The organism is Vreelandella sp. 21, assembly GCF_050995515.1.
GTDB classification, from domain to species: Bacteria; Pseudomonadota; Gammaproteobacteria; order Pseudomonadales; family Halomonadaceae; genus Vreelandella; species Vreelandella alkaliphila.
Genome location: NZ_CP194673.1, coordinates 286,687 through 344,357, shown reverse-complemented (window position 1 = coordinate 344,357; position 57,671 = coordinate 286,687). Strand labels below are relative to the sequence as shown.

Below are 57,671 nucleotides of genomic sequence, written 5' to 3'. Positions count from 1 at the left end.
CATCTCGATCGAGAAACCATCCACATCAAAGAGGGTTATCTAATAGCCGGCTTTGGCGAAAGTGAACGCCGCATCGCTTGGGGAGAGCTGGTTCAAGCCGCCTATCTATCGCGCATCTCGCTATCGGAAAAAGGCTTCTACGCTACCCCATTGATCCATTATGACCGTGCCACCGGCAATGGCCGCCCCTTCTACTACTATGCCTTTGGTGCGGCGGTGGCCGAAGTTTCAATCGATACCTTGAGCGGCGAATACTTGGTAGATCGTGTCGACATCCTCCACGACGTGGGTGACTCCCTGAATCCGGCTATCGATATCGGCCAAGTCGAAGGTGGTTTCATTCAGGGGATGGGCTGGTTAACCAGTGAAGAGCTGAAATGGAATGGCAAAGGCCAACTGATCTCGAATGGCCCCGCGACCTACAAGATCCCCACTTACGGCGATCTACCCGCCACTTTCAATACCTCCTTAATGGAAGGCCACCCCAACTCCATGGCCAGCATCTATCGTTCCAAGGCAGTGGGTGAACCCCCTTTTATGCTTGGTATGTCGGTATGGGCGGCCCTGCGCGACGGCTTGGCCAGTCTAAATGGATACACCCAGGCGATACCTCTGGACACGCCAGCCACACCGGAGCGAGTCATGGCTGCCGCCGAAGCCGCACGCGCCAAACTTGACCCTGCCGCTGACAAACGACACAGCAATGTCCGTTAAGCCTTCCCCCTCTAACTATCTTCAGGAGCAACATCATGAATGAAGAGCAAGGACAAAGCCTGAAACAAGAGCAGGGGCAAGCCTGGTTAATACGTGCACGGGTCTTGAGTTTCGATGCCGACCCCGGCGATGGTGACACGCCCCGAGAGGGTAGCGTTGTCTCCCACCAAGACGGTGCCCTGTGGTGGGCCGATGGCCGCATTCAGGGCGTTGGCGACTATCGCACCCTGGCCCCTCAGCTGCCCGCCGATATCAGCGTCATCGACCAGCGTGACAAGCTGGTCATGCCAGGCTTTATTGACAGCCATGTTCACTACGTTCAGCTCGATATCATGGCCTCTTATGGCCGCCAACTGCTGGACTGGTTGAATGACTACACCTTTCCTGAAGAGTGCCGTTTCGCCCAGCGCGCACATGCCGACAACATGGCCGACGCTTTTCTCAAAGAGTTGATGCGAGTCGGGACCACCACCGCCCAAGTGTTCTGCTCAAGCCATCCCAATTCGGTAGATGCCTTCTTCAGCGCCGCCCAACGCCGCGGCCTATGTATGCTCGCTGGCAAGGTACTGATGGATCGCCACGCCCCCGAAGCACTTACCGACAAGACCCTCGGCGGCATTCGTGATACCGAGCGCTTGATCAGCGACTGGCATGGCACCGACCGCCTTGGCTACAGTGTTACGCCGCGCTTTGCTCCCACATCCACACGCACCCAGCTTGATGCCGCTGGCGGCCTGCTGCGCAACGATGAAAGCCTATGGCTGCAAACTCACTTATCGGAAAACCTCGGCGAACTGGCCTGGGTAGCCGAGCTGTTTCCAGAAAGCCGTGACTACCTTGAGGTTTACGAGCAGTCCGGCCTGGTTGGGCCACGCAGCACCTTTGCCCATGGCATTCATCTGGACAATGGCATGCGCAAGCGGCTGGCTGAACGCAGTGCCAATATCGCTTTTTGCCCCAGCTCTAACCTCTTTCTTGGTAGCGGCTTATTCGACCGCCACGCCGCCCATGAAAGCGGGTTAAATCTAACCCTGGCCAGCGATATTGGTGCTGGCACCGATCTTTCCGGATTAGCGACTCTCAAGGCGGGCTATCAAGTAGGGCAACTGCTCGGCCAGCCACTGACGGCCTGGTCAGGCTTCCATGCCCTGACCAGAGGCAATGCAGTATCCCTATCGCTAGATGACCGTATCGGCCGTTTCGCACCAGGCATGGATGCCGATTTTGTAGTTATCGACCTGTCCGCCTCACCGCTGATGGCACGACGTATGGCACGATGCGAAAGTTTGGCAGAGGAGTTATTCACTCTAATGATGCTAGGCGACGACCGCGCTATCTTCGAAACCTGGGCTGGAGGACGGCTACAGCACCGACGTCAAAATTAAGCAGAAAATCAATCAGGAGGGGGCCAAAAACAGCGAAGCCCCCTCACCCTGCTAGCAGGTTCGGAGGCCATCCAAACAGTCATGTTCAGCAGCCAACAGAGTGCATATCGAAACGCCCCCTGTTGTACTAAAACACTACTCTAAACCTAATACATCCTGCATATCGTAACGGCCATGCGCTTTATCAGCGACCCAGCGAGCAGCGCGAACCGCGCCTTTAGCAAAGGTCATACGACTGGAGGCTTTATGGGTAATTTCGATACGCTCGCCTTCAGTGGCAAACATCACTGTGTGCTCGCCAACAATGTCGCCAGCGCGCACGGTGGCAAAACCGATCTCTTTGTCGGTGCGCGGACCACACTGGCCTACCCGTTCATAGACCCCGTGCTCTTTTAACGTGCGGCCGATGCTCTCCGCGACCACTTCTCCCATCTTAATCGCCGTGCCAGAAGGCGCATCCACTTTATGACGATGGTGCGCTTCAATGACTTCAATATCGTAGCCTTCATCACCGAGAGCTTTTGCAGCAGTCTCAAGCAACTTGAGAGTCAAGTTAACGCCGACACTCATATTAGGCGCGAACACCATGGCCACTTTATCGCGGTAGCTATCCAGCTCGGCCAGTTCGTCATCGCTCATGCCGGTGGTGCCAATCACAATGCGTTTGTCATGCTCGGCGCAGAATGCCAAATTTGCCAAGGTTACTTGCGGCGCAGTGAAATCGATTAGAACATCGAAGTCGTCCACAATCGCATCGAGAGAATCGACGGCCACCACACCGCGTTTGCCAACGCCTGCCAGCTCACCAATGTCCGCACCCGCTAAAGAACTACCTGGCTCAACGATACCGCCTGCAAGTGAGGCATCTGCCTGCTGTTCTACCGCATTTACTAACGTGCGGCCCATACGGCCAGCGACGCCTACAATGGCAATTCGGGTCATGAGAACTCCTGCGCGTGCGCCGTTCGGCACCCAGCTTGGTATAAGAAAAACAAGGATAAAAAAGTGGCCGAAATTATAACAGACCCCTGCCAATGATGCGGTGCTTGCTTAGGGCAGCGCGCACGCTGCCTCGAACGAATTAATTCTCCCAAACAATTTCCAGCGGCTCGTCTTTTGCCATGCGCATGAGATGACTTTCCACCACCCCTTCCAACTGATCCAGATGCTCCTCTTCCAAGGTTTCGAGGGACACAATCAAGCGATCTGCCTCGACATGCATCAGGCAGGTGCCATTGGCAAATGTGATTTTGGCTTCCTGCTCATTCTGCTCAATCTCAAGCTTATGTGCCCAGTGCTTGCATAAGCGGTTTATCAAGCGCTCACCAGAAGGCGTTACGATTTCGGCACGGGATAAAGGCATCGTATTTTCTCCACAAAGATAGTGAGTTAGATCTTACTAGCGTAATCCTCACAGTAGAAATCGCAAAGTAAGAAATGAGAATCCCTTGCAACAGCATGTTTCTGTTCAGGGAAACGCTTATTGTCGAAGAAGCCGTTTAATCCGGCGGCCTTCCAGTGTGGCCAGCCCGACCCCGCTAAGTAGCAACGGCAGTGCTAGCAAAAAGCCGCTAGAAACCGGCAGGCCAAACAGCAGCCAATCTGCTAACACGGGCCACACCAACGCAATGTATTCAAAAGGTGCTAGGCGTGACGCTTCGGCGTAACGCAGCGCCAGCGTCATCGCAATATGGGCCGTACCGCCAAACAAGCCAGAAAGCACTAACAACCACACCACATCACCCTTAAGCGGTGCCCAGCCCAAGGGCAGCGTTGCCAACCCCGCTAGCGCAGAGACCAGAATAAAGTAGAAGGCAATGGAACCGGCTGTTTCGGTACGTGAAATGCGCCGTACAGTTAGCAGCGCTCCAGCAGTTAACAGCGCGCTCAGCGCGCCTAGCGCATAGCCAGCCAGTTGCCCTTGCTCGCGACTGGCCTCAAGCCCTGGCAGCACCAGCACCGCCACCCCAGCTAGCGCCAACGCAATAGCGACCGCCCGATAAAGCGAAAAGCGCTCCCCCAGCAACAAGACACCACCCAACGCCATAAACACGGGCGTCAGTTGGGCTAACAACGTAGTTTCCGCGACAGGTAACAAGGCCACCGCCGCGAACGACGCGAACATTGCCGCCGCCCCAAGCCCCGAGCGCAACGCATGCCCCAGTGGACGGCGCGTAGCCAGTCCCCGAGGAAACTCACGACGAAGCATCAAAAAAACAACAATCGGCAACAGCGCAAATAACGAGCGGAAAAACACCGACTGCCCTACCGGCACCTCCTCACTCACCGCTTTAATACACACCAACATACCGGTAAACAGCACGCCGGAAAGCACCCGCAGCCCAATGCCCAACCCAGAGCGAGACTCTTCATCCGCTATCATTCCCTTGTCCTTAAATGCTCAATATGGCGACACTTTTTGCCAAGCTGCTTCACCTAAAAATGAAGCACTCATCGATTTTCCGGTGCACATTCTGTTATCCCGAGGATGCAAATAACAAAAAATGTACATTTTAAGCCATACGAAAAAACTGTATAAATAGACACCATGCAATAAATCATTTTCATTTCGCTGCATTACTGCATTTACATCTAAACGCATTCACACAAACGCGCTTGTACGTTAAAATAAACGTACATTTACGCTAAATTAAACGTAACCATGCAACAGTCCAGTTCAGAAGAAACCAATACCCATGACTTCCCAGCACTGCGCGGGATGCAGGGGGGGCGTGCATGCTACACAATTATGTGCCCACTGCGCCTGATTCCAAGGCTGTTCCATTACGATGACAGTGGACTACCTGCTGAAGCACGAGCTCAGCGTGCAATTAATCCAGGGCGTATTCCTGAAATCACCGATTACCTAACACAAAATTCCGATAACTATATTTTGCCAGCGATCACTGCCTCGCTCGACCAAGAAGCAGAGTTCGTGCCAATGGGTGACGACATTGTGCCTCTGGCCGGGAAGCTAAAAATCCCGCGCAAGGCTCGCTTACTCATCAATGATGGTCAGCATCGGCGAGCAGCTATTGAGCGAGCAATTACTAAAAAACGCGAACTAGGACACGATAGTATCCCTGTGCTGCTATTCATCGACGAAGGCTTGAAGCGAAGCCAGCAAATGTTTGCTGATCTTAATAGGCACGCTATTCGCCCTAGCACTTCACTGAATACATTCTTTGATAAGCGCGATTCAGCGTCCACACTAGCAAGGTGCGTAATGCAGGAAGTGCCTTGCTTCCGAGATCTTACTGAAGTAGAGAAAAGCTCACTACCATTGAAATCCCGGAAATTATTCACGCTTAGCGCAATCAAAAATGCCAGTTGGCGATTCTTGGAAAAGCGAAAGCGCGACATAGCTACCGGTCACGACCATTCCCAGTGCATTGCATTCTGGTCGGGTGTTTGCCAGATCATGCCAGACTGGGAGGAAGCCTTGAGAAACGAAAGCCTGCCTATTCATTTACGCACAAACCTGCCTATGCATTTACGCAAAGGGAGCATTCATGCTCATGGCGTTTTTCTCCAGGCGCTAGCAGTCTCCTGCTCATCGTTAAAGCATGAAGCGCCCGAATATGCCCCTGACTGGTATGCAGAAAGGCTAAGAATTCTAGTTAATGAAAATTGGCAACGCTCTAATCCCGAGTGGGAAAGGCGTTGTCTGCAAAGTGGTCGTATTTCTAAATCTCATACATCTGTAGAGCTGCTTGCTTGTTACCTCAAGCGACGCCTAGACATCCCGCTTAGCGATAAGCAGCTCGAGCTCGAGGGAGCCCTAACATCATGAGCGAAGCCACGCTTTATGCCTCTCAAGAAGAGATGCTTGCCGAGCAAAGCTTTGCAGGCAGACCTCTCCCCGATTTAATTGCCGAATTACAAGCTTTGTATTTAGAAGATGAACGCCCTTGGGTGATCGGCTTTAGCGGCGGAAAAGACTCAACAGCGGTGCTTTCTTTGATCTATACGGCCATTGAAAAGCTCCAGCCCCATGAGCGTCATAAGCATGTTTATGTCATCTGCTCAGACACTCTTGTGGAAACGCCCGTTGTCGTTGACCTTATTACTACTACGCTCGATTTAATCAACGCTCAAGCAGAAGAAAAGGGGCTACCCTTTTCTGCTCATAAAGTGATGCCAAAGGCTAATGAAACCTTTTGGGTAAATTTGCTAGGTAAAGGTTACCCCGCTCCCACTCAGAATTTCCGATGGTGTACTGAGCGGATGAAAATAGACCCGGTAAGCAGCTTCATTCTTGATAAAGTAACCCGGCATGGTGAGGTTATCGTCGTTCTCGGTGCCCGAAGCCAGGAAAGCGCTTCACGCGCACAAGTAATAGCAAAACATAAAGTAGATGGTTCATTACTATCAAAGCACTCATCACTGCCAGGTGCTTATACATACATGCCAATTGAAGATTGGACGTTCGACGAAGTCTGGATGTATCTCTTGGGTGCTCCAACGCCGTGGGGAGGCACCCATCACCAACTATTCTCACTGTATAAAGATTCCAGTGCTGGTGAATGCCCGATTGTTATCGATACCAAAACACCTTCTTGCGGCAATTCTCGCTTCGGTTGCTGGACATGCACGGTAGTCACGAAAGATCGCGCAATGGAAGGCTTAATCGAGTCAGGTGAGCTATGGATGAAACGGCTAAAGTCGTTCCGTGATCTGCTTTACCGTACAACTAAACCCCACAACAAGGCTATGTACCGCAACCACAAGCGCCGTACTGGCAAAGTACAATACGCGCGTGGCCAGATTGATGATGATAGCACTACTGAGAAGAAGGTTATTCCAGGCCCATACTGGATGTTCTACCGCCAAGCATGGCTTAAAAAGATTTTAGAAATCCAGAAAAACCTTAACGATGATGGCAATCCTATACGCCTCATTCATGAAGACGAGTTAAAGCATATTCGGCGCGAATGGCTCAATGATCCTAATGAGCCTGACGCGTTAGACACATTGCCAGCTCTTTACGCAAGCGTGTATGGCTACAAGCTTGAGTGGATGCAAGATTCTGCTGGTGTGCTTTCACAACAAGACTCAGCGGCCTTGAGGGATGCCTGTCAAGATCATAAAACTCCCGTAGAACTTGCCGTTAAATTGTTACAACTCGAACAATCCTTGGATGGGCTCAGTAAACGTCATGGTGTGTTTAAGCGCATGGATACTCTCCTTAATCAGGATTGGGGCGACCTCAACAGCCTAAGAAGCAAGAAGCAGGATGCAAGCATGACACTGCCCACTATGCATGCCGCTAAGAGCGAAATGCAGGATATGTTTCAAGAAAACACTACTTACCTAGGCAAAACTCGTAACGCCAAGAGCGTCTATGACGAGCTGCTAACGGGCCTTGAAATCCAATATGCGGAGCTTGACCAATGATCCTAAAAACCCTGCATATGGGAAATTTCAGGGTCTATCGTGGTGATCATGAAATAGATCTTTTACCGGAAGGGCCAAGCGGACAAAAACCAATCATTTTGTTTGGTGGGTTAAATGGCGCAGGTAAAACATCCATCTTAACCGCTGTCAGGCTTGCGCTTTACGGTAGAAGAATTCTTGGTAGCAAAGTGTCTAGCGATGCCTATCACCAATACTTAGATGCGTGTATTCATAAGCCAGGCGATGACCAGCCTGCACCCAAAACTGCCTATGTACGCCTCAAGTTCAGCGATAGTAAAGGTGGCAAGCAGAATGAGTATGACGTACTGCGCAATTGGTTTCGTGATACCAGCGGTGTCATCACTGAAAAGCTCCAAATTACCCGTGATGATGAAGTGCTCAATTCGCTTACCTATGAGCAGGCGCAAAGCTTTCTGAACGACCTCATTCCTATTGGGATCGCAGACTTGTTTTTCTTTGATGGTGAGAAAATTGCTGAGCTAGCGGAATCAGATGGTAACGCAGCGCTTGCCAATGCAATTGAACGTCTACTCGGTCTTGATTTGGTCAGTAAACTGCGGGCAGATTTGGGTGTTTATATTCGTAATCATGCCAAAGGCCGCCTGCCAGACGCAATTCGACAAGAAGCAGAATCGCTGGAAGCTGAATACCAGCGGTTATATACAAACTATCAAGCTGAGCTCGATGCTAAAGAGGCACTAGAAGATCAACTGCATAATTTGAAAGCGCAGATTGCGCAACATGAGCAAAAAATCGAAGCTCACGGCGGCGCTTGGTACGAAAAGCAGTCTGATGAAAAAGAACGATTGGAACGTTTGCTTGCAGAACAACAGTTAATTAAAGGCCGCATTCGTACCTTGAAAGGCTCTTTGTACCCTATTGCATTAGCCCCTACAGCACTTGGCAAACTGCTTTCGCAACTCGATGCTGAAAGTGGCTATCGGAAGCAACTGATTACTCACCACGCGGCAAAACGTCAGGCTAGTGCATTGCGGCGCGAGCTGAATGAAGTACTCAAAGATCAAGAAGAGCGGCTTGATACAGCTATAGCAAAAGCGTTTGGGGAAAGCTTACATGCACCTCAAAAAATTGAACTGATTCACGACCTTTCTGACAGTGAAATTGAGAGGTTGCGGCATCAAATTACTGTTGAGGCGCCGAAGCAGAAACAAGAAGTAGATGAGCTTGAAAATCAGATTGAGCGGCTTCGCCACGATATTAGTGATTGCGCTACGAACCTTGAGCGCGCACCCGACGAGCAGCGTATAAAACCTCTTTATGAACAACTTCATAAGTTTCATCTCGACCAAGGCCGGCTTTTTAGCCAGATTGAAGAGAAGCGAGAAAATGCCAAGAGAGAGCTACGGGCAGCAATGGACTGTATCCGTAAACTGAGAAAGCTCGAAGCAGAACACCAAATGCAGTCGGATAACGCCCATGCAGTTGAAATGGCTTCCTCTGCTAGAAATATGTTATCAAGCTACTCCAAACAAGCAAAAATCAGTAAAATCAGAGAGTTAGAATATAATTTTAGCGAGTCGTTCAAACGTCTTTCGCGAAAAAGCTATCAAGACATTACGCCGCATATTGACCCACATACATTTGCCGTTAATCTGCAGCACGCAAATGGTAAAACACTCGATCGTCATCAATTATCAGCAGGTGAGAAGCAAATTTATGCCACCGCTATGCTTGAAGCATTAGGTAAAAGCTCAGGGAAACGCCTACCTATTATCATAGACACACCACTTGGAAGGCTAGACTCTGAACATAGACGAAGAATAATTGAAAATTATTTTCCAACTGCCAGTCATCAGGTAGTGCTGTTGTCGACAGATACAGAAATATCGCTAGAAAATGGGCCAGAAACATTCCGTCGATCTATTTCTAAAACGTACGAAATGCGCTATGACCCTGAGATCAGTGCTACAACATTAACCAAAGGGTATTTCACCAATGCTTCCAGATAGAAAAATATCCTTAACCAAAAAAGCAGAAGAAAGGCTTAAACGAATCAAGCAGTCAACAGGTCAAAGTGTTAACCAGTTGGCGAATGAGAAGTTTTTCTTATCCTTAGAAACTAATGCAAAATTTGATGTAAGGAACTCTGAAAAGCCCACTATGGGGGATATTAAGCTAGAAAAATCTACCTGGCTAGGCGAATGCCAGACCTTAGTAGAAGTTTCACTTAAAAACCTCTACCCCTCAGCTAATGAGGATGACGCCGCATTGCTATGGGCTCTACACATCGAGAGTACGATAATATAATCTAGCTGAAACTCCCTCTTGAAAAAGTACAAGAGGGAGAAAAAACTCACCAGATTGAAACACTTTTCTCAGCCAAGTGTTTCGCACGTTCTTTTATCCACTCCAGCGACCAAACTCTACCCTTTTCCGCGTACTGCTTGTAGATGTCATGATTTGCTTGAATTTCAGTGCCGGTTTTTGTCTGGGGATCTTTAGGTGCTAAGTTAACAATCTTTTTATCAAAATCATTATTTTTAACACTTTTATTAAGTGGCTCTTCTAATATTATCATATTTCCTATAGACCAAATAACATCCTCTTCTACTTCACCCTGAAAATCAAAACTGCTCCACTTAGAATATTCTTGTGGCAAAACATGCTCAACATTTATACGACCGGGATTAATAGAAGTTGAAAAACCGTAATCCTCTTCATATACCCTGCATAAAATATATCTTACTATATCAGTTGTACTTTTCGAAAACGCATTACATTCAAGTACATTCATGAATTCTTCATCATCTGGTTTTATTGAGTCAAGTTTATCCAGAACATCCTTATCTGAGAAAATCTTATCAATAACCATTCGTCTCACTTCGTCAAGTCGAGTCTCAGCATCTGATGGAGACTTATCCATAATTGTTACATAACGAAAAAGAAAATCCCGCGTTTTTCCGGCAACATCTGTTAATATATTTTCACGATGCAGCTTAACAGCAATCAATAATGGATAAGGGCTTTTATAACCGAGTGTATTTAGCTCTGCTCCAATCTTAACTAGTGGTGATGACCTATAACTTTCCAGCGGGTATTTTAAGCTCTTATCACTTAGCTTAGCAAAAAACTCCGCTGCTTTTTCTATTTCAGAAATTTTTTGAGTAACATTTCCTGGTATTATTTCATCAGAGAACGCTTTATAAAGCTGTTGTTGACCTACCTTACCATTCTCACTCCAATAGTAAAATCTAAAAAAAGCAGTTGTTGAAAAACGTGTATTCGCTATTAAAGACACAATGTCATTCCACTTGTTCTTCACATAATCTTTATCAGAAGAACTAGACTGGCTTGAAACCATTAAGAATCGATTTTTCAAAAGATCTGCGGCTGTTAGTCCAAGTCCTCTAGAATTAAGGCTTTCAAAAAGCATATATGCGTCACTTTCCGACCCAGCCTCAATAACAATAAACTTCAGTTCTTCAACAATATATTTTGCAAAAGCAAGCAGCTTATCAAGTCCAGAAACACCACTTATAAAGTTCTCATAAACATGCTCTTCAAAAAACTTTCTCGTCTTAATAATCTTAGAGTCTGGTTTTTTAATTTTATTATATGGATTAACATCATAAAACTCCAAAACATCTTTATGTAAAACTGATTGATCGATTTCATTTGATTCGAATCTATAATTCTTACCAAATCCGCTAGCACGAATTATGTCAGCAGCACCATTTAGCAATTCGTCAGCGTAGTGCGAATCATGATTATCTACGAAAGAAGAAAAAATCCCGGTGTTTTTTACATCATTGTATTTTTTTGCAAAATTCCTTAAAACGCAAAACAATATAATAATAGTTGTAAGCCGCTGTTGGCCATCAATAACCAATTTATCTGAGCTGCTTGGAGCATCATCTGGTCGCGTTAAAACTACCGGCCCAATAAAATACTCTTTCTTACCATCAGAAAAATTATTATTAATATCTTGCCAAAACTCACTCACCTCATCTTTAACAGACCACTCGTAGCGGCGCTGGTTTTCAGGCACCTTATACTTATAGCCGCCTGAGAAGACTTCACCTACTTTTTTTGAGCTACCATCCAAGTTCATCATAACACCCTGAGCAAATTAGCCTAAATAATCTTTGTTAATTGATTTTATAATCTCATTTCTTATTTTTATGCGCCCAGACCCTGATGCCTGCTTGAACACTTCTTCTGAAAAATCAATTTCACGTGCTTGCGAAAGAACGTTAAGAAAAAAACTTTTACTAACTTTTCTCTCTCGAACACAAAAATAAGAAATTTTATGTAAGATCTCAAACAGCGCTTGTATACCTACTGTTTTAGTCATGTAAGTACTACCAGATTCATTCCAAAAAACATCTTCGCATGCTGAAAAAAAGTTACTTATCGCTGAATATATAAGAATATCACTTCCTTGAATATATAATTCCCTAAATGGACTATTGTCTTTTCTTTGTTGTAAAGTATCTCTTGAATTCCCTATGGGAGTTGACATTATGTTAGAATCTTCTTTAGGGTTTGAGCTTATAAGCTTTATAATGCCTTCAACTACAGTTGATGTTGAAACAAAAAAATCTTTATCTCTAGGCTCTAGCAATTCAACATCATACCGCGGAGAAAGTTTTATTTTCTTATAAAAAGGAGACTCGGTTTCAAAATTTAACTTTCGAGTTAAAAAAACAGCCAATTTATCGGGAGACCAGTTCTCAGCAGGCTCATCATATATATTATAACCAAAAAGTTCATAAGTGAGGCTTTTATCAACTTTTTTCTGGTTAGAATTAATAGTTGCAAAAAGCTGAGCTTGGTATGGTTTTGGAAGATCTAAGTATACTGAACAAAGTAGATCCATTTTCATTTTTCTTTGATTAGCATTAACAAAGCCAAACAACCTATGTTGGCCATCAATTATTGAAGCTACTTTCTTTGCTGAAGGTATAATCAACCACAATCCATCAGCATCTCTTTCAATTCTCCATGAATCATCTTCGCCATTTTCACCTGAACTAAAAAAACCATCACTTTCATTTATATTAGCTGCCAATATAATTGAATTAGGGAAAGCGGCATCTTCTCTATTTATATACTTACTTATTTCATTCAACCTTTTCTCTTGCAGTTGCCTTTGAGTGCCTTGAAGAAAATACCCACCTCCTTCAAAATCAACTTCGGCCTTCATAACATCACTGTAACTTACCCTCAATAAAGTCTCAGCATTTAATGTAACAGCGTAAAAAGTAGAAAGATCTTGCTTTACTTCAAGTGCTCGAACTTTCATTGGAAACGACAAAGAGTTCATTTACACATCCCACCCTTCTGTAGACCCTTGCGGCGGCTCACTAAGCGACCCTCCGACAGAATCTATTGGATTTATATCATCATATAACCCTTGATTATCACTATTCGCTATCCACCATACCCAAACTGACAATAAAGCAAAAATAACACTTAAAACCAGACCAAAAAAACCATTAATATTCGAAAGCAAAAGAAATATAAAAAACATTCCTACTAGACAAAGTACTGAAAATGCCAAAAGCTCCCTGCTTTTTTGATTTTCAAAAACCATTGACAGAGAGGATGCTCCAATAACGGCGGGTGAGAAAGTTAGAAGAGCCACTTTTAAAGCACTATAGTCTTGCCCTTCTTGATTAGCCAGCATGACCAACTCATACCATACCCCAGCTCCTCCTAAAAGCCCTACAGCAGTAATCATATATACCCAGAAAGTGAACTGCTGGAGAGGCTTTTGGGTTCTTCTAATTAACTCCTGTTTTATTGTACTAAAGCCATTTGAAGCCTTTATATTTTCTTTATCGTTCATTTACCGCTCCAAAGCAGACTGGATATTATTTACTTTTTTGTTAACATAAACTAAGAATCAAACTGGAGTTTAAGACCTATTTGCATAAAACGCAAAAGCCCTAGCATCAAAAATGCTAGGGCTTTCGTCGCTTTACGATCAAATTGGCGCCGTTACGGCTTCATCTCTTCAAAGAACTTCTTCACACTGTCGAAGAAGCCAGTTTTCTTCGGCGAGTGGCTGTGGCTATTGCTGCCGTCAAAGCTCTCTTGCAACTGACGAAGCAGGTCTTTCTGCTCGTCATTGAGATTGACCGGCGTCTCCAGCACCACTTTGCAAAGCAAGTCGCCAGGGGCGCCGCCACGTACCGGCTTCACACCTTTACCGCGCAGCCTGAAGAGTTTACCGGTTTGAGTTTCCGGTGGAATCTTCAGCTTCACACGACCGTCTAGCGTGGGTACTTCTAGCTCCCCACCTAATGCAGCGTCAACAAAGTTGATCGGCACATCACACTGCAGGTGTTTGCCATCGCGCTGGAAGATGTGGTGTGGCTTGATCGACACCTGAACATACAGGTCACCAGGCGGGCCACCGTTAATACCACTTTCACCTTCGCCATTCAGACGAATGCGATCACCAGTATCCACTCCCGGCGGAATCTTCACCGATAGCGTGCGCGTTTCCCGCACGCGGCCTTCACCGTTACATTTGTGGCACGGCACTTTGATGTGCTGGCCACTGCCGTGACAGGTCGGGCAAGTTTGCTGAACCGCGAAGAAACCTTGCTGCATACGCACTTGGCCGTGGCCATGGCACGTGGGGCAGGTTTCTTTGCTAGAACCAGGTTCAGCACCTTCACCATCGCAGCGGTCACATTCGATATGGCGAGGCACGCGGATATCAACGGTTGTGCCGGAAACTGCGTTTTCCAGATCCAGCTCTAAGTTGTAGCGCAGATCACTGCCACGCGCTGGGGCGTTAGGGCCACGACGACGGCCACCACCGCCACCAAAGATATCGCCAAACACATCGCCGAAGATGTCGCTGAAGTCGCCAGCGCCACCACCACCGAACCCGCCACCGCCAAAGCCGCCGCCCTGGCCATCAACACCGGCGTGACCAAATTGGTCATACGCCGCGCGCTTCTCGCCATCGCTTAAGACTTCGTACGCTTCTGACACCTCACGGAATTTTTCCGCTGCGGTGTTATCGTCCGGGTTTCGATCAGGGTGGAATTTTTGCGCCAAGCGGCGGTAGGCCTTTTTGATCTCTTTCTGATCAGCCCCTTTTTCGACACCCAGGACTTCGTAATAATCGCGTTTGGACATGGGTCCTACGCCTCCTGGTTAGCTACGCACTTAATTAGGCGTCTACTTCGGAAACAGCAACGCGGGAGTTGTCTCCCGCGCTACCGCATTCCTTAGCAGATAGAGGTGATTTACTGTTTCTTTTTGTCGTCGTTGACTTCTTCGTACTCAGCGTCAACCACGTCATCCTCTGGCTTGGTGCTGGCATTTTCAGCACTTTCACCGTCCGCCTGCTGAGCAGCTTCCGCCTGCTCGGCGTACATTTTCTGCGCCAATTGGCCAGACACTTCGGTCAGCGCGTCCAGCTTCTGCTGGATGTTGTCCTGATCGTCAGTCTTCACTGCTTCTTCCAGCTCGCTGATCGCGGTCTCGATGGCTTGTTTCTCGTCATCGGTCGCTTTATCGCCGGCTTCCTGCACAGTTTTACGAGTGGCGTGAATCATGCCATCTGCTTGGTTACGCAGCTGCACTAGCGCTTCAAACTTTTTGTCTTCGTCCGCGTGAGCTTCCGCATCGCGTACCATTTGCTCGATCTCTTCATCCGTGAGACCGCTGGACGCTTTAATGACGATAGACTGCTCTTTATTGGTCGCCTTATCTTTGGCCGATACGTTTAGAATGCCGTTGGCATCCAGATCGAAGGCCACTTCAATCTGCGGCACACCACGCGGTGCTGGCGGAATGTCGGCAAGATCAAAACGACCCAGCGACTTATTCTGCGAGACCTGCTTACGCTCACCCTGAACGACGTGAATCGTCACTGCCGTTTGGTTGTCATCCGCCGTGGAGAAGGTTTGTGTCTTCTTCGTGGGGATGGTGGTGTTTTTGTCGATCAGCGGCGTCATTACGCCACCCAGGGTTTCAATACCCAGGGTCAACGGCGTCACGTCTAGCAGCAGTACGTCTTTTACGTCGCCGCCAAGAACACCGCCCTGAATCGCCGCACCAACAGCAACCGCTTCATCTGGGTTGACGTCTTTACGCGCTTCTTTACCGAAGAAATCAGCGGCTTTCTTCTGCACCATCGGCATACGCGTCTGGCCACCGACCAGAATCACTTCGTCGATTTCAGATGCAGACAAACCAGCATCTTTCAGCGCCATTTTGCACGGGTCGAGCGAGCGCTGTACCAGATCTTCAACCAGCGACTCCAGCTTGGCACGCGTCACCTTCACGTTAAGGTGTTTCGGGCCCGTGTTGTCAGCGGTGATGTACGGCAGGTTAACGTCTGTCTGCTGGGCACTGGAAAGCTCAATTTTAGCCTTCTCAGCCGCTTCTTTCAGACGCTGCATAGCGAGGTTGTCGCCAGACAGATCCATACCGCTGTCCGCTTTGAACTGGTCAACTAAGTAGTTGATCAGCGCCAAGTCGAAGTCTTCGCCGCCCAGGAAGGTATCGCCGTTGGTGGCCAACACTTCAAACTGGGTTTCGCCGTCAACGTCGGCCACTTCGATAATAGAGATATCGAAAGTACCGCCACCCAGGTCATATACCGCGATGGTTTTATCACCACGGGATTTGTCCATACCGTAGGCCAATGCAGCAGCGGTCGGCTCGTTAATGATGCGTTTAACATCAAGACCGGCGATACGGCCCGCATCTTTCGTGGCCTGGCGCTGGCTGTCGTTAAAGTACGCCGGTACGGTGATGACCGCTTCAGTTACCGCTTCACCGAGGTAGTCTTCGGCGGTTTTCTTCATTTTCTTCAGCACTTCCGCACTTACCTGCGGCGGCGCCATTTTTTTGCCTTTTACTTCAACCCAGGCATCTCCGTTGTCGGCTTCGGCGATTTTGTAAGGCACCATTTTGATGTCTTTTTGTACGACATCATCTTTGAAGCGACGGCCAATCAGGCGCTTGATCGCGTAAAGGGTGTTCTCAGGGTTGGTGACGGCCTGACGTTTTGCCGCCTGGCCTACCAGCGTCTCACCATCGTCGGTGTAAGCAATAATGGAAGGCGTAGTGCGGCCGCCTTCGGCATTTTCAATGACTTTAGCGCTGTCACCATCGAGCACTGCCACACAAGAGTTGGTGGTGCCCAGATCGATACCAATAATGCGTCCCATAGCAAAAACCTCGAATTCGGTTGTTACAAAACTGATGTTTGAAAGCTGATGTCAAAAAATCTGCTTTTTGAAATTTAAAGCGTTTGCGGGTTTTCCCGCGGGTTGCCCTTTATTTGGGGGCCGCTTGCAGCATTTCAAGGGGCTTTTTTTTGCTTTGCGTCAGCCAATGCTTAATTGGCTTTTTGGCTAACTACCACCATCGCGGGGCGAACTAGGCGGCCGTTAAGCAAATAACCCTTCTGCATCACGTCCATGACGGTATTGGGTTCAAGCTCGGGATTCGGCACCATCGCCATCGCTTCGTGAACCTGCGGGTCGAAGGGCTCACCCTGGGGTTCAACGCTTTCCACGCCAAATTTATTCAATACGCCTAACTGCATTTTGAGGGTCATGGAAACGCCCTCACGATGTACGTCAGAGGCTCCGTCTTCCATGCTCTCTAGGGCTTTTTCCAGACTATCAACAACGGGCAATAGCTCCTTAACAAATTTTTCTAAAGCAAACTTGCGCGCTTTTTCAGCTTCTTGCTCAGCTCGGCGACGCACGTTTTGAGCTTCAGCAGCGGCACGTAGCGCTTGGTCTTTAGCTTCCGCCAAGCTCTGCTCAAGCTCTTCCACCTGAGCGGCTAGCATATCGGCTTCTGGGTTTCCCACGCCGCCCTCTAACGCAGCGTCTTCCTCGATCAAGCCTTCCAGCTCACCCTCGACCAGGCGCTCTTCAGCCGCTTGCTCGGTGACTTCCGCTTCTTGCTCTTGGCGGGCCAGCTCATCTTCTAATGGGGTTTGCGGTTCTTTTGCCATGCCTAGCTCCTGAAAAGTATGCAGCGGTGGCATTAACGGCCACCTCGGTTAAGTAACGAGTATTAACCACGTATGGACGCTATATGGGGGCCATAAAAGCCATCTCAAGAGGGGCATTGAAGTGAGTTATAGACTACTGTATAAAACAACAATTATTGGATAAGTATCCAGCTTCTGTGCCGCACCGCCTCAGGAGGCCTTATGCTCACGCAGCTAGCAATCCAAGATTACGCTATTGTTGACCGCCTTGAACTCGACCTAACCCGTGGTATGACGGCGATTACCGGGGAAACTGGGGCAGGCAAATCGATTTTACTCGGGGCACTTGGCCTATGTTTGGGTGAGCGTGCCGACGCTGGCAGCGTGCGCCATGGGCGTGAGCGCACCGACCTTTCCGCTCGTTTTGATATTCAACATCTACCCGCTGCCACAGAGTGGTTGACTGCTCGCGAGCTGCCTGCTGAAGAGTGCTTGCTGCGCCGTGTGGTTACAGCCAGCGGTCGCTCCAAAGCGTGGATCAATGGCCACCCTGCCACCATCGCCGACCTAAAATCGCTGGGCGAGCAGCTGATTCAAATCCATGGACAGCATGCTCATCAGGCACTCATGCGTGAAGAAACCCATCTCGCCCTGCTAGATGATTATGCCGGGCTACGTGAGCGTAGCCAGCAGTTGGCTGAAACCTTCCGCGAGTGGCGCAGCGCCCGGCGGCGATTAAAAAAACTCAGCGAAGAAGGCAGTGAAGTTGAGGCAAAGCGGCAGTTGCTGCGCTACCAAGTAGAAGAGTTAGATCAACTGGGACTGGCAGAGGGTGAGCTGCAAACGTTAGAAGAAGAGCAGCATACTCTCGCCCATGCGGAAGAGACGCTGCGTGAAACCCAGTTTGCCGCCGATTGCTGCGCGAGCGATGAAGGTGGCGCTCTGTCGCTGTTAAATCAAGCCTATGCCCATTTAAGCGCGCTACCCGGCAGTGACAAAGGCACACTGGCCAATACCTTGGCCATGCTTAGCGATGCGCGCATTCAAGTAGAGGAGGCTTCAAGCGAGCTAAATCGTCTTGCCAGTACTACCGAACTAGACCCGGAACGCCTAGCCTGGGTAGAAGAACGGCTTGGCGATGTCCACCGTATTGCCCGCAAGCATCACGTTGCCCCGGAAGAGATTTGCGCGCTGCATGCCCGGCTCAGCCAGGAAGTCGAACTGCTAGAAGCCAGCGACGACGACCTGGAGTCGTTAAGCAACCAAGTGTCTGAATACCGCGAGCGCTATCGCAGCGATGCCAAACAACTAAGCGAGGCGCGCCAAAAAGCCGCCGTTCGCTTGGGCAAAGAAGTACAACAACAGCTAGGGTTCTTGGCCATGGGTAAAGCACGTTTTGACGTGGACGTTACCCCGCGTGAAACGCCTACGCCAGAAGGCCTGGACCACGTCCAATTCCTGATTAGCGCGAACCCAGGCCAGCCTGCTAGGCCGCTAACCAAAGTGGCTTCGGGCGGTGAATTATCGCGCATCAGCCTTGCTATTCAAGTGGTGGCCGCCTCCCACTCCACTATTCCCAGCCTGGTCTTCGATGAAGTGGACGTGGGTATCTCGGGAGCGACGGCCGAAATTGTCGGTCAACTGCTACGCAAGCTCGGCGAAAACGGTCAAGTAATGACCGTCACCCACCTGCCTCAGGTCGCCGCTCAGGCGCATCAGCATCTGCATATTGAAAAACGTGCCAAACGAGATAGCACGCTGACCCATATGGCCCTGCTAGACGAGCGTGGTCGGATTAGCGAGCTCGCCCGCATGCTGGGCGGTGTAACGCTATCTGACCAAACACTCGCCCACGCCCGCGAAATGCTGCACGCTAGCCAACGGCCACCGCACTAAACGCTTTTTTTCAATCGATAACGCGCTAGCAAACGCCACATACTATAAAAAACGCCCCTAGGGCGCGAATGAGTCATCACTCGCACCCTAGAGGCATTTTATTTAGCGCGACTATTTTTTATTTGTGGGGCCGCTGTCCTGTCGGGTTACGTCCGACCCACGGGGGCGTACGTAAAGCACCAGGGCATGGTCCACAAGTTCATAGCCGTGCTCTTCGGCGATCTCTTGCTGACGTCGCTCGATGATTTCATCGACAAACTCAATGATTTCACCACTTTCTAAACACACCATATGGTCGTGGTGGTCTTCTTGAGTCATCTCGAACACCGCGTGGCCACCATCAAAATTATGACGGATCACCAAGCCTGCTGATTCAAACTGAGTCAGCACGCGGTACACGGTAGCCAAGCCAACATCCTCGCCCGCATCAATCAGTGTTTTGTACACTTCTTCTGCGCTAAGGTGGTGTTGACCCGAAGCATTTTCGAGAATCTGCAGGATCTTGACGCGCGGCAGGGTCACTTTCAGCCCGGCTTTGCGCAGTTCATGGTTCTGATCGGCCATGGTTGCTCTTCGCAGTAACAGGTTAGGTCGGGTATGATCGACCGAAACCACGATAGTGAAGAATAGGCTCAAATGCAAAAATTGACTCGTATCATTACTCTTTCCGTTGCCCTAACCGTTGTTAGCGGCTGCAGCTACGTTGGCGTTTACAAGCGCGACATCCCTCAGGGCAACTTGGTGACCGAAGAAATGGTCAGCCAATTACAGCCAGGAATGACCCGAGAGCAAGTCACTTATGTGATGGGTCGCCCGTTGCTGGAAGCCCCATTTGACACGCGAGAATGGGATTACGTTTACCGTCTTGATAAAGCGTACGCGGGTGTTGAGCAGCGGCGTGTAACCCTCACGTTCGATAACATGGGGCGTCTGGTGAACGTTGAACAGCAAGGTGATTTCTCTGGTGATCTGCCGATCAGCAGAGATGCCGGCGCAGGCCCTGCAACAGAAACAGCAGATCCAATCACCGGCATCAACGCACCTAGCCAACGAGTACCTACGTCAGAAAATGCCACAGCGCCATAGCCAGTGATGTCTTCCGAATAAGTTACTCGCCTCTGGCTTGACGCTTTGCCCGCTCTAGGCGGGCAGCTTTGGGGTCTATCTCCAATGGGCGATAGACCTCAACACGATCTCCTGGGCGCAGCGCTTCTTTTTCAGGCTGGCGCAGCGCTTTGCCAAAAATTCCCAGCGGTGCCTGTTCAAAGGTGTCGCTGGGAATCTCGGGAAACAGGCTGGGTAGATCTGCCATCACTACCGCTTGGCGTGCGGTTGTGCCTTGGCGCACCTTTAAGGCCACTAGACGCTGTTTGTGCGGCAAGGCAAAGGCAACCTCTACCGAGAACGTATCAGCGGCCATAGCGCTCGTCAGCACGCTTCGTGAAGGCATCGACAAGCTGCCCCGCAATTTGCTGAAATAATTTTCCAAACGCCATGCTAAGCAAGCGATTGGCAAATACAAATTCCATTTCCAAGCTGACTTTGCAGGCGTTTTCCCCCATCGGGATAAATAACCAACGCCCTTTAAGCTGCTTGAACGGCCCTTTTACTAACGACAGCTCAATCCGCTCGGGGGCATATAAATCATTTCGAGTAGTGATTGTTTGCTCCACACCCGCACGTCCAAGGGTCATCTCGCCAATTAAATGCGCCTCGTCATGCTCTAGCAGGCGCGCACGGCGACACCCCGGCAGGAACTCGGGATAGCGTTCGAAGTCATTAACCAGATCGAACATTTGTTGGGGGGTGTGCCGCACCAAGGCGGTACGATTAACGGTTGGCATTGACCTCTCCGCTGACTTCACAGTGCCCAAAGCGTATCATGGGAAACATTTTTGTAGACCTTGAATGGTATCACGCCTCCCCACATAACGAAGGGGGTGCTACTGACAGATCAACGATGAGGTTCCATGGCCACTAAGAAAGGTAACAGTAAGGGCCCTAGCAGCAGCGTTATTGCCCAAAACAAGAAGGCTCGGTTTGAGTACCATATCAACGAAACCTTAGAAGCAGGTTTGGTACTCGCGGGCTGGGAAGTTAAAAGCCTTCGCGCTGGTAAAGCACAGCTTACCGACACCTATATTTTGGTTCGTAACGGCGAGGCTTTTTTACTAGGCAGCCATATCATGCCGCTTAATACAGCAAGCACCCACGAAATTGCTGATCCGACGCGCACGCGTAAGTTGCTTCTGCACCGTAAGGAAATTGCCAAAATTTTCTCGGTAACTCAGGACAAAGGCCACACTTGCGTACCGCTCAAGCTCTATTGGAAACGCAACAAGGTGAAGTGTGAGCTGGCATTGGTGACCGGCAAACAGCTGCATGACAAGCGCGCCACCGAGAAAGATCGCGACTGGAGCCGTCAGAAAGGTCGGATAATGCGGGAACATAACAAGGCATAACTGGTCAATTCGCTGTGAGCACGTTAGAATGCTCATCTGTAATCAGGGGGCGACATGGTTTCGACGCTGGTGACAACCCTTGCGGTGCATGCCGAGAGCGTGATGTATCTCGTAAATCCCACATCACGAAAAATAGTCGCAAATGACGAAAACTACGCTCAAGGCGCGCTAGCAGCTTAAACACTGTTAGCTTCTTGTCTGGCCCAAAGGTGATGTGCCTATTCATCACTGATGGGATACGAGCTAAAGCTGATAGGACCGCGGTTGGTGGTGTCTTCTCATCAATCGTTAAACTTAGAAGGCTCGCGTGGCTGAATCCTGATCGTCGGAGTCAGTTGCGTTAAAGCAAATGACGAAATCTAAGCATGTAGAGCCAATAGGCGCGTGCTGGCGGACGCGGGTTCAATTCCCGCCGCCTCCACCACCTGACTATACAAATCAAGCACCTACGGGTGCTTTTTTTGTTTATAAGCCAACCTATTAGCCATAAAATAAAGTCATACCTTACATCTGCTTTTCTGTGACATCGTGTTCATTTTCTTATGCTGTTACAAAAATTCGGCTCGCTTCTGCTGAGCTGGTGCTCCTCATTTCTCTGCATGCTTACCCATACTAGAACTAGAGTTTGACGAAAATGGCGCTGAACAGTATCTATGGGCACAAAAAATTCTCCTGATATAGAACTGGTCACCAACCACATAATGGCTGGTGACCAGTTCTTACACTTAGATGAGGCATAGAATCTTAGTCAGAATCTCTTCTTAGCCTTCCATTTAATAGAAGGCTGCTTCTTCTGGTCACCACTAAACTCTTTCAAATCATCAGTTTGAGGCCTAGATTCTAATCTCAGAAATTCTTTATCAATCAATCCCTTACTAGACACATTACTCCTCGACCAAAGAATTTCACTACCTGTTGAACCCTGCATTCTAAGTTGTAGTAAATTTTCAATTTTTTTCATACGTACAGGATCTGTTGTTAACAGCCCAACAGGAATAGTTACGCAACTATCGCTATTTGGCTGAACATGGTATTGGGCAATTGCTAAAAATCCTGGAATAACTATAATTTCAACACGATCTTGTGGGCTACCCCCTTGAAGTGACACGCCATGGGGCAATCGCGCATTAAAAGATTTTTTTATAGCTCTAATTTCTTTATTTTCCTGAATATTGAAAAATGTAATGATATTAGAAACAGATTCAGAGTTAGAATTTAACTCTTTCTCTAATCTACTAATGAATTTTTCTAAATCGGTACCATTCGCGCCCCACAAAGGGACACTAGCGGGATACCAGTACATATTAGGTACATCCGCTCCTTCTTCTCGCACAAGGCTACCGAGAGTCTTGCTTATTGCTATAGCATTGCTTTCCAAGTATACAGGCCCAAGAATGCCTCTTGTTGTACTAGAACCATATCCAGTTTTCTTATTTTCTCTATCTTGCAACCATGATGCTAAATCGAACCCTTCAGGTGTTGAGTACTTGGATAAAATTTCATCGCCAATAGCTTCGCAAAAATCTTGAAATGAATGGCCATGACTAGGGACAGCAAGCTTCGCCAAATAATCTGCAATTTGCGCCTCTAGCTCATTTGACAAAGCATTCTTACGAACTGGACCAACTCGCTCTACGGCATCTCGATATACACGAATGCCTTCTCCAGAAACCACTTCTAAACTAATCTCCATATCAATTGGCACTTGCAGTGTCCGCACAGGCCTACAATGGGAAACTTTATATAGTCGAGTTTTTTCAGCTCCGCTACTTCTAGTATTCTCTAAGTGAATCCTATATTGCCTTCCAAACTGCTCCACTATAGATTCAAGGCCAACAGAGCCAAATTTTTCTGGTGGAGGAATTTCTGGAAGTCCATATTTTATTCCCTGATAGCTACGACGAGGTATAATGCTCAATGTTAAGAGGTCAAACACGGCACTTTCTTCACGGGTATCATACGCTGTAAGCGTAGGCACTTCCTGATCATTATTATTTTTTAGGCGGAGAATAGATGACGCTTTAATTAAGCCATTAGGATCCATTTCAATGAGACGCTTCTTCAATAAACTGTCTATCAGCCCGTTTAACTCAATTTCAGATAATCCAAAATATTCTCTAACTTCAAACGGAGCTACGCCATCAAATAGAAGTATTAGTCTGCATGAAAACTCCTCTATTGCCGGCAGAGGCCTCTCTGTAGTCCATGAACAATTAAGGCTATACTGCTTTGCAGGAAGCAATAGTGAAATCGTATTAACGTGACGCCGATGGCCAACTACTTCCCCTTGAGTATCATCAGCATATTCAAGCATTGACCATCTCCTCTAACAGTGAAGAACCAATTTGGCTATCCCGTATAGGGTTCTTATGAATCGCCCCAGGTTTCATAGACACCTCCAGGCCCTATACTAAAGGTATCTAGGAGGAACCATGAGCCATCCCCGCTACACTGAAGAATTCAAAATCGAAGCCGTCAAACAAGTGGTAGAGCGCGGCCATCGCGTGGCCGAGGTCGCTGAGCGGCTAGGCGTGTCAGGTCACAGCCTGTACAACTGGATTAAGCGATACGATAAGCCGGTAGAACAACGGCAAGAGGATGATGATCTCCAAGCTGAAAACCGTCGTTTGAAGGCCGAACTCAAACGCGTATTAGAAGAGCGAGACATATTAAAAAAGGCCACCGCGTACTTCGCCAGGGAGTCCGACTGAGGTACGCGTTTATTCAAAATTATTCGAGCCAATATTCGGTACGTCGCTTGTGTCAGATGATGGCAGTGCACCCCAGCGGTTACTACGCATGGTGTAAAAAAGCGCTCTCTAATCGAGCGCGGGAAGATGAGCGCTTGCTGGGATTGATCAAGCACTCCTGGCTTGAAAGCGGCGGTGTATATGGCTATCGCAAGGTCTACCAGGACTTGCGTGAAGCTGGCGAAGCTTGTGGGAAGCACCGTGTGGCGCGTCTTATGAATAGGGAAGGTTTACGCTCTCAGACGGGCTATCGACGACGCCCTGGCGGCTATGGCGATGGGAAACCGGCTGCCGTATCCCCTAACCATTTAGACCGTCAGTTTGAAGTAACAGCGCCAAATATTGCTTGGGTGACGGACATCACGTACATCCGCACTTACGAAGGCTGGCTTTACCTATCGGTAGTTATCGACCTGTTTTCCCGTCAAGTGATTGGCTGGTCGATGAAGTCTCGCATGACTACGGAGTTGGCACTGGATGCTTTGTTATCAGCAGTCTGGCGACGCAAGCCACAAGGAACGGTGATGGTGCATTCGGATCAAGGGAGCCAGTTTAGCAGTGGAGACTGGCAAAGCTTTCTGAAAGCGAATTGCTTGGTAGGCAGTATGAGCCGACGTGGTAACTGTCATGACAACGCCGTTGCTGAAAGCTTCTTTCAACTTCTCAAGCGGGAGCGAATCAAGCGACAGATTTATTCAACACGCGAAGCGGCTAGACGTGACGTGTTCAATTACATTGAAATGTTTTACAACCCAAAGCGCCGACACGGCACAAGTGATAACTTGTCACCGGTTGATTATGAAAGGCGTTACTTTAAGAGCCTAACGGGTGTCTAAAATATCCGGGGCGATTCAAAGCTTGCATAAGCAAACCAACTACCTCTTAGCTCTTCTTCCATCTTTCGGACTGCTTTAACTTCACTGGCATGTAGGCCAGACCCACCGAGAAGCTTTACTTGCATTACATTGCTCCTAAAATTTTTAGTTATCTGTCAACATTTCTGCTTCAATTTATTTGCATTAATTGTGATTAGTCAGCCTCTATCCTCTGTCACCTCTTAGAATGCCATTGGCTAAAGTCTTGCTCCGACTGAAATTACGCTTTTGGCATATTGACTTAGGATAAGCTTACTACACCACCTACGAATTTGCAGAGTCACAAGTCCTTTGCAATTGTCATGGATTCGCCCTGCTGGCGCCGAATTGACGTTTTGATACGACATCTTCCCTTCTTCATAACGTTTTTCACCCCCTGGGTATGTCCCGGATTTCTAGGAAAGCTGATCAGAGTAATAACACCAAAAGCCCCTATTACAGGAGCTTAAGCTAATTTTAGGAGTTTCCAATTTTTCTATTAGCTGACGATTTACAGTTCAAAATTGGCGATAATTTTTTTATTATCAGGTTTGTAAGCTTGGTGGCTCTAGTTGCTCAATTATCCATTGTCATTGGAGAGGTATCTGATGGATGCCAACCTCATGACGGGTAAAACAAACTCACCTGCGCAACCAGAGCCACCATTCAAGCATTACGGCTAGACACTTTCTATGGTCCAAGCAGCACCACGACCATTCCTCTTGCGCAATCGCTTACCATTAACTACCCGATCTGCTCTGAACTTGAGTATATTTCCGACTGTGCGGGACGCTGCCTCCACCAGATATCCCTAAAAACCAAGCACCTACGGGTGCTTTTTTTGTGCCTGTAGTCTGAAAATGGTCTGCTTAGGCATAGTGTGGTCAACATTTTGGTCAGTTTTTCTTAAACACCTCACACCCCCTCGAAGCTAGCCGCGTGCAGCGACAGAATTCAGCACAATTGCAATATTGATACAATATAACATATCATTTTGTGCGCTTAATTCTAACGTTTAAGGGAATACACCTGTGCCACGCTCTTTATTTCTGCTTACACCGCTTGCCACTGCTCTGCTTATCAGCTCCTCTGCCTATGCAGATGATCACCATCATGGGCGCGACCATGATCACTCTGGTCATGCTCATGAGCACGACGCCTATGAACATAGCAACGATAAACATAGCGATGCTGAAAACAACATCAACGTTTCCTTAGTTGTGGAAGGCATCTACCACAATCGCTTTTCAGGAGATGAGAACTCGCCTGCCGGCTTTAGCCATGGGCACGAAAGCGGTCACGATCATGAAGAAGGACATGACCACAGCGGCCATAGCCATGATCTCGACAATGGATTTAACCTGGGACACTCTGAAGTGGCTATCGAAGGGCAAACCGCCCACCTTGAGGGCAAGGCCGTTGTTTCGCTAACGGAAGACGATATCACGCTGGAGGAGGCTTTTATTGCGACACGTACGCTGCCTAACGGGCTGCGCTTACAAGCCGGTAAGTTTCTTTCTGATATAGGCTACATTAACAGCCGACACCCTCACGCTTGGGATTTTGTTGAGCGCCCACTGGTCAATGAGTATTTGTTTGGAGAGCATGGTCTGCTCGATACAGGTCTACAGCTAACCTGGTCACCAAACAGCACCTTGACGCTGGGTAGCGAGCTGTTTCAAGGCGAGGGAGAAGGCTTCAGCCGCTTTGATGAAGGGGGCTATGAGGATCGCGCCAGTGGCCCTCGCGTGGGCACAATTTTCGCTAAATACCGCCCAGATCTCGGTGCGAATAAGCAGCTAACGCTGGGAACGTCTGCGGGCATGAACCGTCAGTATGTGCGTGTCGATGACCATGGCCACCATGCCCATACCGCTGAAGGCGACAACTGGTTCGCAGGTTTAGACGCGCGGTTTAACTACGATGCGGAGCAACCTGGTTATCAGGGCAACTGGCAATTAGGTGCGGAATACTTCTATAGCGAACGTGACCTGCAAGAGCATGTGCAACACCATGATCACTTTCATGCACACGACCACTACACTGAGCAACAAGATGGCGCTTACATCGACGCTATTTACGGTATTGCGCCTCGCTGGGAAGTCGGCCTACGGGCAGAAGCATTAGGGTTAACCAACAAAGTGATGGGAACCCACCCTACCGCGATCGTCTCAGAAGACACGTCCTGGCGGCACAGCGCGCAGCTCACTTGGCATGTACGCGATAACATGTTCGTGCGCACCCAACTGACCCGCGAAGACTTTGCAGGGCATGATGAGCAGTGGGTGGGAATGGTGCAGTTCAACGCAGCGTTTGGCAGTCATGCAGGACATAACCACTAAGTGCGCTAAATCATAGATAAAAAGCCCGTCTCATATTCAAGAGACGGGCCCTACCCTTAGCCTGCACACCGCGCAGCCGACAATCAACCACCAGCCAATGTAAAGCGTGATGCACTGAAAGGGCTAATATCCAACTGGCTATCACGCCCTTGTAGCATGTCAGCTACCAGACGCCCCGTCGTGGCACCGAGCGTTAGCCCTAATTGGCCATGACCAAAAGCCATCGCCACGTTTTCAAGCAATGGCGATTTATCAATCACAGGCTTGGTGTCTGGCAAGAAAGGGCGCCAGCCAGCGCCAAACTCCATACCAGCTGTATTCAACGATGGCAGTATCGTCTTGGCTTTTTCAAGAATGATCTCCGCACGCTTGAAGTTCGGTTCAGCACGGTTGCCAGCAAACTCAATCGTGCCGCCGATCTGTAGCCCTCGCTCCATTGGAATCAGGCCAAAGCCGCCATCAGCATAAAAAGTGGCATGGGTTAAATCGACACCAGGGTTGGGTAGCAATACCTGATAGCCACCGACCTTAATCAACGGCACCTTAATGCCTAACGCTTCAAAAAACGCCGAACTGCCGTTGCCTGCAGCGACCACCGCCTGCTCGACCGGCAGCCTCTCACCGCTAGCCAGAGTCACACCAACGGCACGCCCTCCCTGGGTCTCAACACGCGACACACTATCCTGCACAAGCTTGCCGCCCTGCTCTACAAAACTGTGAGCAAGCTCGGTTAGGAAGGTTTCGGTATCGCACACCGTGCGCCAATCTGACAACAACAAGCCGTGAGAAAAGCGTCCCGCTAACGCCGGCTCCATAGCGGCAATCTGTTCGGCATTTAGCGTTTCGGAAACAAACCCTAGCGCGCGGCGTAGCTCTACATAAGTTTGCTCATGGGCCAGCCCAGCCGCATCGTCAAACAGTTCAAGGGTTGGGTGGTGGCCAATCAGATCGTCACGGCGGCACTTCGCTAATAAGGGTTCATAATCCTGAAAGGCGCAGCGCGTTAAGGACGCTAACTCATGGGCAATAGTGTCGATACGCGAACGCCGCGCATGGGTCATAAAACGCAGCATCCAAGGCAGCAGTCCTGGTAATGCTGATGGCCGCAGTGCCAGCGGCCCTTTTTGATCCAGCAGCCATCCAGGCACTTTTTTGATAATACCAGGCTTGGACTGGGGAATAATTTCGCTAACCGCAATCTGCCCGCAGCTCCACTTAGCGGTACTATCGCCGGACATAGCGGGCTCTACGAGCGTTACGTCGAGCCCCTCTTTTTGCAGATATAACGCACAGCAAATACCAACGATTCCACCACCAATGACCACGGTTGGATGCGTTGTAGTCATTATTATCCTCCTGGTTTTATTCGGGCGTGCTTGCAAGCAAACCCAAGTCGCAGCGATTCGGTTGTCGGCAAAAAAACGCCTAGCTCAAAAGACAAACACCCCGCCTTTCGCAAGCTGGGGTGCTGTCTTATCGGTAAAACACGTAACGACTAGTGACGATCAACTCGAGCTAGGAGCCGGATTCGGGCTAGTAACGGCTGCGTCAGCAGCAGCTCCCAATGCTTCGGTAGAGGCAATCGCTTCCCCCTGCTTGTCCCACAGTGCGCGCTCTTCATCGGTCGCTTTGGGCGAGAACAAGCCCATCTGTGCGTAAAGAATACCGATTAAGGGCGATAACCAGCAGGCAAAGGCCAGTGGTATATACAACAGGTTCTCGACGTTACCTTCGCCAATACCAAGTCCTAATACGCTAATGACAAAGGCACCACCTGCGTTCCATGGAATGAGCGGCGACATCAATGTTCCACCTTCCTCAACACCACGCGATAGGTTCAGGGTTGAGTAACCCAGTCCACGGTAGGTAGGCGCGTACATACGCCCCGGTAGCGCAACGGATAGGTAGGGATCGCCTGCCACTAGGTTAGTTGCAAAGGAGGTAGCAATTGCCGAGGTTTGAACGCCTTTGAACGAGCGCACCTTGGACATAATGGACTTAATGATGGTCTCCAGGCAGCCCGTTTTCTCCAACGCACCACCAAAGGCCAGGGCAATCAGTATCAACGAGATGGTCCACATCATCGACTGAATACCGCCACGGTTTAACAGGCTGTCCATGGCTTCCACGCCCGTTTCAATGGAGTAACCATAGTTAGCGTAAGTAACGATATCGTGCAGACCTACCCCCTGAACCGCCATGGCAGTTACTGCACCCGCCATTACACCAGCAAACAGGGAGGGAATCGGCGGCATTTTCTTGACGGCTAGACCAATAACCAGCACCGCTGGCAACAGCAGCCAGATAGAAATAGTAAAGTGCTCGTCTAGTGACGCAGTGATGGCATTAATGCGCTCAAAAGATGCCGCTTGATCATCAATCATGGTGAAGCCCACCACCAGATAGATGGCTAACGCGATCAGCATGGCCGGAAGCGTCGTTGGCATCATGTTTTTGATATGCGAGAACACATCGTTGCCAGTAACCGCCGCCGCCAGGTTGGTGGTGTCGGACAGCGGTGAGACTTTGTCGCCAAAAAAGGCGCCGGAAACAACCGCACCAGCGGTCCAGTAAATCGGAATTTCAAACCCAGCGCCGATACCAACAAGCGCTAAACCTACCGTACCAACGGTTCCCCAGGAGGTCCCCAAGGAAACGGACACCACCGCACAGATCAGCATCGCCGCGGCAAGGAAGAAAGCCGGAGACAACAGAAGAAGGCCGTAATAGATCAGACTGGGCACGGTACCGCTGGCAATCCAGACGCCAATAATCATGCCCACTAAGATCAACACCGAAACCGAAGGCAAAGACACGTTGATAACGTGAAACGCCCCATCTTCAATCCGCTTCCAGCGGAAGCCAAGCTTGATTCCCACTAGCGAGGTTATTGCCAAGCCGATAGCCAGCGGGATATGCGGTGTGAAATCACCAAAATAGAAAATTTGTACCCCGATGGCGATTAGTGTCAGCACAACGGGCACAAGGGCAAGCCCGAGACTGGGTTTTTGACGAACCCTTTTTGGTTTATCTTCCATCTTATAGACCTCGTTATTATTGAGTTTTTAACAGGTTTATCAGCAACGATGTTTTTTGTTCAGCAGGATAATTTTTAGATTTATCATCTAAGGCGTTAGCAATAGACATGTTTTCTAGAGGTATACTGCCTTTTCATCTATACCAGCTAATTAATCACAATGCGTCATCGCACTTTCAACACTTCAACGACATTGCGATCACATCACTGTTACAAAAGAATACGAGGGTAACGATGACTTAACGTGTCCATTCCTCGGCTTTTCGTGCTGCTTCCAGGGGAAATACGCATGATCCAGCAAATAATACTGCTGAACTAAGTACGTTAAGAAACTATTCAAATTTATCTATAAAATCTTCTAAAACAGAAAAATAAACTAAAAAACGCCAGCTTTATAAGCAAGAAGCTGGCGTTAAATTTCAATCAAACAACAAATAACTCCAACAAAAGGCGAATCAAATTGAAGCGATAGCGCGACCCATTTGTTAGTTAAACAAGTACTCCAGCAGCCTATGGTAAAGAGGGATCCCAAGCATCACGTTGAGAGGAAAAGTAATGCCGAGTGACGCTAGCATAGCAAGCCCAATGTTCGCTTGAGGGATAGCTGCGCGCATTGCAGCCGGCGCCGCTATATAGGAGGCACTAGCAGCCAATGCGGCAAGAATCACCACAGAGCCCACTGGCAAACCAACTAGCGTACCTACCAGAATCCCCAGCAATGACAGCAGCAATGGTGTGACCAGTGCAAAGGTCACTAAGCGCCAATGATGCCACGGCATTGGGCGCAGTGTTTGCGCGGCGGTTAACCCCATTTCTAGCAGGAACAACGCCAGCACGCCTTTGAAAGCTCCAGTAAACAGTGCGGTGACTTCCTCTCCTTGAAATGGCCCGTATAGCGTGCCGATCACGACCCCACCCGCTAACAGGATAACGCCTCGATTGGTTAAAGTTTCATGCCATAACTTGCTGGTGCTCTCTTTAACAGCGGCTCCTTGATAGCGTCTAAACAGGGCAATCGCCACCATAATCGCGGGTAGCTCCATAGCGACCAAATAGAGCGTTACTTCACTCCCCACCGCTAACTGACGTGCTTCTACATACGCCAGAGCGACCGCAAACGTACCCGCACTGACCGAGCCATAATGAGCAGCAATGCTAGCGCTGTCGGCGGCGGAAAGGCGCACCCAGCGGCGCAACACTGGCATCAGCATCAGCGGTATAAACGCTGAAAGCAGCGCTACGCCGGTAAGTTCTGGCACCAACCCCCAATGAATATTGCCATGCAGTGCCATTCCTCCCTTTAAGCCAATGGTGAGCATTAATAACAGGCTTAGGGTGTCGTAAGTAGCTTTAGGTACCTGAAGATCCGACTTCACCGCTCCGGCGACTAGCCCCAATAAAAAAAACATCACCACAATATCTGGCATCACCACTGCTCCCTAGGGTCAAAAGAGACTGCATTTTGCGAGCGATGACACTAGATAACTAATAATATATTGAAAGAAAGTCATAGATAATTATCTATGGAGCTATCATCACCCTATCACGACTCATTAATAAGCAGTGGTGATAGTTAATAGGCAGTGATGATAGTTAAACTAAGGACTTGAAAGAGTAGCTAGACGCGATGCCGGAAAGACCCCGCCCTGAGCAATCAGGGCGGGATGGTAAGAGCCTAACGTAACGTTAAAGGCCAATAGCAGATGAGGTGGATCGGCGAGGATCGGCACCACCAAAGAACATCCCATCTTTGATCATGATTGACTGAGCAGCGCCCATGGCTGACTGCTGACTGACCGTGTGGCCACGCTCTTCAAGCAAGTTAAGTGTATCTGGACTAAAGCCTGCCTCAACGCGAATCTCATCAGGCACCCACTGGTGGTGCATGCGCGGTGCGCTAACCGCTGATTGTATATTCATATCATGATCAATAACGTTCATTAACACCTGTAGCGTTGTGGTGATAATACGTGAACCGCCGGGACTGCCAGTAACCAGAAAGTTTTTGCCGTCTTGTTTGACGATAGTGGGCGTCATAGACGAAAGCATTCGTTTGCCTGGCTCGACTTTATTGGCTTCGCCGCCAATCAATCCATAGGCGTTGGGCACGCCGGGCTTGGCTGAGAAATCATCCATTTCGTTGTTGAGCAAGAAGCCCGCGCCATCCACGACGATTCCAGAACCATAGCTGAAGTTGATGGTGTAAGTGTTTGAAACTGCCAGACCACCATCATCTACAATGGAAAAGTGAGTGGTTTCATTAGATTCGTAGTCGTTCGGATTGCCAGGCGCAATGTCTGCACTAGGGGTAGCTTGGTCGCCAATCTGGCTACGCAGTTCGGCTGCATACTCCTTTGAGGTGATGCCGGCTAGAGGCACATCGACAAAGTCAGTATCGCCCAGGAACTCCGAGCGGTCAGCGTAAGCACGTTTCATGGCTTCGGCCATTAGGTGCATGCTTTCAGCAGAGCCAAAACCGAGTTCACCGATGGGGTATTCTTCGAGAATGTTCAGCATTTGCACAATATGAGCACCACCGGAAGAAGGAGGGCTCATGGCGTAAATATCGTAGCCGCGATAAGTACCATGGCTGGGCTCACGGATGATGGGGGTGTAACTAGCCATGTCTTCCATGGTGATCAGCCCATCGTGACGCTCCATCTCGGCAACGATCAGCTCTGCCGTTTCTCCTTCATAAAACTCGCGAGCCCCTTGTTCAGCAATGCGCCTGAGTGTCGCAGCTAGATCAGGTTGCTTGAAAATATCGCCGACCTCGTAGGCGCTACCGTCCTCCTTGAAGAACTTGGCCATGCTCGCATCCCAGGGCTCAAAGCGTTCTCTGGTCTCTTGTAGCCCTTGAACAAAGCGTGGAGGCACCGCGAAGCCATCTTCAGCAAGACGAATGGCGGGCTCCAACGCTTCAGCAAGACTTAGCGTGCCATACTCTTCCAGGGCCAGAGCTAGCCCCGCAACGGTGCCAGGAACACCCGTGGCCAAGTGAGTAAAGCGGGAACGCTCGGTCACTGCATCGCCATTTTCATCTTGGAACATAGCTTCAAAAGCAGCCGAAGGGGCCATCTCGCGATAGTCGATGGCAATGACTTCGTCGCTTGTTTCATCCGAGATCAGCATAAAACCGCCACCACCGATATTGCCGGAACGTGGCTGGGTCACCGCTAGCGCAAAGCCAGCTACTACGGCTGCATCAACGGCGTTGCCTCCTTCAGCAAGAACATCACGGGCAACCTCTGAGGCAAGAAAGTGGCTGGTAGCGACCATGCCATGGCGGCTCTCTTGGGGATGAAAGCGCTCACCTTCCAAGATCGCTTGCTGAGAGAATGCCTGTGGAGAGACTAACAACCCGCCGATACATAAACTGGCCGTCAGCGTTTTAAGCGGACGCGAAGTTAAAAAGGGGATCAACATAGGTGGAATTCCTTATAGTTATTAGCTTAAAAATATTTAGAATATAACAGCATGCTTTTCTTTAAAGCTATTCAAAGCCATGTTCTTGGCATTGAGAGCAACCCAACGTACACCACCTTAGTGTAATGTGGTTTAAACTCTTTTGTCTTCACCTGTCCATTAACGGCAAGGAATAGCCTAGCTTTTCGATGATGGCTTGCCAGGTATTCGTTGATAAAGCTGATCTACACCACTACCCAATAATGATGCATTAAGAGACGCTCCAGGAGTTTCGGTCGCTATGAACATTCGCCATCTGACCTTTAGGTTGCTCCAGGTATACGTAACCGTCGTTAGGTGTGGTTCCATCAGCGAAGCCGCAAGGCAGCTTCACCTTACCCAGCCAACCGTCTCACAGCAGTTGAAACGCCTCCGAGAAGCGGTAGGCAGCCCGTTGTTAGAACAGCATGCCCAGCGACTGACAATGACCGCCACAGGGCAAGCTCTTTATCAGGCAAGTCGGGATGTTTTGGGGCGCTTTGACGACTTTGCGGACCAGCTCAGTGATTTACAGTATGGCAGTAAGGGGCGATTTAGCATTGCCCTCGTGAACACTGCTCAGTACGTCTTACCACGCCTCTTAGGGCCTTTTAGTCAGGCGTTCCCTGATGTCGATGTCACCGTTCATATCGGTAATCGTCGACAGGTATTGGCGCGCTTTGAGCGCCAGGAAGACGATCTTTATGTCTTTAGCCATCCGCCCGCGCTTGCTCACGCGGTCGCGTCACGCTTTATGCGCAACCCCTTAGTTGCCATTGCCGCCGCCGACCACTCTCTGGCTCAACAGAAAGCCGTGACGATGGAGCAGCTACTAAGTGAGCGCTTACTGCTACGCGAGCCTGGCTCTGCCACACGCATGCTATTAGACAGCTGGCTGCAAGAGCACGGACTGACCATGCAAAAAACATTACAGATGGCCAGTAACGAGGCCATACGAGTAAGCGTGGCAGCCAATATGGGCGTTGCAGTGTTATCTGAACACGTTTTGCCTAATGAGCATCCTGACCTAGTAGTATTACCCGTTCAGGGGTTACCTATTGAAAGTCACTGGCAATTTATAGTGCGTAATGATCAGCGCCTTCCACAGTCAGCACAGCGCTTTCTTCACTACGTTCACGAACACCTGACACAGTGGATTGAACCGCGCTTTGTATGCAATGAACTAGACACCCTACTGAACGCCTACCCGACGTTTCCCTTGCGTGGATAGCGCTTCGATTAATTGACTTGCAGACGCAGCTACTTCACTAATATTTGAAAGTCAGATGACGTTTTTAATAATGCATTGCTGAGTGGCTAGTGGCTACTCTACTACCTAGCGTTCCACTTAACTATTTTCTAAGGAGCTCGCTGTGCAAATTGCCACCCTCGGCCCTAGCGGCAACAATCATGAATTAATTGCTCTGCGCTATTTAGCGAAGCATGGTCAGCCATCCACGAATCTTCATCTTTTCGAACAGTTTGAAGAGGCGTTTGAAGCGCTGGTTGAGGGGCGAGTAAGCCACCTACTCCAGTGCACCGCTCACTTTTCCCACAGCGATTGCGTGGGCCGCTATATGCACCGCGCCTATCCGGTTGATGTCTTTATTGCCGGCAGCAAGCCTTTAGCGTTAGTTGCCCAGCGTAGTATTGCCTCCCCTCATCATGTAGCTATTCAGCCAGCTACCCGCCACTACACGGATTTAAGCAGCTTTGGCGATATTATCGAAGCACCCACGACGGTTGCCGTGGCAGAAGGCTTGCTAGCGGGTACCTTTGAGGCCGGGATTTGCGCTGAAGAGGTCGTAAAACAAGCGCCTGAGCAACTTAAGCTGGTGCAGTCGCTGGGGCCTGCACTAGATACCTGGGTGGTGTATGCCACCACCCAATTACCGGCCACGTCGCCGTTGTTTTTAAACCATGCGCCATTAAACGAGAAAGATAACAGCCGCGCCCGCCACCACTAGTATTACGCGAAGCCAAATGGCTTTACGGGCAATGACACCAAACGAAATAGCCGTTAAACCAGCGGCTATTTTTAAACCATCGAGCAAAGCGCCCGCTGGATTAAAAGCAAGCTGAATAACGTCAGGGTTCGCGACCATCGCCAAGGGAATGATGTACAGCCCTATCCCCAGAGCCATAGCCTTAAGCGCTACTTTGAGCCAGTTTTCACCTACCATTCCCGCCGCGATAAACACTCCTCCACAGACAGGCGGCGTAATCGTCGAGAGCAGTGCGTACCAAAACACAAACAGGTGCGCCAACAACGGCTCTAATCCGAGTGATATAAGCGCTGGCCCCGCCACCGACACACAAATCACATAGGCTGCTGTTGTCGGCACCTCCATGCCCAAAATCAGGCAGGCCAGTGCGGTTAACAACAGCGCAGGCCATAGCAGGTCATTTGAGAGCGATAAGATACCCGACGTTATCTTTACGCCAAGGCCTGTTAACGAGAGCACACCAATCACCAGTGAGGCACACAAAATAATCGCGCCAATGGTGGCAATTTGCCGCCCTGCGGTAACCACCGCATCCGCTAAGCGATTTGCAAACCCAGTGATTGAGAAACGCAGCGTAACATCGACCAGCAGCAGCGCTACGCCGGCAAATATCGCAATACTAGCGGCATATTGAGGCGTGTACCCGCCGTTAAAAATACGCTCTAACAGCAGTACAAACGGCACCGCAAAAAAGAGCGATGTGATGAGCACTTCTTTGGCGGCTGGCTGCTCGCTGGCATCAATCGGCTGCAAGTCATGACGCGTTGCGTAGGCATTAATTCCCATCCATACCGTCAGAAAATAGAGCACGGCCGGTAGCGTTGCTGCTGCCATGATTTGTGTGTAGGGCGTGCCGGTTAGCTCTACCATGACAAAGGCTCCCGCCCCCATCAGCGGTGGCATTATTTGCCCGCCTGAAGACGCCACCGCTTCTACCGCGCCCGCAAACGAACGCGGGTAGCGCAAACGTACCATAGAGGGAATCGTAATCGCCCCAGTAGAGGCAACGTTCGCTGAGGCTGAACCTGAAATGGAACCCATCAGCGCCGACGAAATCACCGACACTTTAGCCGCACCACCGGTTAAGCGCCCAGCAACGGCACTCGCTAAATTCATGAAACCTTGGCCAGCTTCGCCAGCATTAAGCACCGCACCAAAGATCACAAAGATAGCCACGACACCCACGCTAACTCCCGTCAGCGAGCCCCAAAGCCCTCCTTCTGCAATCGTCAATGAGCCCACCATGCTTTGCAGCGGCAAACCAGGGTGACCAAACGCCCCCGGCACATACTGCCCGAAAGCCCCATAAAGCAGTGCCACTAGCGCAACCAACGGCAGCGGCCAACCAATCGCACGTCTTGCGGCCTCCAGGGCCAGCACAATTAAGAAAAGGCCAATCGCCATCTGCAGATGGGTATCAATAAAGCCATACTGATTCGCAAGCGTGGCTTCGTTAAGCGCGATGTAGGCGCAAGCTGCTATCCCCAATAGCGTCAGCCCCCAGCCACTAATGCGCTGAAAGGGGGTTTTAGCCATATAAATCAACACCCAAGGCAGCAGTAGCGCCATATGCAACGGCCTGCTCACCAGGGCGGGCGTTAAACCGTAAAAAATAAGTCCTAAATGAAACCCAACGCTAATGACACCTAACGCGATCCAACCAGGGGGCGCCACCGCATTAGGTGTGGCGTTATCAACCGTCTGAGACGAAAAAAGAGCATGCATGCCGAGTTGCCTATCCCTATAAAACAACGCAACGGCCTACAGACCGTTGCGTATTATCAGTGCCAAAAAACGCTGCGAAGGCAGCCTTTATCGAAGAGCGTCAGGCACATCGACTCCCGCTTCTTCATAATAACGCAGTGCACCGGGGTGCAGCGTGCCGGTCATATTACTCAGCATGTCAGGCGAGATACTGCTCCACCAAGCCGTTTCTTCAGCCATGGCATCGCGACGCTCCCAGAAGGTTTTTGTCAGCGCATACGCGGTATCGTCATCCATTTGTGAAGTTGTATAGGCGATGACCGGCAGCGACGTAGTTTGAACATCCTCATCCACGCCTGGGTACGTGCCACCAGGAATCGTCTGACGAGCAGCACCTGTTTGCGCTATCTGCTCATCGCTAAAGCTAACCAGGGTGATTGGCATGCTGGCAGCCGTTTCAATAACATTCGGGGTTGGGAAGGAGCTGGCCGTCACAAAGGCATCAATCTGACCATTTTTTAACGCATCTGGCCCACTTCCAATAGAAGCATCAGCAATACGCACTTTCTCTTCCAGCCCAAACAGCTCTAGATACCGAGTAGCTTCCCGAGCGCCAAAAGTACCTCGGCCGATTAAGATATGCTTATCTTCAAGCGCAGCCATATCGGCCACACCGCCATCGCCTGCAATCACAAAATGCATAGTGATAGAGGGAATAGGAAATAGGCCGCGGATCTCTTGGAAACGAGGATGCTGACGCTCGGCAAAAGCCCCTTCCCCAGCCATAGCCTGTTCAACTAAGGCTGGCGGCGTAGTGAATACATAGTTACCTTGCCGGGCCATCACCTCCATCACGTTCTGCACCGAGCCCTGACTCTCTTCTAGTGTCAGGATAATGGCATCGTCAGTGCCTTGGCGCACTGCCTCAGAGAGCTCAACACCCATCTGGTAATAGGCGGTTCCCGCCGATGCTGATTTATAGGTAACCCGTGTTTCTGCTTGTGCTGTCATTGCAGCAGCGGCAAGGGCAAGCGTGGCGGCCGAGATGCCTAACGTGCGATAAAGGGAGCGAATTGAATGATGCATATGAGTTCCTTAACGTGTCCAACGGCCAGCTGTGTGGCCTCGTTTTTATTGACTAAAAGCGATGACAAAAGCTAAATTCCAAGCCTTTAGACGCGACATAATGATCAACCATACCAACACAGCCATCAATATGATCGCGCAGGTTGCTCAGTTTTATTACAGCCTGAAGATCGACCCACAAGCAGCAAATATACCTACAAAGCAACGGAGACCAACAAATATCGTAAATCTATTATGTTTATCTGACTTATGATTAAACTCTTTACATTTATTTGACCATATTACTATTAGCTAAACGGATAATTTCCAAAAAAAAGACGTAATAACTTGCTTATCAAAGCATTTCATTCGGTTTAATTCCGTATTGCAATGCAATATAACTTGTTAAACTAACGCCGCTTATTCCCCCTACCTTTTAACCAATATAAGGATAAACACGCCATGCCGACGTTACATAATGACCCAGGCCAGCTCCGAGTTTCTCGTTGCTGGCCTTTTTTGTTAGCAGCCTTATTATTATCCATTAGTCCTTCCGCTTTTGCAGTGACTGGAGATATCGACTTAACCTCCTCAACCGTCGGATTTTTTGCCGTAGCAATCTTCGTGCTTGCCTATGCCTTAGTAATGGCAGAAGAAAAAATCCACATGCGTAAGTCTAAACCGGTACTGGTTGCTGCCGGTATTATTTGGGGACTCATTGGCTGGGTGTACGTCCAAAACGGCATGTCTGATACGTCAGAGCATGCGTTTCGTGTGACACTTTTGGAGTTCACCGAGCTAATGCTGTTCCTACTGGTTGCCATGACGTATATCAACGCCATGGAGGAGCGCCGTGTATTTGATGCCCTGCGCTCGTGGATGCTGCGCAAAGGCTTTAGCTACCGCCAGCTGTTCTGGTTAACGGGCGGCCTTGCCTTTGTGCTATCGCCAATTGCCGATAACTTAACCACAGCGCTGCTAATGTGTGCCGTTATCACCAAAGTTGCTGAAGGGGATAAACGCTTCATTAATCTCGCCTGCATCAACGTTGTGGTAGCCGCCAATGCCGGCGGTGCCTTTAGCCCCTTTGGCGACATCACCACGCTGATGGTCTGGCAAGCAGGTATTATTCAGTTCCAGGAGTTTTTCATCCTATTCCTGCCCTCCTTGATAAACTTCCTGATTCCTGCCGTCATCATGAGCATGTTTATTAAGGATCAGAAGCCCAGCAGCGTTTATGAAGATGTCTGGCTCAAACGCGGTGCACGGCGAATCATTGCACTGTTTTTGATCACTATCGCCACTGCTGTAATGTGTCATACGCTGCTGCACTTGCCACCTGTACTCGGCATGATGACTGGCCTTGGCTACCTACAGTTTTTCGGCTATTACCTACGCCGCAGCCTGCCTCGCTCACTGGAACGCAAGCGTGAACGCTATAGCCGCCGAGGCGATAATAAAAAGCTCGAGCAGTTAGGTGGTGTAGTGCCGTTTGATGTTTTCAACCGTGTCGCCCGCGCCGAGTGGGACACACTGCTGTTCTTCTACGGGGTTGTTATGTGCGTAGGCGGCCTTGGCTTTATGGGCTACCTTGGACTGCTTTCCGAAGCGCTTTACACCGGTTGGAACGCCACCTGGGCCAATATTGTCTTGGGGGTTGTGTCAGCGGTAGTCGATAACATTCCGGTAATGTTCGCGGTACTGACCATGGAACCGGACATGTCCCACGGGCATTGGCTACTGATTACGTTGACGGCCGGTGTGGGGGGAAGCTTACTCTCAATCGGCTCGGCAGCGGGGGTTGCGGTGATGGGTCAAGCGCGTGGCGCTTATACCTTTATGGGCCACCTACGCTGGGCACCCGTTATTTTTCTCGGCTACGTCGCCAGTATCCTTGTTCATCTGTGGCTTAACGCCGACAGCTTTGCCGTCTTTGGTTAACAAACAGCTGTAATCAGCTCAAGTCCGCGTCAAGCGCTAACAAGTGCTGCGCGGGCTTTTTAGTACGTCTCAAATAAATACTCAATTGGCGTCGGGCGGCCAAATAAATAGCCCTGGTAGCGGTAGCAGCCATGGCCTTTAAGCCAATCAAACTGCTCTTTTTTCTCGACGCCTTCAGCCACCACAGTCAAGCCAAGACTGACCGCTAAAAGGATAGTGGTATCTACAATCGCCGCATCGGTCTTGTCTGTTAGCAATTCACGAATAAACGACTGATCAATCTTCAACTCATCCAGCGGTAAGCGCTTTAGGTAGCTCAGCGACGAATAGCCTGTGCCAAAATCATCCAGCGCGAAGCGAATGCCTTGGGAACGAAGCTTTAGCATGGTGCTGCGGACTCGCGTGGGCTCACTCATCAACAGACTTTCTGTTACCTCCAACACCAAACGGCTTGGTGGGGCCTGGGTTTGTGCTAACAAGCTTTCTACATCGCGTATGAACCCAGGTTGCTGGAACTGCACCGAACTCACGTTAACGGAGATAGTGAGTGCTGCATATGCAGGTTGCTGCGCCCATTTTGCTAACTGTTCACAGGCTAATTTCAATACCCAGTGCCCAATAGGCAGAATCAACCCGTTTTCTTCCGCCAGAGGGATAAAGGTGGCTGGTGATACCCAGCCACGCTGAGGGTGGTACCAGCGTAATAAGGCCTCAACGCCAGTAGTGACGCCTTGATGATTGACCTGAACTTGGTAATGTAGCGACAGCTCATTGCGCTCTAAGGCTTGATGCAGATCCCCCTCAAGCTTGGCCCTTTCTAGCACACTAGTTTGCATATCCATATTAAAAAAGCGCAACGAGTTACCGCCAGCCGCTTTAGCTTGTTGTAGCGCCATATCTGCTTGTTGTAAAACATTGTTTACGCTTAACCCTGAACACTTAAACAGTGAAATGCCAATACTGGCGGTAATCGGCAGTGCCCGGTCGTTACGCAGCTTAGCAACCGCTTCTAAGAGCTGCCTTGCAAGGCGTTCAGCCTTGTGTGTTGCTTTACCTTGTTGCTCACCTAATGCATTTAACAGTACGACAAACTCATCGCTACTAAAGCGGGCAACGGTTGCCTCCTGAGGCAGGTGTATTTGCAATCTTTCGGCAACATTAATCAGTAATTGATCACCACTCTCGTGGCCTTGAATGTCATTCACCAATCTAAAATTATCTAGATCAACGATAAAGATTGCGCTGAAGTTTATTGTGCAATTATTTTGATCCGTGACATCAGCTAATAATTCCATGAGACGCCGACGATTGGGGAGACCTGTTAATGCATCATAAAACGCTAGGCGATGGGTTTTAGATTGCATTTCCAGATACTCAGTAAGCTCTGTAGAGATACCGCATAAGCTAGGCGCTTCACCTGGTGCCATGGTTAACGGCATCTTAATAGAAAGAAAAGTACGTACATGCTCCTCACCCTGCAGCATACTATGCTCTTCAACCGTTACTTTTTTGCCTGAATCTAAAACATTTTGATCGATTTTTCTTGTTGCTTCGGCGCTTTCGGCATCAAAAAAATCAGCATCACGCTTTCCAATAATATTTTCTGTGGACTGATTAAAAAGCTCACTTATTCGACGATTGACGTAACGATACTTTAGCGAGGGAGATTTAATATAGATAAAGGCATCTACACTATCTAAAATAGTCGCCAATAGCGCCTCATGAGTAGTTAACTGATCTCGGTTAATTTTCATTCGGCGCTTAAGCAGTATGTTGCCTAACAGCGCTAAAACAAGCAGTAAAATAAGTAAACCACCCCCCCACCACATCCATGTAGGAGTTAATTGTGATGGGGTTGACTTAGCTCGCCATGCACTTAACGTTTCATAATAAACAGAGCCATTATCCTGCTTCCAGCGACGTAAAACATCATCGATATGATTAAGTATCTCATCAGAGAGTTGAGGTGAGGCGGCATAAAAAAGCCTTGCTGGCTGAAAAATAACAGGCGTATCACGCAACCCATAATCGTGAGCCCGCCAGTCGCCAAATAGGTGATTAGCGGCCACAAGGTCTGCCTCACCATCCGCAACTGCCTGAAACCCTCTGGCGAAACTACTCACGGGCAGCCAAGTGACGTTGATATCAAAACGCTCGGTTACCGCCGCCAAATAGCTTTGCTGAACGGACCCTGACACCACGGCTACACGCTGCCCCTCAAGATCAAAAATAGCGCCGATCTTAGCCCCTTCACGCTGGTAAAGCTGTGACCAGCTATGCATCACCGGCTCTTCATGAAACGAGATACGCTGAGCACGCTCTACACTCCAGGCAACGTCAGGTAATAGGTCAATGTCTCCTTGCTCTAACAAGGTAAGACAGTGTTGAAAGTCACATTGAAGACTTTCAAGCTGCCACTGCTCTTCTTTGGCAATCGCCTGCAAAAGGTCGCCTAGCACGCCTCGAGGGCGACCTTCATCGTCAGCGAAGAGTTTTGGCGGATTGTGGTACACACCAACGGTCAGTGTCTCAGCCGATAAGGGGGTTGTTGCCAAACATCCAGCTAGCAGTAATGTTCCCGACATAAAGTGGGCTAGAGCGCACAACGCCCCCTTTTGAGTAGAAGATGAGCGAAGTCCGAAACAGCTCAACGTCTGGAGCATAGATAAACCTACGCACCGGGCATGGTAAGGGGGCCTGCGCGCTCAACAACCCGTTGCCAGGCAGGATCACTTTCAATACGCGCCACAAATGCTGCGATAGCCGGATACGTTGCCAACGATTGTGTCGCGGCAACGGCCTGTAGCGGAAAACTCATTTGTATATCGGCCCCACTCGGCCAGTCACCCGCAAAATTACTTCGTTTGTCTAGGTGCGATTCAATAATGGTTAGATGTTGTTTTAGTTGGGGCTGGATAAACCGCTGCTGCACCGTTGAGCTAATTCCTTTTGCTAACGGCTTAATCAGCCACGGAGACTGCTTAGGCAATTGGCTAAAGACCAGCCCCATCACTAACAGCGGCATTAACGAACCTTCTGCATAGTGGAGCCAGTAGCGATAATTCACCCACTCATTACGGTTTTCTTCAAGGAGCTGATCTTTGGCATTACCATAGCAGTTGACGAGATAATCAATAATTGCCCCTGATTCTGCCACGGTCAGCTCACCGTCGGTAATAACTGGCGACTTACCCAGCGGATGGATTTTTTTAAGTGATGCCGGGGCTAGCTGAGTTTTAGGATCGCGCTGATAAACCTCAATATCATAATCAAGGCCAAGTGTTTCCAGAAGCCATAAAATACGGTGCGAGCGGGATTTTTCGAGATGGTGAACGCGGATCATAACTACTCCATGGGGCGACTTGGTACGCTAGCATTGCACCAAAGTCAGTTATCCTTTTACTGCAAGCGTATTTAGCTTAGCACTATTGCAGCGTTGAACCCCATGAAGCTTAGCACTTATTTATCTTATTAAAGAAACGCAAAGAGCATGGCTTAAGGCATTACCAGATCAAAATTAAGCCTATGTTTTAAATCATTTTTAATAATATTAACATGCCCTCATCCATTCTGTACTACGTTCTATGTTCATGACGCCAACGTGACAATATATCTAATGGCGACCATTTCCCTTCCAGCCAAGGGGCAAGTAGGCGCGTTGAAAGTGGAATAAATAAAAACACCATGACAGGCGTCAACATCATCGTACTGACCAGAACACGGGGCACCATGGGCCAGTCCGCCAAGGCACTGCCAAATACCCAGTTAAACAACAGTGAAATGGGGAAAAAAGCCAACCATACGGCGATGGCTTGCTTCCAGCGCGGAGGCGTCGTGCCCGAGCTAGACTGAAACCAAGCATCTAGACCGGTGGCACGGTGCTCATGAGGCGCATCATATAGCCCCTTACCTCGCTGTAGCCATGCATTCCGTGAAGCCGAATGCTCCCAGGCTGTTAACGTATCACTGCTACTAAAGCGGAAAATGATCTGATATTCGTCATCGCTATTGGGGGGTGCCAAAACACCGGACCCCAAATAACCAGGAAAGTCAGCCGCCAAGTCGCGGCCTTCGTTTAACCAACGGTTAAAATCGTGATAACGACCGCTCGCCACTCGACGGGCTACCATTAACGTAACAGGTGAGGCAGACATGATATATCTCCTAATGTAGTCACAGCGAATTGCCGGGTAGGCAAGCTGTTGGCCTTCAGGTGGGTAACCCCAAAAGCGGCACTCGCATTATACAAGCAATGATGATGCCATGTGGTGACAAGAAGTGGTGATAAGGTGATAACTAGTGGCCTGGTAGAGGCTGACGACGTTCGCCCCGCTGAAAAGACCTAACGTGCAAGTAAATATCAATGGCGCTGCGAATTGCATCGGCCTCTAGGGCATCTGGTACCACGATAGGCCCTTCCACTTCGCCTCCTGAGCGCAAAACCCTATCCACATCAGCACGATAGCGTTCTAAAAGGTGTTCTATGTTGATACGCACACGATGCACTTCTAGCGAGAAAGCATGTCTTTGTTCGTTACGCTTAACGACATCCAATGGATTTTCTGCCGCTTCGATTAGGCTCTCCAGCGTATTGAGCACTAATTTTTCGGCCCTATTTAGATTGGGTATAACGGCATAAATGAGCTCATGGAGCGTTAGATTTGCATCGCTATGGTGCATATGCCGAGTCAACTCTTTGAGAGAGGTTGAATGTTGATAAAACGCCCCTGGTCAGAAAATTCCAATCGATAAACGCCATGAACTCCCTCTTGTCCAACTACTCGGCGCAGCGCTTCAGCAGGAAAAATGACCCAGCGGCCATCGACGCTGCGCGTTCGCACGTTCGAGTAGCGCCCTTCGTAATGCGCTAGGCACTCACTTTTTGACAGATGAATAACAACATCAATTATGGGCATGCGAATGATTAACCAAACAATAGCTAAGCGGTCGTTTTAGGCACGACGATTACGTGCTGCGATTCCTTCATAGATGCTCTATGCTAACGCAAACAGCTTATCCTTCGGTAATTGCTTATGGATCTTTCTACCCTAACCCCCTTTGTTTCTTCATATGCGTTACCGCAGCCTAAGGTAAGCAGTACACAGGCTAATCGGATGCCGTCGGAGGAACAGAAAGCTCACGCCTCTGAGACTGCACAAGCAAGTGAAGAGACGGACTCATCCGCCAGTCGCGAAACGACCGGTCCTACGCGCCCTGACGGTACGCCGCTAGCACCTGAAGAGATTCAGTACTTAGAGCAGCTTAAGCAAACTGATCGAGAAGTCCGCCAGCATGAAATGGCCCACCAGACGGTGGGCGGCCCCTATACCGGCGGTGCCAGCTATGAGTACGAAGTTGGGCCAGACGGTAAACGCTATGCAGTTGCGGGTGAAGTACCGATTGATTACGGCCCCGTGCCAGGCAACCCCACGGCGACGATTGAAAAGATGCAAACGGTCATCGCGGCAGCGTTGGCGCCGGCAGAACCCTCTTCTAAAGATATACAGGTGGCGGCTCAGGCAAGACAATATTTATTGGAAGCCAAACTGGAAGCCGCTCGCGAGCAGAGCGAAATGAATGCTGCACGCAGCGCTGGGGAAGCTACTACAGAAGAAGTGACAACAATGCCTGATGAGCAGGCAGCCTGAGCCGTTGGCTTTCCCACATTAGATTGCAATTACTCATCCTATTAATGTCGCTTAGGGTGCTGGTGAAGCAGCCCCTAAAAAACGCTGATTCCAGTAATCGACATCCAGTGGCACGCTGACCACGGCTCGACCGCTACCAGGTGCGTGGATCATTTGCCGGTTCCCACCATAAATGCCTACGTGTGTGGCTTTGGCGCCATCTCCAAAAAACAGTAAATCACCTGGACGTGGCGCATCAACCGAAGGCAGCGCGCGGAACTGATCATCAGCAGTGCGGGGCACGCGGATGCCCGCAGCGCGATAAGTCATTTCCACAAGCCCCGAACAATCCAGCCCCTCCGGAGTATTGCCACCAAAGCGATACGGTGTGCCAATCGCTTGCTGGGCATGAGAGAGAATCAACGCGCGTTCCATTGAAATGCCCGCTTGAACACTTGAGGCGGGAACGGTAGTTATCTCTTTGCTGGCACACCCAGCTAATAGCAGCAGCGTGAATAGCGTTAACAGTGGGGACAGACGGATAAATGGCATACATCGCTCCGGCTCAGCACGTTAGCAATGCTTATATCATGGCCTATGCGCAGCTTACCCGCTACTGATTCGTAGGTGGCTATTACTAACGCACTATGACTAACGCCCTATGACTAACGCCCTATCCACTCTACAAAGGTGGTTTCGCCTAACGCATGGCGCTCATGGCGCAGGCGGCTCATCGCAGCATAGGGTAAGTCCATCACTAAGCCGTTACCAAGCGGCTGCCCCAGCACTTGGCGCAGCAGCGCATTGCAAACAAACAGATGTGCAACCACCAACACGTGCTTACCGGGCGGATTAGCCAACAGCCGCTGCCAGGACTCACTAACCCGAGCATCCAGCGCTGCCAACGTTTCTCCTTCTGGGGGAGCGGCTTGGCAGGGATTAAACCAAAATGCGCTCATCGGCTCGCTGCCCTCATCGGCAAATACCTGGGCATGCGTTTTGCCTTCCCAGCGTCCCAGGTGAAGTTCCGCCAAGTCGTCATCAACTTGTACAGGCACATCAAACTCCTCGCCTAGCCACAGCGCAAATTCGCGGCAACGTAGCAATGGCGAACTGACAATCGCATCGTAAGGTGGCTTGCCCTCTACCGTGTGGCGCATGACGGCATCACTCACTTGCTTCCAGCCCGTTTCACTCAGTGGGTGGTCGGTGCTGCCACGTAGCATGCGCCCGCCGACTGGCTCTCCATGGCGCATAATATCGATGGTGGTGATGTCTGCATTAGGAAAACGCATGGTTTCTGTTCCTCAACAGGCTAACTAAATGATCGCGTGGCGCACACGGGCGGAGACCCACTCGGATACCAGCACCGTGGCAAAAATCATCACAAAGATGACGCTAACTTGGTTCCAGGCAAGGCTGTTAATTGAGGCATTGAGCTGCAAGCCAATACCACCAGCCCCCACCAAACCCAGCACGGTAGACTCACGAATATTAATATCCCAGCGATACACGCTAATACCTGCAAAGGCAGGCATTACCTGAGGCAACACAGCGTAGTTCATCACCTGTAGGCGGCTGGCGCCGGTGGCACTAATCGCTTCAACGGGGGTTGGATGGATCTCTTCAATGGCTTCATAAAGCAGCTTGCCCACAAAGCCAATGGAGCGCAGCGCAATGGCGATAATACCCGCCAAGACGCCAGGGCCAAGAATGGTGACCAACAGCATGGCCCAAATCAGCGAGTTGATAGAGCGCGACGAAACAATAATAGTGAGCGCCAAGCTGCGTATCAGTGGGTGCGGCGTGGTATTGCGTGCCGCTAAAAACGCCACGGGAAAGGCCATGACAATGCCTAGCGCCGTCCCTAACGTGGCAATGTTCAAGGTATCCCACATGGGCTTCCACAGCACATTGGCATACTCCCAACGCGGCGGCATCATACGGCTGATTAAGTCGCTGCCCTGGCGGCCAGCATCTTCAACAAACACCCACATGGTGTTATCAGAAATCACTTTCCAACATAGTAGAAACAGGCTGATGCCTAGAAGCCAGGCAGCGAATTGCAGCCACTGGGCACGGGTAGTGCGCCGCTGCCAAAGCGGTGCCCCTTGGGGAGATGTTGAAACAGGCATATCGTTTCCTCTTATGACAAGTGGCGCGCCGTTACTGTGTCCAGCGGCGAACATAGCTGGAGGCATACTCACTCATCAGTACAATAGCGATGATAATCAGCAGGATGGCAGCAGATGTGCCGTACTCGTAGCGGCTCAACGAGGTATTCAGGGTGGCACCGATACCGCCAGCGCCGACAATGCCAATCACTGACGACTCGCGGAAGTTGATATCCAATCGATACATCGAGAGACCAATTAAGCGCGGCATCACCTGAGGTTGAATGGCATGATTCATGGTTTGCCACCAGCTCGCCCCGGTGGCGCGTACGGCCTCTACCTGTCGCCAGTCGAGGTCTTCAATATCCTCTGCCAGCAGCTTGGCCATAAAACCAATCGTGGCAAACGCCAGGGTCAACATGCCCGCAAACGGCCCGAAGCCGAACATCACCACAAACAGAATGGCGATAATAATTTCCTGAAAGGTGCGCGAAACGGCAATAATCGCGCGGCATACGGCATAAATAGGTAATGGCGAGATATTACGCGCCGCCCCCAGCCCCACGGGAATGGCCAATAACACGCCAATCACTGTAGAGGTTAACGTCATGGTCAGACTTTCCAGCAGGCCAGCGATAATGTCGCTCTGGCGGCTCACGAAGTCCGGCTGCAAAAACGCACCCAGAAAATTGAGTGCGCGTCCGGCCCCTTCCGCCACACGTGCCCAGTTAACTTCCACAGAGGCAAGTGCGAGTACCAGATAAACCATCGCGCCTAGCACCAGCCCCCAACGCACACGCGGGTTATCAATCAGTGGTAAGCGCCGCCAGTGCCCCTCACGCGCAGCCTGTTGGCGCGCCAGTGAATTGGTGCTGCTCATCGCGCGCCCCCACTCGCTAGTCTTTCTAACCGGGACAGCTCGCAACCAGTATGAAGCCGATGTGCTTCGCTCTCTTTCGTATTCTGTTCAGTTTCATCATCGTCGGAGTGTTCTGGGGTGGTATCCCAATCCTCTTCACCATAGATAGTCGTGAGAATCTCACTGGTAAGCTCGCTAGGCTGCCCGTCAAAGACGATTTCCCCAGCCCGCAACCCGACAATACGGTCAGCAAACTGCTTAGCCAGCGCGACGTCGTGAATGTTGATAATCGCGGCCAACTCTCGCTCGGCGCATAGTTCACGGATCAGGCGCATGATCTGGCGCGATGTTTTCGGGTCGAGACTGGCGGTGGGTTCATCAACCAGCAGTAGCTTTGGGCTTTGTAACAGCGCGCGGGCAATACCGACCCGCTGGCGCTGGCCACCGGAAAGCGCATCGGCGCGCTTATCAATAGCGTGGGGTAAGCCAACCCGTTCCAGCAAGCGAAAGGCTTCGGCCACGGCTTCCTGTGGGTAGCGGCGTAAGAAGCTACGCCAGAAACCTACATAACCTAGCTGGCCAGACAGCACGTTCTCCATCACGGTTAAACGGTCAACCAGTGCATACTCCTGAAAAATCATCCCCATGGAGCGGCGTGCATGGCGTAGCTGGTTACCTGATAGTTTGGTCAGCTCTACATCTTCCAAGCGAATACTGCCTTGAGTGGGCTCTACCAAACGGTTAACACAACGAATCAGCGTGCTTTTCCCTGCACCGGATGGCCCGATCAGCGCCATCACTTGGCCCTTAGGTAGCGTCAGTTGTATATCGGTTAACGCACGATCCCCAGTAGGGTAACGTTTGCCAACGCCGGTAAGAGTCAACATGAGAGTGCCCCATTTACGAGTAGTCAGGTACATAGCAATTCGGCCAGAAAGTTGCCTTCCTGGCCGATAGGGTTTCAGAACGACTAACGTGTTAATCGCAGTCGTAGGTCACGCCATTAGCATCGGCAATGGTGCGAATGACCGACCAGTTTTCCTGATAAGTAATCGGGATAAACTGCGCTTCACCGGAATTGGCAAACTCAGTCTCAAGAGCCGTGCCTTCCCAGTCGTAGCTGAAGAAAGCATCCTGAATTTTCTCGGCCAGCTCAGGGTTCAAGTTATTGGCCAGCCCATAGGCGGTGGTGGGGAACGTTTCGGAGGTGTAGATAATCTCGTAATCACCTTCGTTGACAACGCCACGAGAAATCATCCGCGCGCCAACAGAGTTAGCAATGGCAGCAGCTTCGTAGTCTTTGTTTACCACCCCTAAAATGGAGTTGTCATGAGAGCCGGAGAACGCAGTTTCGAAATCCTCACCAGCCTCTAGACCGTACTCGGAACGCAGCAGCGCAGAAGGCGCGCGGAAGCCAGAGTTAGACGTTTCAGAGGTAAATGCCAGCTGGCTGCCTGCCAAGTCTTCAACCGACTCAATGCCGCTGCCGGGATAAGTGATGATCTCCATCTCATAGCCAAAGCTACCGTCTTCAGCAGCCATCATGGCAAAGGGACGGAAGCCGCCGCAGTTAACGGCAACAGGTACACCGCCCGTATTAAAACCAGCCACGTGCAGGCGACCTGCGCGCAGTGCTTCCTGCTGAGCCGCGTTGGACTGAACCGGGAAGAACTGCACACGCTTGCCGGTGGCATCGCTTAAGTGTTCGAGAAAATCCGCCCAAACATCAGCGTATACAGCGGGGTCTTCGACCGGCGTGTAGGCAAAGACTAAAGTATCCGGGTCGACCCACTGAGACTCATCGCTGGGTACGTCAGCAACCATGTCACCGTCATTATCAACATAGCGCGAAGAGAGGTCAGCGGAGGCACTAACGGCTGCTAGCGAAAACGCACTAACCACAGCAGCGCTAATCAACGTACGAGAAAACGATTGAGACAGACAGAGAGGTTGCATACATCACCTGAACGGGTTATTTAACAATGCCGCTATGGTGGTGCCCAATCATGACAGCGAAGGGACATTAAAATGACAAGGTCATGACCCCTCAGTGACAGTTAAGTGAGTAAAAACTCTGTGCTACCTACTCCACGTTGGCACCACACAGCATCCTCGGCGCTCTACGAATAAACTGTTACCCACTATTTTTTTTGCTTGGTGCTTTAACTCGGAAAGTTGCGCGGCAATGTCTAGCGCCTTGCAGCTAGTGGTATCAGTGACCGGCTTAACAGCAATAGAAACACTTACAAAAGGAATAAACATCACCGCACCCTGGCGGTTTTCTATATGGATTCCCCCTTGCTGACGGTCTGCCTCTTCATAAAACCCGGGCGCCATCACTTCAAAAGAGTGCAATATTTGCTGGCAAACGCCCTCCCACTGCTCTAAGGGAAGCAGCATCATAAAGTCATCACCACCAATATGACCGATAAACCCGCCAGCGCTCTCTACCTGCGCCTGAAGCAGACGTGACAAGGAAATAATCACGTGATCGCCACGGGCATAGCCATAAGCATCGTTAAATGCTTTGAAATTATCTAAATCAACGTAGGCGGCCGCAAACCCTTCGCGCTGATCGAGATAAGTGACCAACGTTTCGTTTATCAGAATATTACCCGGCAATCCGGTAAGCGGATTGGCATGACGGGCCTGACGCACCTGAATGGCGGTAATTTCGCGCAATAGGTCCACAATAGTCCCCATTCCCAGATAGCAACCGCGACTATCCACAATAACGAAATCTTCCTGCTCGATATCGCGGCTATCGGTTAGCTGCTGGCTAAGCGCCTCAAGAGACAAATCTGCGTCGGCCACTAGCATTTTAGGGTCCGCAATCTCTAACACCTGACGCTTTGCATACAACGCGTGGCTATAGGGGTTGGTAAATAGCGTTAAAAACGCATTGCGACGCACCACGGCTATTGGCACGCCATCTTCTACCACCGCCACACAGCGTAGGGTTGTAACATCACGAAATCGCTCGGCAAGCTCTGGTACGGAGCACGCCGGCGACACAGCACTTATCGCGCGTAAAATAGAGTGGGCGGTGCGCCCCGCAGGGCCTTTTAGCTGCGTCGTGGCAGGCAGCAGCATGTGCAGCTGCAAGGGCGGCTGAAGACTGGGTCGTGCAAAGTAAAACCCCTGAAGCAACGCCAACCCTCGGTCTAATTCCCATAGACAAAGGTGCTCAGCGGCAGTCTCAACTCCCTCAGCAATTAGTTGGCAGTCTAAGCTGCGCGCTACATCGAGAATCGAGCGTAAGAACTCACGCTTGGCAGGCTCTTGATCAATGCCAGAAATAAAGTGGCGGTCTAGTTTGACGAAATCAGGACGTAGTTCAGACCAATGGCGCAAACTGGAATGGCCAGCCCCTAAGTCATCCAACGCTACTTGAAAGCCCATGTCGCGATAGTGGGCTACTGCTTGACGCATCAGCTCGTAATCATGAATAGGCACATGCTCAGTCAGCTCGATGACTACCCGCTCTGGGGGCAGGCCGCTCTCTTGGATGAAACTCAGCGTTAAGCCTTCACGGAAGTCACGCTCAACAATCGTCAGCGGCATCACGTTCAGAAACAGCAATCCAGGCAGTTCAAGTTCTGCAAAACGCTGAATCGCTAACCGTCGACACAGTAAATCCAGTTCGACTAACAATCCTGCCTGAGTCGCCACCTCAAACAGGCGTAACGGCGAGTGTAGCGGCGATGTTTTCGGGCCACGAATAAGGGCTTCATAGCCATAAATAGCCTGTTGATTGGCATTCACAATGGGCTGAAACAACACATGCAGCTCTTCTGCTGCAATAATCTGGTTCAACCACTGTGCTTCTTGTGCGGTCATATACCTGCTGCCCTATCAAACGTCGCCTGTTCCTTTGATTGTTATAGCTCCAGCTGATTTTAAAGAGCCATCAGGAAAGCATTCGGACAGCAATCGTGCGACATTTCCATGTCGTTTGTATGACACTACGACCAACAGCAGCGGACTAAGAGCGCGGGAGTTCTGACGGTGGAAACACCACATCACCTCCATCGACGTCTAGCTGGCGAATATCCGTTGGGTGGCCCTGTTCATCCAGGCTTACCAACCCAATCCCACTGGCATTCCATAGCCGCTCTCCGGCGCTAGCCCGGTCTGGGTCGCGGGGGTGAATACTTAGCTTGCGGCGCTTGGTGAACCAGTTGAGCGGCGATAACGGCGCATAGAGCCAACGGTTCAATCGGTCAAACGTGTTCAACAGCTGTTGGGGAAACGTATTTTTGATCCCACTGGAGGTAATTTGCCAAAGATGCGGTGCCTGCTTTTGACGACGTACAACAATATCGTAGGCAAATGAATAGTGGACGTCACCAGATAAAATCACGTAGTTACCCGGCGTTTTTGAGTGCCGCCAAATATGCAGTAGTACATTGGCAGCCCCGCGATGCGCCATCCAGTTTTCAGCGTCCACCACCAACGGCTTGCCCGCCAAGGTAAACAGCTTTTGAATGATCTCTATCAGCTTGACCCCAAACATCGGGGCTGGGGAAACGATAACGGCGCTTTTAGTCCCCAGTAACGCTTGCTGCATTTCCATCAGCGCCTCCCAGTCCATTAAACCCGAAGGACGGTTAGGGTTACGCTCGCTACGCCAACGGCGGGTGCGCGTATCCAGCACGATTAGGGCAGGTGTGCCAGGCACCTGGTACTCCCAGCCCTGAAAGCGCAGTAACCGCTCGATGAAATTATCCTGGGCGCTCGCGTTAAGCGAGCTATCCTCTTCAAATAGTGTCGAGGCTTGAAGCAACAGCGGATTAAGCTTATCCGGTGCATTGCCCCATCCCTGACACAATAAATAAGCCACTAACGCATTGCCGATAATACGCTTGGAAAACGGATGGCCGTAGGCACAGCGCTCCCAGTCAGCGGTCAAGTTCCAGTCATCGGTGACATCGTGATCATCAAAGATCATCAGGCTGGGAACGTGGGCCATTAGCCGTGCGCACTGGGGCAGCCCGGCAACAAAGTCGTCAATCACCATCTGCTCTTGCTGATAGGCGTCCGTTTCTTTGTCACCCAACGCTGGCGGTCCAACAGCAATGAGTTGCCAGGGCGTTGGAGACCATACCAGGCAGTACATGGCGAGCATTTCTGCCAGTGTCACTAAGTGGTTTTGCGCATTTGCGGAGGTAAACACAGGCTTTTTAACGCCGCCAAAGAAACGCTCACGCAGCGCAGCGTTACTGGTCACATCCGGCAACAGCGCTTCACGGTGATAATAGCTTTCGGGGGCGGCGTAAAGCGCTTGACTGTCATCTACCGTGGCTCCTTCCAACTGCTCATCTACCAATCCCAAACGCTCAATCAGTGCGTGTACCGCACGCAGCATCGGGCCAGCAACATCGTCAACATAGACTTGGTCACCGGTCATCAGCAGCCAAGCTGGCCACTCTTTAGGGGTTGATTGGCGTTCGGCTAACCAGGTATCTGCCCGTACCAAACCATCGGCGCTGTTGTGATGGGGTTTACGGCACGAACCGTGCATCAACCGGTGATGCCGAGAGGCCAGCACAAAGCCTGGATACGCTTCGCCCTCATGACATAACCAGGGCGCCCAATCCGGCAGGCGTTGCCATTCGCCTTGGGTACCCTGTACCTGCAGATCGTAGGCAATTCGCTCATCGGTGGGCAGTGCGGTCGGCAAGCTCAGGTCAATAAAATGAATATAGGCGTGCTGGCCAATCGCCACGCATTGATGCGACTTATCCAATGGGTGCGTCTGGACACCCACTTGCTCAGGGTAAAGCACCAGTTGCATGGTTAGCGGCCGGGTCGCGACTAGCCACAGCACTAGCCGCGAAGGCGAAAGGCGACGCAGCAGTGGCCCCACCAGTACGTCCGGCAATGTCTTGGCGATTTGCGTCATGTCATTGTCTCTTGGTTAGGTCATGCATAGTAGCTACCGAGCAACCACAGGTAATTCAACAACCACCTCTAATCCACCCGCCTGGGCACGTTGCAGATGCATTTGCCCTTGATACAGCGCGACAAGATCCGTCACGATGGCCAGCCCAAGTCCACTACCAGAACGTTGCTCATCGAGACGTTTGCCGCGCTGCACAGCGGCTTGGCACTCCTGTGCGGACATACCGGGGCCATCATCGCTCACTCGTAGCGACAGCCGTTGGCCATCGGTTTGCAAACGAATGCTCACATCGCTTGCCGCCCAGCGAAGTGCGTTGTCCAACAGGTTACCGACGATTTCCTGAAGATCCTGCCCATCCATATGGACGCGCGCACTGCTGTCTATGTGTTGCTGCAGGCGAATATGACGGCGCTGCGCAAGACGTGTAAGCCCAGTAATCAGCGCCGCCAACGTATCCTGAACGGCAATTGGGGCGAAACGCGCCCCCTCGCCAGCAGCCGATGCCCGCGCTAAGTGGTGACGCACCGCATTGTCGATGCGCGAAAGCTCAACCTCCCAATGAGCGCGGCTTTCACTGGGCAATTGCTTAACCAGCAATCGCATAACGCTTAGCGGGGTTTTTAACGCATGGGCAAGGTTACCTGCGGTATGGCGGCTTCGCTCAATCAAACGCTGGTCACGAATAAGTACGGCATTCATTGACTCCGCTAGCATCGCCAGCTCATCCGGCAGGTGGGTGTCGAGCTGCTCAGCCTGCCCTTGCTCGACGTCCCGGAGATTAGCATTCATGCGTCGCAGTGGTGCCAACCCCCAGCGTACCTGCAGCGCTAGTACACCTAACAGCAGCGCACCCAGGCCCACCAGCCCCAGCCATAAAGCTTGTTGAAATTGTCGAATATCTTCTCGCAACGCATCATCACGGGCGGCAATGCTAACATGCAGCGGGGTTTCCAACGGGGCAAGGTAAATATCTCGCTCGACAATTCGCAACTGCTGGCCTCGCGGGCCGTTCCATGTGCGAGCCGATAGGTTTGTATTATCGACAACCGGTAGGCGCTGATCCCACAGCGAGCGCGACGTTGCCGAAAGCTGGTCATGGTCGGTAATTTGCCAATACCAGCCGGAATAAACCTGTTCAAAACGCGGGTCGCCCAGTGATCGATCGTAACTTATCTGCTGGGCAATCGGGTCAAAGGTAACCCCCGCAATGATCACGTTCAGCGTTGTCTCCAAGCGTTCATCAAAGGCATGAATTGCTGACGTACGATAATGGTGAGTGAGCAGCCAACCCGCCATAGGCAACGCTAGCAACACCATTAACAGTGCCGCCAGTAGAAGACGCAACGTAATCGAACGGGTCGACCAACGCTGAGCCCAACGGGTAATAGCTGGCTTCATGCGCCGGAAGGCTCTTCAGCGAGTAAGCGATACCCCTGACCACGCAGCGTGGCAATCCGCCATGCGCCTAATTTACGCCGCAACCGGCTCACTTGAACATCAATCACGTTGGAGTCGGGCTCATGATCACGGTCATAGACATGTTCAGAGAGCTCACTGCGGCTAACCACGCGCGGGGCAGCATGCATTAAGTAGCTGAGTAGGCGCGTTTCCTGGGCGGTTATGCTAACCGGCCTGCCCGCCAGCGTGACATGCTGGGTATGGGTATCCAGGCGTAGCTCACCCACTTTTAGCACGGGATGGGCATGGCCATGACTACGACGCACCAGGGCACGCAGCCGAAACATGACCTCGGCAGGTTCGAAGGGTTTCGTCACATAGTCATCGGCCCCTGCGGTAAAACCTGCCGCTTTATCAGCCCAGCGCTCGCGCGCCGTCAAAATCAGTACTGGCAGATCAATGCCGTCTTCACGCCACGCAGAGAGCCAGCGCGTGCCTTCACCATCGGGTAGCCCCACATCAAGGATGACCGTGTCATAGGCTTCCGTGCGCACTAGAAAATCTGCTTCCTGGCCATTTTCCGCATGCTCTACCAGCCAATCACCCTCCCGTAGCGCTTGAATAAGCTCACGGGCGAGCGCCTGGTCGTCCTCTACCAGTAAACACTTCATGAATAGCTACCTTATTGGCGGCGCATCTCGTTAATACGCACACCTTCTATTTTCATTAACTGTCCACTATGGCCATCAAACTCAAACTCAACCACTTGATTCTGAGCGCCCAGCAGTTTGATCTCATACTCTACAT

Annotated in this window: 50 protein-coding genes and 1 other RNA gene (2 of these 51 only partly in view); 16 read left to right on the top strand and 35 right to left on the bottom strand. The window is 50.3% G+C overall.

What is annotated here, in order from left to right; all coding sequences use genetic code 11:
- Together xdhB and guaD are read left to right on the top strand one after the other, a co-directional pair.
- A protein-coding gene (xdhB, locus tag ACN06F_RS01640; RefSeq protein ID WP_433924558.1) for a xanthine dehydrogenase molybdopterin binding subunit crosses the window boundary here: on the top strand, positions 1–714 show its 3' portion. 1,698 nt of this gene lie to the left of the window's left edge; 714 of the gene's 2,412 nt are visible here — the last part of the coding sequence; its start codon lies beyond the left edge, outside the window; the stop codon is at positions 712–714.
- A 35-nt stretch (positions 715–749) separates the two neighbouring features.
- Positions 750–2,099 carry a guanine deaminase gene (guaD, locus tag ACN06F_RS01635; protein WP_433924557.1) on the top strand — a complete coding sequence of 450 codons (1,350 nt, stop codon included), beginning with the start codon at positions 750–752 and terminating at the stop codon, positions 2,097–2,099.
- Between the two features lie 135 nt (positions 2,100–2,234).
- Here guaD and dapB read toward each other — a convergent pair whose 3' ends face one another.
- The 3 genes from dapB to ACN06F_RS01620 form a co-directional block, all read right to left on the bottom strand.
- Positions 2,235–3,041 (bottom strand): 4-hydroxy-tetrahydrodipicolinate reductase, encoded by an 807-nt coding sequence (gene dapB / locus ACN06F_RS01630; protein ID WP_038480681.1) that lies wholly within the window; start codon positions 3,039–3,041, stop codon positions 2,235–2,237.
- Positions 3,042–3,180: 139 nt separating this feature from the next.
- The gene (locus tag ACN06F_RS01625) at positions 3,181–3,462 is read right to left on the bottom strand and encodes a DUF2218 domain-containing protein (protein WP_193060644.1); all 282 of its coding nucleotides are present in this window, start codon (positions 3,460–3,462) and stop codon (positions 3,181–3,183) included.
- A 117-nt stretch (positions 3,463–3,579) separates the two neighbouring features.
- Complete coding sequence (locus ACN06F_RS01620; RefSeq protein WP_433924556.1) at positions 3,580–4,482, bottom strand: DMT family transporter; 903 nt, start codon at positions 4,480–4,482, stop codon at positions 3,580–3,582.
- A gap of 279 nt (positions 4,483–4,761) precedes the next feature.
- Between ACN06F_RS01620 and dndB the strand changes: the two genes are divergently transcribed.
- Genes dndB through ACN06F_RS01600 form a run of 4 tightly spaced genes read left to right on the top strand, consistent with a single transcriptional unit; the run spans position 4,762 to position 9,785 of the window.
- The gene (dndB, locus tag ACN06F_RS01615) at positions 4,762–5,892 is read left to right on the top strand and encodes a DNA sulfur modification protein DndB (protein ID WP_433924555.1); all 1,131 of its coding nucleotides are present in this window, start codon (positions 4,762–4,764) and stop codon (positions 5,890–5,892) included.
- Entirely contained in the window at positions 5,889–7,496 is a 1,608-nt protein-coding gene (dndC, locus tag ACN06F_RS01610; protein ID WP_433924554.1) for a DNA phosphorothioation system sulfurtransferase DndC, read from the top strand. Before dndB ends, dndC begins: the two co-directional genes overlap by 4 nt.
- The gene (dndD, locus tag ACN06F_RS01605; RefSeq protein ID WP_433924553.1) at positions 7,493–9,487 is read left to right on the top strand and encodes a DNA sulfur modification protein DndD; all 1,995 of its coding nucleotides are present in this window, start codon (positions 7,493–7,495) and stop codon (positions 9,485–9,487) included. The genes dndC and dndD overlap by 4 nt, the downstream gene beginning before the upstream one ends.
- A complete protein-coding gene (locus tag ACN06F_RS01600) occupies positions 9,474–9,785 on the top strand; it encodes a DndE family protein (protein WP_433924552.1) in 312 nt (103 codons plus the stop codon). The genes dndD and ACN06F_RS01600 overlap by 14 nt, the downstream gene beginning before the upstream one ends.
- A gap of 46 nt (positions 9,786–9,831) precedes the next feature.
- Here ACN06F_RS01600 and ACN06F_RS01595 read toward each other — a convergent pair whose 3' ends face one another.
- From ACN06F_RS01595 to grpE, 6 genes are all read right to left on the bottom strand, one after another.
- Complete coding sequence (locus tag ACN06F_RS01595; RefSeq protein WP_433924551.1) at positions 9,832–11,592, bottom strand: DUF262 domain-containing protein; 1,761 nt, start codon at positions 11,590–11,592, stop codon at positions 9,832–9,834.
- Between the two features lie 15 nt (positions 11,593–11,607).
- Positions 11,608–12,804, bottom strand: coding sequence for a DNA phosphorothioation-associated DGQHR protein 1 (locus ACN06F_RS01590; RefSeq protein WP_433924550.1), 1,197 nt, complete (start codon positions 12,802–12,804; stop codon positions 11,608–11,610).
- The gene (locus ACN06F_RS01585; RefSeq protein WP_433924549.1) at positions 12,805–13,329 is read right to left on the bottom strand and encodes a hypothetical protein; all 525 of its coding nucleotides are present in this window, start codon (positions 13,327–13,329) and stop codon (positions 12,805–12,807) included.
- A 152-nt stretch (positions 13,330–13,481) separates the two neighbouring features.
- Positions 13,482–14,636: a molecular chaperone DnaJ gene (gene dnaJ / locus ACN06F_RS01580; protein ID WP_009723758.1), complete on the bottom strand. Its 1,155-nt coding sequence runs from the start codon at positions 14,634–14,636 to the stop codon at positions 13,482–13,484.
- A 110-nt stretch (positions 14,637–14,746) separates the two neighbouring features.
- Entirely contained in the window at positions 14,747–16,681 is a 1,935-nt protein-coding gene (dnaK, locus tag ACN06F_RS01575) for a molecular chaperone DnaK (protein ID WP_038480671.1), read from the bottom strand.
- A gap of 170 nt (positions 16,682–16,851) precedes the next feature.
- Positions 16,852–17,481, bottom strand: a complete 630-nt coding sequence (grpE, locus tag ACN06F_RS01570) for a nucleotide exchange factor GrpE (RefSeq protein WP_038480668.1) — start codon at positions 17,479–17,481, stop codon at positions 16,852–16,854.
- 201 nt (positions 17,482–17,682) lie between these two features.
- On the opposite strand from grpE, the gene recN reads away from it, so the two are divergent.
- A complete protein-coding gene (gene recN / locus ACN06F_RS01565) occupies positions 17,683–19,356 on the top strand; it encodes a DNA repair protein RecN (RefSeq protein ID WP_038480665.1) in 1,674 nt (557 codons plus the stop codon).
- Positions 19,357–19,467: 111 nt separating this feature from the next.
- Here recN and fur read toward each other — a convergent pair whose 3' ends face one another.
- Complete coding sequence (gene fur / locus ACN06F_RS01560; RefSeq protein WP_009723762.1) at positions 19,468–19,920, bottom strand: ferric iron uptake transcriptional regulator; 453 nt, start codon at positions 19,918–19,920, stop codon at positions 19,468–19,470.
- Positions 19,921–19,992: 72 nt separating this feature from the next.
- On the opposite strand from fur, the gene ACN06F_RS01555 reads away from it, so the two are divergent.
- Positions 19,993–20,442 carry an outer membrane protein assembly factor BamE gene (locus ACN06F_RS01555; protein ID WP_433924548.1) on the top strand — a complete coding sequence of 150 codons (450 nt, stop codon included), beginning with the start codon at positions 19,993–19,995 and terminating at the stop codon, positions 20,440–20,442.
- Between the two features lie 22 nt (positions 20,443–20,464).
- Here the strand turns inward: ACN06F_RS01555 and ACN06F_RS01550 are convergent, their stop codons facing one another.
- Complete coding sequence (locus ACN06F_RS01550; RefSeq protein ID WP_433924547.1) at positions 20,465–20,776, bottom strand: RnfH family protein; 312 nt, start codon at positions 20,774–20,776, stop codon at positions 20,465–20,467.
- Positions 20,766–21,200, bottom strand: a complete 435-nt coding sequence (locus ACN06F_RS01545) for a type II toxin-antitoxin system RatA family toxin (protein ID WP_038480655.1) — start codon at positions 21,198–21,200, stop codon at positions 20,766–20,768. The genes ACN06F_RS01550 and ACN06F_RS01545 overlap by 11 nt, the downstream gene beginning before the upstream one ends.
- 126 nt (positions 21,201–21,326) lie before the next feature.
- On the opposite strand from ACN06F_RS01545, the gene smpB reads away from it, so the two are divergent.
- Both smpB and ssrA read left to right on the top strand, forming a co-directional pair.
- Positions 21,327–21,818 (top strand): SsrA-binding protein SmpB, encoded by a 492-nt coding sequence (gene smpB / locus ACN06F_RS01540; protein ID WP_009723766.1) that lies wholly within the window; start codon positions 21,327–21,329, stop codon positions 21,816–21,818.
- Positions 21,819–21,863: 45 nt separating this feature from the next.
- Positions 21,864–22,242: a transfer-messenger RNA gene (gene ssrA, locus ACN06F_RS01535) on the top strand.
- A 324-nt stretch (positions 22,243–22,566) separates the two neighbouring features.
- Here ssrA and ACN06F_RS01530 read toward each other — a convergent pair.
- Positions 22,567–24,132 (bottom strand): hypothetical protein, encoded by a 1,566-nt coding sequence (locus tag ACN06F_RS01530; RefSeq protein ID WP_433924546.1) that lies wholly within the window; start codon positions 24,130–24,132, stop codon positions 22,567–22,569.
- A 118-nt stretch (positions 24,133–24,250) separates the two neighbouring features.
- Here ACN06F_RS01530 and ACN06F_RS01525 point away from each other — a divergent pair.
- Together ACN06F_RS01525 and ACN06F_RS01520 are read left to right on the top strand one after the other, a co-directional pair.
- A protein-coding gene (locus ACN06F_RS01525) for an IS3 family transposase (protein ID WP_319618591.1) occupies positions 24,251–25,404 on the top strand; the annotation gives its coding sequence in 2 pieces (ribosomal slippage) (positions 24,251–24,494 and positions 24,494–25,404; 1,155 coding nt in all).
- Positions 25,405–26,453: 1,049 nt separating this feature from the next.
- Complete coding sequence (locus ACN06F_RS01520) at positions 26,454–27,764, top strand: TonB-dependent receptor (RefSeq protein ID WP_433924545.1); 1,311 nt, start codon at positions 26,454–26,456, stop codon at positions 27,762–27,764.
- An 83-nt stretch (positions 27,765–27,847) separates the two neighbouring features.
- Here the strand turns inward: ACN06F_RS01520 and ACN06F_RS01515 are convergent, their stop codons facing one another.
- From ACN06F_RS01515 to ggt, 4 genes are all read right to left on the bottom strand, one after another.
- Positions 27,848–29,110: an NAD(P)/FAD-dependent oxidoreductase gene (locus tag ACN06F_RS01515; RefSeq protein ID WP_433924544.1), complete on the bottom strand. Its 1,263-nt coding sequence runs from the start codon at positions 29,108–29,110 to the stop codon at positions 27,848–27,850.
- Between the two features lie 159 nt (positions 29,111–29,269).
- A complete protein-coding gene (nhaC, locus tag ACN06F_RS01510; RefSeq protein WP_433924543.1) occupies positions 29,270–30,802 on the bottom strand; it encodes a Na+/H+ antiporter NhaC in 1,533 nt (510 codons plus the stop codon).
- A gap of 484 nt (positions 30,803–31,286) precedes the next feature.
- On the bottom strand, positions 31,287–32,228 hold the full coding sequence (locus ACN06F_RS01505) for a sodium-dependent bicarbonate transport family permease (protein ID WP_038480643.1): 942 nt from the start codon (positions 32,226–32,228) through the stop codon (positions 31,287–31,289).
- Between the two features lie 259 nt (positions 32,229–32,487).
- The gene (ggt, locus tag ACN06F_RS01500; protein WP_433924542.1) at positions 32,488–34,227 is read right to left on the bottom strand and encodes a gamma-glutamyltransferase; all 1,740 of its coding nucleotides are present in this window, start codon (positions 34,225–34,227) and stop codon (positions 32,488–32,490) included.
- Positions 34,228–34,507: 280 nt separating this feature from the next.
- On the opposite strand from ggt, the gene ACN06F_RS01495 reads away from it, so the two are divergent.
- Together ACN06F_RS01495 and ACN06F_RS01490 are read left to right on the top strand one after the other, a co-directional pair.
- Complete coding sequence (locus tag ACN06F_RS01495; RefSeq protein ID WP_095604427.1) at positions 34,508–35,476, top strand: LysR family transcriptional regulator; 969 nt, start codon at positions 34,508–34,510, stop codon at positions 35,474–35,476.
- A gap of 142 nt (positions 35,477–35,618) precedes the next feature.
- Entirely contained in the window at positions 35,619–36,212 is a 594-nt protein-coding gene (locus tag ACN06F_RS01490; RefSeq protein WP_198349521.1) for a hypothetical protein, read from the top strand.
- Here the strand turns inward: ACN06F_RS01490 and ACN06F_RS01485 are convergent.
- Positions 36,174–37,976, bottom strand: a complete 1,803-nt coding sequence (locus ACN06F_RS01485; RefSeq protein WP_253486441.1) for a TRAP transporter permease — start codon at positions 37,974–37,976, stop codon at positions 36,174–36,176. The genes ACN06F_RS01490 and ACN06F_RS01485 overlap by 39 nt on opposite strands.
- 87 nt (positions 37,977–38,063) lie before the next feature.
- Positions 38,064–39,041 carry a TAXI family TRAP transporter solute-binding subunit gene (locus ACN06F_RS01480; RefSeq protein WP_433924541.1) on the bottom strand — a complete coding sequence of 326 codons (978 nt, stop codon included), beginning with the start codon at positions 39,039–39,041 and terminating at the stop codon, positions 38,064–38,066.
- A 441-nt stretch (positions 39,042–39,482) separates the two neighbouring features.
- On the opposite strand from ACN06F_RS01480, the gene nhaD reads away from it, so the two are divergent.
- A complete protein-coding gene (nhaD, locus tag ACN06F_RS01475) occupies positions 39,483–40,961 on the top strand; it encodes a sodium:proton antiporter NhaD (RefSeq protein WP_433924540.1) in 1,479 nt (492 codons plus the stop codon).
- Between the two features lie 59 nt (positions 40,962–41,020).
- Here the strand turns inward: nhaD and ACN06F_RS01470 are convergent, their stop codons facing one another.
- The 5 genes from ACN06F_RS01470 to ACN06F_RS01450 form a co-directional block, all read right to left on the bottom strand.
- A complete protein-coding gene (locus tag ACN06F_RS01470) occupies positions 41,021–43,546 on the bottom strand; it encodes an EAL domain-containing protein (protein ID WP_231658236.1) in 2,526 nt (841 codons plus the stop codon).
- Positions 43,547–43,632: 86 nt separating this feature from the next.
- Positions 43,633–44,304 carry a glutathione S-transferase gene (locus tag ACN06F_RS01465; RefSeq protein WP_038480620.1) on the bottom strand — a complete coding sequence of 224 codons (672 nt, stop codon included), beginning with the start codon at positions 44,302–44,304 and terminating at the stop codon, positions 43,633–43,635.
- A 232-nt stretch (positions 44,305–44,536) separates the two neighbouring features.
- On the bottom strand, positions 44,537–45,115 hold the full coding sequence (locus ACN06F_RS01460; RefSeq protein ID WP_095604421.1) for an antibiotic biosynthesis monooxygenase: 579 nt from the start codon (positions 45,113–45,115) through the stop codon (positions 44,537–44,539).
- Between the two features lie 142 nt (positions 45,116–45,257).
- Complete coding sequence (locus ACN06F_RS01455) at positions 45,258–45,641, bottom strand: hypothetical protein (RefSeq protein ID WP_038480615.1); 384 nt, start codon at positions 45,639–45,641, stop codon at positions 45,258–45,260.
- Positions 45,642–45,649: 8 nt separating this feature from the next.
- Positions 45,650–45,877: a DUF2835 family protein gene (locus tag ACN06F_RS01450; RefSeq protein WP_084183648.1), complete on the bottom strand. Its 228-nt coding sequence runs from the start codon at positions 45,875–45,877 to the stop codon at positions 45,650–45,652.
- Between the two features lie 198 nt (positions 45,878–46,075).
- Between ACN06F_RS01450 and ACN06F_RS01445 the strand changes: the two genes are divergently transcribed.
- Entirely contained in the window at positions 46,076–46,609 is a 534-nt protein-coding gene (locus ACN06F_RS01445) for a putative metalloprotease CJM1_0395 family protein (RefSeq protein WP_370687194.1), read from the top strand.
- 51 nt (positions 46,610–46,660) lie between these two features.
- On the opposite strand, the gene ACN06F_RS01440 is transcribed toward ACN06F_RS01445, so the two are convergent.
- The 11 genes from ACN06F_RS01440 to ACN06F_RS01390 form a co-directional block, all read right to left on the bottom strand.
- The gene (locus ACN06F_RS01440) at positions 46,661–47,140 is read right to left on the bottom strand and encodes a C40 family peptidase (protein ID WP_038480610.1); all 480 of its coding nucleotides are present in this window, start codon (positions 47,138–47,140) and stop codon (positions 46,661–46,663) included.
- A 113-nt stretch (positions 47,141–47,253) separates the two neighbouring features.
- A complete protein-coding gene (locus ACN06F_RS01435; protein WP_095604417.1) occupies positions 47,254–47,883 on the bottom strand; it encodes a histidine phosphatase family protein in 630 nt (209 codons plus the stop codon).
- Between the two features lie 24 nt (positions 47,884–47,907).
- Complete coding sequence (gene phnE, locus ACN06F_RS01430; protein ID WP_253486437.1) at positions 47,908–48,723, bottom strand: phosphonate ABC transporter, permease protein PhnE; 816 nt, start codon at positions 48,721–48,723, stop codon at positions 47,908–47,910.
- Positions 48,724–48,754: 31 nt separating this feature from the next.
- Positions 48,755–49,582 carry a phosphonate ABC transporter, permease protein PhnE gene (phnE, locus tag ACN06F_RS01425; protein WP_095604415.1) on the bottom strand — a complete coding sequence of 276 codons (828 nt, stop codon included), beginning with the start codon at positions 49,580–49,582 and terminating at the stop codon, positions 48,755–48,757.
- The gene (phnC, locus tag ACN06F_RS01420) at positions 49,579–50,448 is read right to left on the bottom strand and encodes a phosphonate ABC transporter ATP-binding protein (RefSeq protein ID WP_198349530.1); all 870 of its coding nucleotides are present in this window, start codon (positions 50,446–50,448) and stop codon (positions 49,579–49,581) included. Before phnC ends, phnE (ACN06F_RS01425) begins: the two co-directional genes overlap by 4 nt.
- Positions 50,449–50,539: 91 nt before the next feature.
- Positions 50,540–51,517: a phosphate/phosphite/phosphonate ABC transporter substrate-binding protein gene (gene phnD, locus ACN06F_RS01415; protein ID WP_038480595.1), complete on the bottom strand. Its 978-nt coding sequence runs from the start codon at positions 51,515–51,517 to the stop codon at positions 50,540–50,542.
- 123 nt (positions 51,518–51,640) lie between these two features.
- Positions 51,641–53,401: a bifunctional diguanylate cyclase/phosphodiesterase gene (locus tag ACN06F_RS01410; protein WP_095604413.1), complete on the bottom strand. Its 1,761-nt coding sequence runs from the start codon at positions 53,399–53,401 to the stop codon at positions 51,641–51,643.
- A 145-nt stretch (positions 53,402–53,546) separates the two neighbouring features.
- Positions 53,547–55,466 carry an alkaline phosphatase D family protein gene (locus ACN06F_RS01405; protein ID WP_038480589.1) on the bottom strand — a complete coding sequence of 640 codons (1,920 nt, stop codon included), beginning with the start codon at positions 55,464–55,466 and terminating at the stop codon, positions 53,547–53,549.
- A gap of 33 nt (positions 55,467–55,499) precedes the next feature.
- The gene (locus ACN06F_RS01400; protein ID WP_095604412.1) at positions 55,500–56,864 is read right to left on the bottom strand and encodes a sensor histidine kinase; all 1,365 of its coding nucleotides are present in this window, start codon (positions 56,862–56,864) and stop codon (positions 55,500–55,502) included.
- Positions 56,861–57,535 carry a winged helix-turn-helix domain-containing protein gene (locus ACN06F_RS01395; protein WP_038480583.1) on the bottom strand — a complete coding sequence of 225 codons (675 nt, stop codon included), beginning with the start codon at positions 57,533–57,535 and terminating at the stop codon, positions 56,861–56,863. Before ACN06F_RS01395 ends, ACN06F_RS01400 begins: the two co-directional genes overlap by 4 nt.
- An 11-nt stretch (positions 57,536–57,546) precedes the next feature.
- On the bottom strand, positions 57,547–57,671 hold the end of the coding sequence (locus tag ACN06F_RS01390) for a PepSY domain-containing protein (protein ID WP_433925100.1). Its footprint extends 211 nt past the window's final position; 125 of the gene's 336 nt are visible here — the last part of the coding sequence; its start codon lies off the right edge, out of view; the stop codon is at positions 57,547–57,549.

What these genes read in the sequence shown, in the direction of transcription:
- dapB (WP_038480681.1), bottom strand. Translation starts at nt 3,041, where the DNA reads ATGACCCGAATTGCCATTGTAGGCGTCGCTGGCCGTATGGGCCGCACG.
- ACN06F_RS01460 (WP_095604421.1), bottom strand. Translation starts at nt 45,115, where the DNA reads ATGTCTGCCTCACCTGTTACGTTAATGGTAGCCCGTCGAGTGGCGAGC.
- ACN06F_RS01495 (WP_095604427.1), top strand. Translation starts at nt 34,508, where the DNA reads ATGAACATTCGCCATCTGACCTTTAGGTTGCTCCAGGTATACGTAACC.
- ACN06F_RS01625 (WP_193060644.1), bottom strand. Translation starts at nt 3,462, where the DNA reads ATGCCTTTATCCCGTGCCGAAATCGTAACGCCTTCTGGTGAGCGCTTG.
- ACN06F_RS01455 (WP_038480615.1), bottom strand. Translation starts at nt 45,641, where the DNA reads ATGCACCATAGCGATGCAAATCTAACGCTCCATGAGCTCATTTATGCC.
- grpE (WP_038480668.1), bottom strand. Translation starts at nt 17,481, where the DNA reads ATGGCAAAAGAACCGCAAACCCCATTAGAAGATGAGCTGGCCCGCCAA.
- ACN06F_RS01400 (WP_095604412.1), bottom strand. Translation starts at nt 56,864, where the DNA reads ATGAAGCCAGCTATTACCCGTTGGGCTCAGCGTTGGTCGACCCGTTCG.
- ACN06F_RS01480 (WP_433924541.1), bottom strand. Translation starts at nt 39,041, where the DNA reads ATGCATCATTCAATTCGCTCCCTTTATCGCACGTTAGGCATCTCGGCC.
- ACN06F_RS01440 (WP_038480610.1), bottom strand. Translation starts at nt 47,140, where the DNA reads ATGCCATTTATCCGTCTGTCCCCACTGTTAACGCTATTCACGCTGCTG.
- ACN06F_RS01410 (WP_095604413.1), bottom strand. Translation starts at nt 53,401, where the DNA reads ATGACCGCACAAGAAGCACAGTGGTTGAACCAGATTATTGCAGCAGAA.
- ACN06F_RS01405 (WP_038480589.1), bottom strand. Translation starts at nt 55,466, where the DNA reads ATGACGCAAATCGCCAAGACATTGCCGGACGTACTGGTGGGGCCACTG.
- ACN06F_RS01555 (WP_433924548.1), top strand. Translation starts at nt 19,993, where the DNA reads ATGCAAAAATTGACTCGTATCATTACTCTTTCCGTTGCCCTAACCGTT.
- recN (WP_038480665.1), top strand. Translation starts at nt 17,683, where the DNA reads ATGCTCACGCAGCTAGCAATCCAAGATTACGCTATTGTTGACCGCCTT.
- dnaK (WP_038480671.1), bottom strand. Translation starts at nt 16,681, where the DNA reads ATGGGACGCATTATTGGTATCGATCTGGGCACCACCAACTCTTGTGTG.
- ACN06F_RS01470 (WP_231658236.1), bottom strand. Translation starts at nt 43,546, where the DNA reads ATGTCGGGAACATTACTGCTAGCTGGATGTTTGGCAACAACCCCCTTA.
- phnD (WP_038480595.1), bottom strand. Translation starts at nt 51,517, where the DNA reads ATGCAACCTCTCTGTCTGTCTCAATCGTTTTCTCGTACGTTGATTAGC.
- phnE (WP_095604415.1), bottom strand. Translation starts at nt 49,582, where the DNA reads ATGAGCAGCACCAATTCACTGGCGCGCCAACAGGCTGCGCGTGAGGGG.
- ACN06F_RS01545 (WP_038480655.1), bottom strand. Translation starts at nt 21,200, where the DNA reads ATGCCAACCGTTAATCGTACCGCCTTGGTGCGGCACACCCCCCAACAA.
- ACN06F_RS01435 (WP_095604417.1), bottom strand. Translation starts at nt 47,883, where the DNA reads ATGCGTTTTCCTAATGCAGACATCACCACCATCGATATTATGCGCCAT.
- phnE (WP_253486437.1), bottom strand. Translation starts at nt 48,723, where the DNA reads ATGCCTGTTTCAACATCTCCCCAAGGGGCACCGCTTTGGCAGCGGCGC.
- ACN06F_RS01600 (WP_433924552.1), top strand. Translation starts at nt 9,474, where the DNA reads ATGCTTCCAGATAGAAAAATATCCTTAACCAAAAAAGCAGAAGAAAGG.
- ACN06F_RS01620 (WP_433924556.1), bottom strand. Translation starts at nt 4,482, where the DNA reads ATGATAGCGGATGAAGAGTCTCGCTCTGGGTTGGGCATTGGGCTGCGG.
- ACN06F_RS01395 (WP_038480583.1), bottom strand. Translation starts at nt 57,535, where the DNA reads ATGAAGTGTTTACTGGTAGAGGACGACCAGGCGCTCGCCCGTGAGCTT.
- phnC (WP_198349530.1), bottom strand. Translation starts at nt 50,448, where the DNA reads ATGTTGACTCTTACCGGCGTTGGCAAACGTTACCCTACTGGGGATCGT.
- dndD (WP_433924553.1), top strand. Translation starts at nt 7,493, where the DNA reads ATGATCCTAAAAACCCTGCATATGGGAAATTTCAGGGTCTATCGTGGT.
- ACN06F_RS01465 (WP_038480620.1), bottom strand. Translation starts at nt 44,304, where the DNA reads ATGATCCGCGTTCACCATCTCGAAAAATCCCGCTCGCACCGTATTTTA.
- guaD (WP_433924557.1), top strand. Translation starts at nt 750, where the DNA reads ATGAATGAAGAGCAAGGACAAAGCCTGAAACAAGAGCAGGGGCAAGCC.
- smpB (WP_009723766.1), top strand. Translation starts at nt 21,327, where the DNA reads ATGGCCACTAAGAAAGGTAACAGTAAGGGCCCTAGCAGCAGCGTTATT.
- ACN06F_RS01515 (WP_433924544.1), bottom strand. Translation starts at nt 29,110, where the DNA reads ATGACTACAACGCATCCAACCGTGGTCATTGGTGGTGGAATCGTTGGT.
- ACN06F_RS01505 (WP_038480643.1), bottom strand. Translation starts at nt 32,228, where the DNA reads ATGCCAGATATTGTGGTGATGTTTTTTTTATTGGGGCTAGTCGCCGGA.
- nhaD (WP_433924540.1), top strand. Translation starts at nt 39,483, where the DNA reads ATGCCGACGTTACATAATGACCCAGGCCAGCTCCGAGTTTCTCGTTGC.
- ACN06F_RS01530 (WP_433924546.1), bottom strand. Translation starts at nt 24,132, where the DNA reads ATGCTTGAATATGCTGATGATACTCAAGGGGAAGTAGTTGGCCATCGG.
- dndC (WP_433924554.1), top strand. Translation starts at nt 5,889, where the DNA reads ATGAGCGAAGCCACGCTTTATGCCTCTCAAGAAGAGATGCTTGCCGAG.
- ggt (WP_433924542.1), bottom strand. Translation starts at nt 34,227, where the DNA reads ATGTTGATCCCCTTTTTAACTTCGCGTCCGCTTAAAACGCTGACGGCC.
- fur (WP_009723762.1), bottom strand. Translation starts at nt 19,920, where the DNA reads ATGGCCGATCAGAACCATGAACTGCGCAAAGCCGGGCTGAAAGTGACC.
- nhaC (WP_433924543.1), bottom strand. Translation starts at nt 30,802, where the DNA reads ATGGAAGATAAACCAAAAAGGGTTCGTCAAAAACCCAGTCTCGGGCTT.
- ACN06F_RS01595 (WP_433924551.1), bottom strand. Translation starts at nt 11,592, where the DNA reads ATGATGAACTTGGATGGTAGCTCAAAAAAAGTAGGTGAAGTCTTCTCA.
- ACN06F_RS01590 (WP_433924550.1), bottom strand. Translation starts at nt 12,804, where the DNA reads ATGAACTCTTTGTCGTTTCCAATGAAAGTTCGAGCACTTGAAGTAAAG.
- ACN06F_RS01550 (WP_433924547.1), bottom strand. Translation starts at nt 20,776, where the DNA reads ATGGCCGCTGATACGTTCTCGGTAGAGGTTGCCTTTGCCTTGCCGCAC.
- dnaJ (WP_009723758.1), bottom strand. Translation starts at nt 14,636, where the DNA reads ATGTCCAAACGCGATTATTACGAAGTCCTGGGTGTCGAAAAAGGGGCT.
- ACN06F_RS01445 (WP_370687194.1), top strand. Translation starts at nt 46,076, where the DNA reads ATGCCGTCGGAGGAACAGAAAGCTCACGCCTCTGAGACTGCACAAGCA.
- ACN06F_RS01585 (WP_433924549.1), bottom strand. Translation starts at nt 13,329, where the DNA reads ATGAACGATAAAGAAAATATAAAGGCTTCAAATGGCTTTAGTACAATA.
- dndB (WP_433924555.1), top strand. Translation starts at nt 4,762, where the DNA reads ATGCAACAGTCCAGTTCAGAAGAAACCAATACCCATGACTTCCCAGCA.
- ACN06F_RS01485 (WP_253486441.1), bottom strand. Translation starts at nt 37,976, where the DNA reads ATGCATGCTCTTTTTTCGTCTCAGACGGTTGATAACGCCACACCTAAT.
- ACN06F_RS01450 (WP_084183648.1), bottom strand. Translation starts at nt 45,877, where the DNA reads ATGCCCATAATTGATGTTGTTATTCATCTGTCAAAAAGTGAGTGCCTA.